Source organism: Polaribacter sp. IC066 (assembly GCF_007997085.1).
Taxonomy (GTDB): Bacteria; Bacteroidota; Bacteroidia; order Flavobacteriales; family Flavobacteriaceae; genus Polaribacter.
Genome location: NZ_VORR01000014.1, coordinates 1 through 57,671, shown reverse-complemented (window position 1 = coordinate 57,671; position 57,671 = coordinate 1). Strand labels below are relative to the sequence as shown.

61 protein-coding genes and 1 other RNA gene (1 of these 62 running past the window's edge) are annotated in these 57,671 nt (G+C 31.3%); 32 read left to right on the top strand and 30 right to left on the bottom strand.

Annotation, left to right across the window (positions count from 1 at the left end; all coding sequences use genetic code 11):
- Nucleotides 1-391: the 5' portion of a peptide chain release factor 2 gene (gene prfB, locus ES044_RS06710; protein WP_147118562.1), read on the bottom strand. Its footprint begins 707 nt before the window's first position; 391 of the gene's 1,098 nt are visible here — the first part of the coding sequence; it begins with the start codon at nt 389-391; the stop codon falls past the left edge of the window.
- Nucleotides 392-893: 502 nt separating this feature from the next.
- Here prfB and ES044_RS18845 point away from each other — a divergent pair.
- From ES044_RS18845 to ES044_RS06695, 5 genes are all read left to right on the top strand, one after another.
- Complete coding sequence (locus ES044_RS18845; RefSeq protein ID WP_317131216.1) at nt 894-1,313, top strand: DUF1016 N-terminal domain-containing protein; 420 nt, start codon at nt 894-896, stop codon at nt 1,311-1,313.
- Between the two features lie 84 nt (nt 1,314-1,397).
- Nucleotides 1,398-1,643 carry a DUF1016 domain-containing protein gene (locus ES044_RS18840; RefSeq protein ID WP_262712427.1) on the top strand — a complete coding sequence of 82 codons (246 nt, stop codon included), beginning with the start codon at nt 1,398-1,400 and terminating at the stop codon, nt 1,641-1,643.
- A gap of 85 nt (nt 1,644-1,728) precedes the next feature.
- The gene (locus tag ES044_RS19205; protein ID WP_262712426.1) at nt 1,729-1,860 is read left to right on the top strand and encodes a hypothetical protein; all 132 of its coding nucleotides are present in this window, start codon (nt 1,729-1,731) and stop codon (nt 1,858-1,860) included.
- 36 nt (nt 1,861-1,896) lie between these two features.
- Nucleotides 1,897-4,317, top strand: coding sequence for a zinc-dependent metalloprotease (locus tag ES044_RS06700; protein ID WP_147118561.1), 2,421 nt, complete (start codon nt 1,897-1,899; stop codon nt 4,315-4,317).
- 169 nt (nt 4,318-4,486) lie between these two features.
- The gene (locus tag ES044_RS06695; protein ID WP_147118560.1) at nt 4,487-5,506 is read left to right on the top strand and encodes a threonine aldolase family protein; all 1,020 of its coding nucleotides are present in this window, start codon (nt 4,487-4,489) and stop codon (nt 5,504-5,506) included.
- Here the strand turns inward: ES044_RS06695 and ES044_RS06690 are convergent.
- Genes ES044_RS06690 through ES044_RS06680 form a run of 3 tightly spaced genes read right to left on the bottom strand, consistent with a single transcriptional unit; the run spans nt 5,503 to nt 7,137 of the window.
- A complete protein-coding gene (locus ES044_RS06690; protein ID WP_147118559.1) occupies nt 5,503-5,985 on the bottom strand; it encodes a hypothetical protein in 483 nt (160 codons plus the stop codon). The two genes, ES044_RS06695 and ES044_RS06690, sit on opposite strands and share 4 nt — an antisense overlap.
- A gap of 10 nt (nt 5,986-5,995) precedes the next feature.
- The gene (locus ES044_RS06685) at nt 5,996-6,640 is read right to left on the bottom strand and encodes a hypothetical protein (protein WP_147118558.1); all 645 of its coding nucleotides are present in this window, start codon (nt 6,638-6,640) and stop codon (nt 5,996-5,998) included.
- A 2-nt stretch (nt 6,641-6,642) separates the two neighbouring features.
- The gene (locus tag ES044_RS06680) at nt 6,643-7,137 is read right to left on the bottom strand and encodes an RNA polymerase sigma factor (RefSeq protein WP_147118557.1); all 495 of its coding nucleotides are present in this window, start codon (nt 7,135-7,137) and stop codon (nt 6,643-6,645) included.
- 118 nt (nt 7,138-7,255) lie between these two features.
- Here ES044_RS06680 and ES044_RS06675 point away from each other — a divergent pair, with 118 nt between their 5' ends.
- The 5 genes from ES044_RS06675 (at nt 7,256) to ES044_RS06655 (ending at nt 12,249) form a co-directional block, all read left to right on the top strand.
- Nucleotides 7,256-8,149, top strand: coding sequence for a MerR family transcriptional regulator (locus ES044_RS06675; protein ID WP_223269139.1), 894 nt, complete (start codon nt 7,256-7,258; stop codon nt 8,147-8,149).
- 62 nt (nt 8,150-8,211) lie between these two features.
- Nucleotides 8,212-9,675 (top strand): phytoene desaturase family protein, encoded by a 1,464-nt coding sequence (locus ES044_RS06670; RefSeq protein WP_147118555.1) that lies wholly within the window; start codon nt 8,212-8,214, stop codon nt 9,673-9,675.
- A 4-nt stretch (nt 9,676-9,679) separates the two neighbouring features.
- On the top strand, nt 9,680-10,522 hold the full coding sequence (locus tag ES044_RS06665) for a phytoene/squalene synthase family protein (protein WP_147118554.1): 843 nt from the start codon (nt 9,680-9,682) through the stop codon (nt 10,520-10,522).
- Between the two features lie 2 nt (nt 10,523-10,524).
- Nucleotides 10,525-10,968, top strand: coding sequence for a sterol desaturase family protein (locus ES044_RS06660; RefSeq protein ID WP_147118553.1), 444 nt, complete (start codon nt 10,525-10,527; stop codon nt 10,966-10,968).
- Between the two features lie 141 nt (nt 10,969-11,109).
- Nucleotides 11,110-12,249: a lycopene cyclase family protein gene (locus ES044_RS06655; RefSeq protein WP_147118552.1), complete on the top strand. Its 1,140-nt coding sequence runs from the start codon at nt 11,110-11,112 to the stop codon at nt 12,247-12,249.
- A 107-nt stretch (nt 12,250-12,356) separates the two neighbouring features.
- On the opposite strand, the gene argH is transcribed toward ES044_RS06655, so the two are convergent.
- From argH to ES044_RS06605, 10 genes are all read right to left on the bottom strand, one after another.
- Nucleotides 12,357-13,631, bottom strand: coding sequence for an argininosuccinate lyase (argH, locus tag ES044_RS06650; RefSeq protein ID WP_147118551.1), 1,275 nt, complete (start codon nt 13,629-13,631; stop codon nt 12,357-12,359).
- Nucleotides 13,632-13,715: 84 nt separating this feature from the next.
- A complete protein-coding gene (locus ES044_RS06645) occupies nt 13,716-14,780 on the bottom strand; it encodes a M20 family metallo-hydrolase (RefSeq protein ID WP_147118550.1) in 1,065 nt (354 codons plus the stop codon).
- A 2-nt stretch (nt 14,781-14,782) separates the two neighbouring features.
- Nucleotides 14,783-15,559 carry an acetylglutamate kinase gene (gene argB, locus ES044_RS06640; RefSeq protein WP_147118549.1) on the bottom strand — a complete coding sequence of 259 codons (777 nt, stop codon included), beginning with the start codon at nt 15,557-15,559 and terminating at the stop codon, nt 14,783-14,785.
- Nucleotides 15,560-15,591: 32 nt separating this feature from the next.
- Nucleotides 15,592-16,530, bottom strand: a complete 939-nt coding sequence (locus tag ES044_RS06635; protein WP_147118548.1) for an acetylornithine carbamoyltransferase — start codon at nt 16,528-16,530, stop codon at nt 15,592-15,594.
- A 43-nt stretch (nt 16,531-16,573) separates the two neighbouring features.
- Complete coding sequence (proB, locus tag ES044_RS06630) at nt 16,574-17,338, bottom strand: glutamate 5-kinase (RefSeq protein ID WP_147118547.1); 765 nt, start codon at nt 17,336-17,338, stop codon at nt 16,574-16,576.
- Nucleotides 17,339-17,351: 13 nt separating this feature from the next.
- On the bottom strand, nt 17,352-18,482 hold the full coding sequence (locus ES044_RS06625; RefSeq protein ID WP_147118546.1) for an aspartate aminotransferase family protein: 1,131 nt from the start codon (nt 18,480-18,482) through the stop codon (nt 17,352-17,354).
- Nucleotides 18,483-18,486: 4 nt separating this feature from the next.
- Nucleotides 18,487-19,278 (bottom strand): pyrroline-5-carboxylate reductase, encoded by a 792-nt coding sequence (proC, locus tag ES044_RS06620; RefSeq protein WP_147118545.1) that lies wholly within the window; start codon nt 19,276-19,278, stop codon nt 18,487-18,489.
- 115 nt (nt 19,279-19,393) lie between these two features.
- Nucleotides 19,394-20,377, bottom strand: a complete 984-nt coding sequence (argC, locus tag ES044_RS06615) for an N-acetyl-gamma-glutamyl-phosphate reductase (protein WP_147118544.1) — start codon at nt 20,375-20,377, stop codon at nt 19,394-19,396.
- A gap of 71 nt (nt 20,378-20,448) precedes the next feature.
- Nucleotides 20,449-21,630: an argininosuccinate synthase gene (locus ES044_RS06610; protein ID WP_147118543.1), complete on the bottom strand. Its 1,182-nt coding sequence runs from the start codon at nt 21,628-21,630 to the stop codon at nt 20,449-20,451.
- Entirely contained in the window at nt 21,627-22,244 is a 618-nt protein-coding gene (locus ES044_RS06605) for a GNAT family N-acetyltransferase (protein ID WP_147118542.1), read from the bottom strand. The genes ES044_RS06610 and ES044_RS06605 overlap by 4 nt, the downstream gene beginning before the upstream one ends.
- 626 nt (nt 22,245-22,870) lie before the next feature.
- On the opposite strand from ES044_RS06605, the gene ES044_RS06600 reads away from it, so the two are divergent.
- The 11 genes from ES044_RS06600 (at nt 22,871) to ES044_RS06550 (ending at nt 31,337) form a co-directional block, all read left to right on the top strand.
- Nucleotides 22,871-23,287 (top strand): DUF2141 domain-containing protein, encoded by a 417-nt coding sequence (locus ES044_RS06600; RefSeq protein ID WP_223269138.1) that lies wholly within the window; start codon nt 22,871-22,873, stop codon nt 23,285-23,287.
- A 19-nt stretch (nt 23,288-23,306) separates the two neighbouring features.
- Nucleotides 23,307-24,665, top strand: coding sequence for a 2TM domain-containing protein (locus ES044_RS06595; RefSeq protein ID WP_147186973.1), 1,359 nt, complete (start codon nt 23,307-23,309; stop codon nt 24,663-24,665).
- Nucleotides 24,665-24,988, top strand: coding sequence for a 2TM domain-containing protein (locus ES044_RS06590; protein WP_147118540.1), 324 nt, complete (start codon nt 24,665-24,667; stop codon nt 24,986-24,988). The genes ES044_RS06595 and ES044_RS06590 overlap by 1 nt, the downstream gene beginning before the upstream one ends.
- A gap of 2 nt (nt 24,989-24,990) precedes the next feature.
- On the top strand, nt 24,991-25,281 hold the full coding sequence (locus ES044_RS06585; RefSeq protein WP_147186970.1) for a 2TM domain-containing protein: 291 nt from the start codon (nt 24,991-24,993) through the stop codon (nt 25,279-25,281).
- Between the two features lie 9 nt (nt 25,282-25,290).
- Nucleotides 25,291-25,626: a 2TM domain-containing protein gene (locus tag ES044_RS06580; protein ID WP_147186967.1), complete on the top strand. Its 336-nt coding sequence runs from the start codon at nt 25,291-25,293 to the stop codon at nt 25,624-25,626.
- A 4-nt stretch (nt 25,627-25,630) separates the two neighbouring features.
- Nucleotides 25,631-25,942 carry a 2TM domain-containing protein gene (locus tag ES044_RS06575; protein WP_147186965.1) on the top strand — a complete coding sequence of 104 codons (312 nt, stop codon included), beginning with the start codon at nt 25,631-25,633 and terminating at the stop codon, nt 25,940-25,942.
- Nucleotides 25,943-26,070: 128 nt separating this feature from the next.
- Nucleotides 26,071-26,826 carry a LytR/AlgR family response regulator transcription factor gene (locus tag ES044_RS06570; RefSeq protein ID WP_147186963.1) on the top strand — a complete coding sequence of 252 codons (756 nt, stop codon included), beginning with the start codon at nt 26,071-26,073 and terminating at the stop codon, nt 26,824-26,826.
- A gap of 660 nt (nt 26,827-27,486) precedes the next feature.
- Nucleotides 27,487-28,482 carry a DHH family phosphoesterase gene (locus ES044_RS06565; RefSeq protein WP_147186961.1) on the top strand — a complete coding sequence of 332 codons (996 nt, stop codon included), beginning with the start codon at nt 27,487-27,489 and terminating at the stop codon, nt 28,480-28,482.
- Between the two features lie 588 nt (nt 28,483-29,070).
- Nucleotides 29,071-29,628 carry a hypothetical protein gene (locus ES044_RS06560; protein WP_189663210.1) on the top strand — a complete coding sequence of 186 codons (558 nt, stop codon included), beginning with the start codon at nt 29,071-29,073 and terminating at the stop codon, nt 29,626-29,628.
- A 184-nt stretch (nt 29,629-29,812) separates the two neighbouring features.
- On the top strand, nt 29,813-30,181 hold the full coding sequence (locus tag ES044_RS06555) for a cupin domain-containing protein (RefSeq protein ID WP_147118533.1): 369 nt from the start codon (nt 29,813-29,815) through the stop codon (nt 30,179-30,181).
- Nucleotides 30,182-30,305: 124 nt separating this feature from the next.
- A complete protein-coding gene (locus ES044_RS06550; RefSeq protein WP_147118532.1) occupies nt 30,306-31,337 on the top strand; it encodes an AI-2E family transporter in 1,032 nt (343 codons plus the stop codon).
- A gap of 466 nt (nt 31,338-31,803) precedes the next feature.
- Here the strand turns inward: ES044_RS06550 and ES044_RS06545 are convergent, their stop codons facing one another.
- Nucleotides 31,804-34,251, bottom strand: a complete 2,448-nt coding sequence (locus ES044_RS06545; RefSeq protein ID WP_147118531.1) for a TonB-dependent receptor — start codon at nt 34,249-34,251, stop codon at nt 31,804-31,806.
- 5 nt (nt 34,252-34,256) lie between these two features.
- Nucleotides 34,257-35,960 (bottom strand): M23 family metallopeptidase, encoded by a 1,704-nt coding sequence (locus ES044_RS06540; protein ID WP_147118530.1) that lies wholly within the window; start codon nt 35,958-35,960, stop codon nt 34,257-34,259.
- Between the two features lie 145 nt (nt 35,961-36,105).
- On the opposite strand from ES044_RS06540, the gene ES044_RS06535 reads away from it, so the two are divergent.
- The 4 genes from ES044_RS06535 to rny all read left to right on the top strand — a co-directional run bounded on the left by ES044_RS06535 (nt 36,106) and on the right by rny (nt 38,524).
- Complete coding sequence (locus ES044_RS06535) at nt 36,106-36,396, top strand: hypothetical protein (RefSeq protein ID WP_147118529.1); 291 nt, start codon at nt 36,106-36,108, stop codon at nt 36,394-36,396.
- 13 nt (nt 36,397-36,409) lie between these two features.
- Nucleotides 36,410-36,703, top strand: coding sequence for a cell division protein ZapA (locus ES044_RS06530; RefSeq protein ID WP_147118528.1), 294 nt, complete (start codon nt 36,410-36,412; stop codon nt 36,701-36,703).
- Nucleotides 36,704-36,756: 53 nt separating this feature from the next.
- Nucleotides 36,757-36,910, top strand: a non-coding RNA gene (gene ssrS / locus ES044_RS06525) — 6S RNA.
- A gap of 45 nt (nt 36,911-36,955) precedes the next feature.
- The gene (gene rny / locus ES044_RS06520; RefSeq protein ID WP_147118527.1) at nt 36,956-38,524 is read left to right on the top strand and encodes a ribonuclease Y; all 1,569 of its coding nucleotides are present in this window, start codon (nt 36,956-36,958) and stop codon (nt 38,522-38,524) included.
- A gap of 218 nt (nt 38,525-38,742) precedes the next feature.
- Here rny and xerD read toward each other — a convergent pair whose 3' ends face one another.
- Both xerD and ES044_RS06510 read right to left on the bottom strand, forming a co-directional pair.
- A complete protein-coding gene (gene xerD, locus ES044_RS06515) occupies nt 38,743-39,645 on the bottom strand; it encodes a site-specific tyrosine recombinase XerD (protein WP_147118526.1) in 903 nt (300 codons plus the stop codon).
- Between the two features lie 195 nt (nt 39,646-39,840).
- On the bottom strand, nt 39,841-40,185 hold the full coding sequence (locus ES044_RS06510; protein ID WP_147118525.1) for a DUF3575 domain-containing protein: 345 nt from the start codon (nt 40,183-40,185) through the stop codon (nt 39,841-39,843).
- Between the two features lie 74 nt (nt 40,186-40,259).
- Here ES044_RS06510 and aroQ (ES044_RS06505) point away from each other — a divergent pair, with 74 nt between their 5' ends.
- Complete coding sequence (gene aroQ / locus ES044_RS06505) at nt 40,260-40,673, top strand: type II 3-dehydroquinate dehydratase (protein ID WP_147118524.1); 414 nt, start codon at nt 40,260-40,262, stop codon at nt 40,671-40,673.
- Here the strand turns inward: aroQ (ES044_RS06505) and ES044_RS18835 are convergent.
- Entirely contained in the window at nt 40,635-40,931 is a 297-nt protein-coding gene (locus tag ES044_RS18835) for a site-specific integrase (protein WP_262712430.1), read from the bottom strand. The genes aroQ (ES044_RS06505) and ES044_RS18835 overlap by 39 nt on opposite strands.
- Before the next feature lie 185 nt (nt 40,932-41,116).
- On the opposite strand from ES044_RS18835, the gene ES044_RS06495 reads away from it, so the two are divergent.
- A complete protein-coding gene (locus tag ES044_RS06495) occupies nt 41,117-41,734 on the top strand; it encodes a porin family protein (RefSeq protein WP_147118523.1) in 618 nt (205 codons plus the stop codon).
- Between the two features lie 82 nt (nt 41,735-41,816).
- Nucleotides 41,817-42,230, top strand: a complete 414-nt coding sequence (gene aroQ / locus ES044_RS06490; protein WP_147118522.1) for a type II 3-dehydroquinate dehydratase — start codon at nt 41,817-41,819, stop codon at nt 42,228-42,230.
- A gap of 184 nt (nt 42,231-42,414) precedes the next feature.
- Here aroQ (ES044_RS06490) and ES044_RS06485 read toward each other — a convergent pair whose 3' ends face one another.
- The 5 genes from ES044_RS06485 to ES044_RS06465 form a co-directional block, all read right to left on the bottom strand.
- Nucleotides 42,415-42,882: a GNAT family N-acetyltransferase gene (locus ES044_RS06485; protein WP_147118521.1), complete on the bottom strand. Its 468-nt coding sequence runs from the start codon at nt 42,880-42,882 to the stop codon at nt 42,415-42,417.
- Between the two features lie 112 nt (nt 42,883-42,994).
- Nucleotides 42,995-44,677: a glutamate formimidoyltransferase gene (ftcD, locus tag ES044_RS06480; protein ID WP_147118520.1), complete on the bottom strand. Its 1,683-nt coding sequence runs from the start codon at nt 44,675-44,677 to the stop codon at nt 42,995-42,997.
- Nucleotides 44,678-45,088: 411 nt separating this feature from the next.
- Complete coding sequence (locus tag ES044_RS06475) at nt 45,089-46,261, bottom strand: DUF4105 domain-containing protein (protein ID WP_147118519.1); 1,173 nt, start codon at nt 46,259-46,261, stop codon at nt 45,089-45,091.
- Nucleotides 46,262-46,266: 5 nt separating this feature from the next.
- Entirely contained in the window at nt 46,267-47,337 is a 1,071-nt protein-coding gene (locus tag ES044_RS06470) for a PorV/PorQ family protein (RefSeq protein ID WP_189663209.1), read from the bottom strand.
- A gap of 72 nt (nt 47,338-47,409) precedes the next feature.
- The gene (locus ES044_RS06465) at nt 47,410-48,393 is read right to left on the bottom strand and encodes a YheT family hydrolase (protein ID WP_147118517.1); all 984 of its coding nucleotides are present in this window, start codon (nt 48,391-48,393) and stop codon (nt 47,410-47,412) included.
- Nucleotides 48,394-48,483: 90 nt separating this feature from the next.
- Between ES044_RS06465 and ES044_RS06460 the strand changes: the two genes are divergently transcribed.
- The 3 genes from ES044_RS06460 to ES044_RS18480 all read left to right on the top strand — a co-directional run bounded on the left by ES044_RS06460 (nt 48,484) and on the right by ES044_RS18480 (nt 50,845).
- Nucleotides 48,484-49,209, top strand: coding sequence for a CDP-alcohol phosphatidyltransferase family protein (locus tag ES044_RS06460; protein ID WP_147118516.1), 726 nt, complete (start codon nt 48,484-48,486; stop codon nt 49,207-49,209).
- 5 nt (nt 49,210-49,214) lie between these two features.
- Complete coding sequence (locus ES044_RS06455) at nt 49,215-50,417, top strand: GAF domain-containing sensor histidine kinase (RefSeq protein ID WP_147186959.1); 1,203 nt, start codon at nt 49,215-49,217, stop codon at nt 50,415-50,417.
- 281 nt (nt 50,418-50,698) lie between these two features.
- Nucleotides 50,699-50,845 (top strand): hypothetical protein, encoded by a 147-nt coding sequence (locus ES044_RS18480; RefSeq protein ID WP_189663208.1) that lies wholly within the window; start codon nt 50,699-50,701, stop codon nt 50,843-50,845.
- 149 nt (nt 50,846-50,994) lie between these two features.
- On the opposite strand, the gene lptB is transcribed toward ES044_RS18480, so the two are convergent.
- The 4 genes from lptB to ES044_RS06435 all read right to left on the bottom strand — a co-directional run bounded on the left by lptB (nt 50,995) and on the right by ES044_RS06435 (nt 53,997).
- Nucleotides 50,995-51,735: an LPS export ABC transporter ATP-binding protein gene (gene lptB, locus ES044_RS06450; RefSeq protein ID WP_147118514.1), complete on the bottom strand. Its 741-nt coding sequence runs from the start codon at nt 51,733-51,735 to the stop codon at nt 50,995-50,997.
- 141 nt (nt 51,736-51,876) lie between these two features.
- On the bottom strand, nt 51,877-52,224 hold the full coding sequence (locus tag ES044_RS06445; RefSeq protein ID WP_147118513.1) for a carboxymuconolactone decarboxylase family protein: 348 nt from the start codon (nt 52,222-52,224) through the stop codon (nt 51,877-51,879).
- Nucleotides 52,208-53,029 carry a twin-arginine translocase subunit TatC gene (gene tatC / locus ES044_RS06440; protein WP_147118512.1) on the bottom strand — a complete coding sequence of 274 codons (822 nt, stop codon included), beginning with the start codon at nt 53,027-53,029 and terminating at the stop codon, nt 52,208-52,210. Before tatC ends, ES044_RS06445 begins: the two co-directional genes overlap by 17 nt.
- Nucleotides 53,029-53,997 carry an SIS domain-containing protein gene (locus ES044_RS06435; protein WP_147118511.1) on the bottom strand — a complete coding sequence of 323 codons (969 nt, stop codon included), beginning with the start codon at nt 53,995-53,997 and terminating at the stop codon, nt 53,029-53,031. Before ES044_RS06435 ends, tatC begins: the two co-directional genes overlap by 1 nt.
- A 136-nt stretch (nt 53,998-54,133) precedes the next feature.
- Between ES044_RS06435 and ES044_RS06430 the strand changes: the two genes are divergently transcribed.
- Nucleotides 54,134-56,317: a RecQ family ATP-dependent DNA helicase gene (locus ES044_RS06430; protein WP_147186958.1), complete on the top strand. Its 2,184-nt coding sequence runs from the start codon at nt 54,134-54,136 to the stop codon at nt 56,315-56,317.
- Between the two features lie 112 nt (nt 56,318-56,429).
- On the opposite strand, the gene ES044_RS06425 is transcribed toward ES044_RS06430, so the two are convergent.
- Both ES044_RS06425 and tnpC read right to left on the bottom strand, forming a co-directional pair.
- Complete coding sequence (locus ES044_RS06425; protein ID WP_147118509.1) at nt 56,430-56,810, bottom strand: hypothetical protein; 381 nt, start codon at nt 56,808-56,810, stop codon at nt 56,430-56,432.
- 229 nt (nt 56,811-57,039) lie between these two features.
- Nucleotides 57,040-57,671, bottom strand: a 632-nt coding sequence (gene tnpC / locus ES044_RS06420; RefSeq protein WP_147186956.1) for an IS66 family transposase, incomplete at its 5' end; no start/stop codon positions are given.

Genomic DNA, 57,671 nt, shown 5'->3' with positions numbered 1-57,671 from the left:
CAGCGCCAGCATTAATTTGAATGGTTGCAGACATTGCATCGCCTTCTTCAGAAAGCATGTTTTTAAATTCAATATCTTCTAAAAATGTACTCACTTTTTCAAATTCTTCTTCTATTTCAGATTCTTCAACTTCGCCTTCTTTATAAAAATCATATAAAATGAGGAGGTCTTCGTTTAAGGTAATTGATTTTCTGTAATCTTCTACCCATTTCTTTTTAAAACGGAGTTCTTTCATCACAAGTTCCGCTTTTTTAGGGTTGTTCCAAAAATCAGGATCAACCGTTTGTTCTTCTTCATTCGCAATTTCAATGAGTTTTTTATCAATCTCTAAATAAGATTTTAGTTTCTCAATTCTTTCAGCAATATCTTTAAGTTGGTCTTGTGTGATCATAAGTAGTACAAAAATAATTGAATTTTTAGGAATACTTGTTTTTAAAGTAAATACTTATTTAAAAAGAATTGGATGGAAATTTGGAGATAAAATATAAGTTTTGTGCAAACCCCTGAAAAAAAAAGTTGCGAGGAGATTCGCAAAGTAAACGCAGAGATTCACAGTGTATTTAAAAAAATGATGTAGCGCTGTTTAGCAACGAAAAAGTATTACACAAACATTTGTAGCGTTGTAATATTTTATTTGCTAGACTTTCTTAAATAGAAAAATAAATTTTTAAAAAGAGTAACTTTGATAGAGAGAATTTTAGAGGAAAATAATGGCAGCTTATTAAATTAGAATTTAGATTTATCACTATAATTTTTAATGGATTTAGAATGAACTTATGTATAATTTTATTTAACTTAGAAAATTCTATATTAGCTGTATAAATTGAAAATGAAAGATTATTAAAAAGATGGGCAAAGAGTTAAACGGTAGTTTATTCGATGAGCTTTCTTAAATTATAGAATACGGGAAACAACAAGTAGTATCTAGAGTAAATAGCATTCTTACAATCACGTATTGGCAAATTGGTAAAAAAATAAACGATTATATTTTAAAAAATGAACGTGCTGAATATGGAGGGAAAGTCGTAATAAATTTAGCAAAAGATTTAGAAAAGCAATTTGGAAGAAGTTATACCTTGCGAAACGTTAGAAGAATGATCCAATTTGCAGAACAATTTGATGATTTACAAATAGTGACATCACTGATGACACAATTGAGTTGGACTCATTTTTTGGAATTATTTCCTTTAAAAACAAAGGAGTCTAAACTATTTTATGCTAACAAGATTATAAACGAAAAATGGTCTGTTAGACAAACAAAGTTTCAAATTAAAAGAAAAGCTTTTGAAAGAAAAGAAATAGCAAGTTTATAAACCATTACTGAATTAAAAGATTCACAAAATCCGTTTAAAGATCCTTACTTTCTAGGATTTAAGAATGGCTATTTAGAAAATGATTTGGAAGCCGCTATTTTAAAGGAGATAGAAAATTTTATTTTAGAACTAGGTATAGGTTTTTCTTTTATCGAAAGACAAAAACGAATCATTTTAGATGGCAAAGATTTTTATTTAGATTTACTATTTTTTCATCGAAAATTAAAAAGATTAGTGGTGATTGAGTTGAAAATAGGAGATTTTAAACCCAGTTATAAAGGCCAAATGGAACTTTATTTAAATTGGTTAAAATTTAAATTGGTTAAATAAATATGAAAAGCAAGAAGGTGAAAACCATCCTATCGGATTATTTCTTTGCGCCGGTAAAAGTAACGAACAGATAGAGCTTTTAGAAATGCATAAAGATGGAATTATGGTTGCCGAATATTGGACAGAATTACCACCTAAAAAACAACTAGAACAAAAATTACATAGCTTGTTAATAGAGGCTAAAGCTAAAATAGAGCAAAATAAAACTCTAAAATAATCCAGAAAAAATAACGTTTTATATAAAAATCATATTATGAATAAATCAATACTCATTTTTTTATTACTTTTTCTTTCTCTTAATAGTTTTTCTCAATTTTTTATTGATAAAAGCGAAAAAAACCTTCAAGAAGGAATTACGAAATACGAAGGATATTTTACATTCTATTATGATGTAAAAACAGATAAAGTATTTCTACAAATTGAAAATTTGGCAGACGAATTTCTTTATATACGTTCGCTTTCTCAAGGAATTGGTTCAAATGATATAGGTTTAGATAGAGGGCAATTGGGTGATGGAGTAGTTGTTCTTTTTAAGCGAGCGGGTAATAAGTTATTACTGATTCAGCCAAATCAAGATTTTAGAGCAATTACAGATAATGAAGAAGAAAAAAACTCGGTAAAAGAAGCCTTTGCAAAATCTGTTTTGCATGGATTTATCATCAAAGAAGAGAAAAAAGGAATGTATTTAGTTGATGCAACTGATTTTTTCATGAGAGATGCGCACGGAGTAGCTTCAACTTTAGCAAGAAATGACCAAGGAAGCTATAGTTTGGACAAAAGTAAATCTGCTTTTTATTTAGAGAGAACCAAGGCTTTTCCGAAAAATGTTGAGTTTGATTTGATGTTGACGTTCAAAGGAACTCCAAAAGGATATAATATAAGAAGTGTAACTCCAGATGCAAGTTTGGTTACTGTGCATCAACATCATTCTTTTGTGGCATTGCCAGATAATAAATACGAACCAAGAAAATTTGATCCAAGATCGGGTTCAAATCAAATGAGTTATATGGATTATTCCACGCCTGTAAATGAATCGATCACAAAACGATTTATCCAAAGACATCGGTTAGAGAAGAAAAATCCGAATGCAGCAATTTCACAAGCTATAGAACCTATAATTTACTATTTAGACAGCGGAACTCCAGAACCTGTGCGCTCTGCATTATTAGATGGCGGACGATGGTGGAATCAAGCTTTTGAGGCCGCAGGGTATAAAGATGCTTTTCAGTTTAAAATGTTGCCCGAAGATGCAGATATGTTAGATGTTCGTTATAATGTTGTGCAATGGGTGCATCGATCTACTAGAGGTTGGAGTTATGGTGCAAGTATTGCTGACCCAAGAACTGGCGAAATTATAAAAGGACATGTAAGTTTAGGAAGTTTGCGAATTCGTCAAGATTTTTTAATTGCACAAGCCTTGCAAGCACCCTATAAAAATAATACAGTTGATGATGATTTTGCGTTGCAAATGGCTTTGGCAAGAATTAGACAATTAGCTGCGCATGAAATCGGGCATACGTTAGGGTTTGCGCATAATTTTGCAGCAAGTACCAACGGAAGAGCTTCTGTGATGGATTATCCGCATCCGAAATTTACAATAAAAGATGATAAAATTGATTTTTCTGATGCCTATGATACAAAAATAGGCGCTTGGGATAAAGTGATTGTTGCCTATTCTTATCAAGATTTTACAGAAGATAAAAATGAATTAGAAGCATTAAATTCCATTTTAGAAAATGCGTTTGCGAGCGGATTAAAATATTTATCAGATTCAGATGCAAGGCCGTCAGGAAGTGCAAGTGCAAGCGCTCATTTATGGGATAATGGTGGTAATATTCATGATGAATTGTACAACCTTTTAAAAGTAAGAAAAATGGCGATTGCAAATTTTTCTGTGGATAATATGAAGACAAATCAACCGTATTCTGTGCTAGAAGATGTCTTTGTACCACTTTATTTTTTACATCGTTTTCAAACAGAAGCAACTGCAAAGTTAATTGGTGGTTTAAACTATAGTTATGCTGTAAAAGGCGGAACTCAAAAAGTAGTAGAAAGAGTTTCTGGAACAACAGAAAGAATTGCATTACAAGCAGTTTTAAAAACGATTGCTGTTGAAGAAATAGCAATTCCGAGAGAAAAGTTAGCGCTTTTTCCGCCAAGAGCTATTGGCTATGGTAGAACTCGTGAATCTTTTAAAAGTAAGTTAGGGGTTTCTTTTGATGCTTTTTCTGCGGTAGAAACTGCTGCTGAAATGACCTTGAGTTTTTTACTGCATCCGCAAAGATTGTCGAGATTGATAGCACACAAAAGTTTAGATGAAAAACAGTTAGGTTTAGTAGAGTTACTAGATGAATTAATTGCTAAAACGATCAAAAAGAATCACAAAGACAATTATTATCAAGAGTTACAAAATGTGATTAATATGGAAGTTTTAGAGCAGTTATTTTATGCATCCACTTTAAAAAATCAATACAAACAAGTACATGCCATTGTGAGTTTTAAGCTAGATGAAATTGCATCCATCTTAAAAAATAAAAAAGCTACTGGAACGCAAAAAATATATGATCAGGCGATGGTAAAAATGATTGAAGGTTTTATGAAAAATCCGACGTCATTTCAAAAAACAGATGCTCCTCAAATTCCGGATGGTTCGCCAATTGGGAGTGCTTATTAAATAGAAATAATAAATAACAGTTTGTCAGTAGGAGTGAATTTGTAAAGAATGAACAAATTTGTATCGAGAACAATTTTAATGTCGAATTAAAAAAAAGTTCTCGATACAATTTTTATTTTCCACTTTGTTTCAACTAAAATCACTCGAACTGATAGTATAGATAAAAATTATGATTATAGACTTAATATCAGATACAGTAACCAAACCAACGCCACAAATGTTGGAAGTAATGATGCATGCAAAAGTTGGCGATGACGTTTTTAAAAGTGATCCGACGGTTAATGAATTGCAAGAGAAAGCGGCAAAATTATTCGGCATGGAAGATGCACTTTTTTTTCCATCAGGAACCATGGCAAATCAAACAGCTATAAAGTTACATACACAACCTGGCGATAAATTAATTTGTGATAAATATGCGCATGTTTACAATTACGAAGGTGGCGGAGCCGCCTTTAACTCTGGAGTAACCTGCAAACTAATTGATGGAGATAGAGGGATGTTTACTGCTGCGCAATTGCAAGAAGCTGTTGCTGGTAGATCGGATATTCACGTTCCGTATTCAAGATTGGTTTGTGTTGAAAATACCACAAATAAAGGAGGAGGTGCTTGTTGGGATTTTACGGAACTAGAGAAGGTTCAGAAGGTTGCCAAAGAAAATAATTTAGCGTTCCATTTAGACGGCGCGCGTTTGTTTAATGCATTTGTGGCAAAAAATGAGTCGGCAAAACAATATGGGCAATTATTTGATACCATTTCTATCTGTTTGTCCAAAGGTTTAGGGGCGCCAATTGGCTCTGTTTTATTAGGTTCTAAAGAACATATTGCAAAAGCATTAAGAATTAGAAAGTTGTTTGGTGGCGCTATGAGACAAGCTGGTTTTTTAGCGGCAGCAGGTATTTATGCGCTCGATTATCATGTAGACCGATTAGCAGAAGATCATCAAAAAGCAAAAGAAATAGGTGTTCTTTTAAACACACTTTCTTACGTTACCAAAGTAGCACCTATTGAAACGAATATTATCATTTTTTATGTGGATGAAAAAATAGGTGCAGACAATTTTATCAAAAAAATGAAAGAAAAAAATATTCTTTTAACACCGATGGGCGAGGGGAGAATTAGAATTGTTACGCATTTAGATTATACAAATGAAATGCATGAAATTCTCTTAAAAGAACTTAAAAATTTTTAGAAGTAAAAACGGATAACAGGTGAAAAAGGTGAAGCAAAAATACTTTTATTTTCATCATATAAAACATCGTAACGAATACCTACTGCAAATCTACCTTGGTTATACGCGATCCCTAGATGGAGTGCAGGGAAATTTGTGTTTATAGAACCAAATGGGTCTTGTTGTTTTGCAAAATTATAATCAAATTCGCCTGAAAACTGAATTCCGAAATTCGTTTGATATAAAGAGATTAAACTGGTACCATATACCTGTGTTGTAAAGTCGTTAATTTCTGAATATAAATAATTGACACCTGCACCCAAAGCAAAACCATTATCAAAATTATAAATGGCACTTGGTGATATTCCGATAGTGGTTTGGTTTCCGAAACCAACTGAAAATCCACCACCAAATTGCACGTTTTCCCAAAAGTTGTTTCGTTGTTGAGAAAAAGAAATAAGTGAGAAACTTAAAAATAAAAAGAGTATTGTTTTTTTCATAACGTTTACTTTAGGTAGCGCTTTCTAATTTGGACAATTCTTTATAATTTCTATTTAATTTTTTTAGTAAAATACCGTAAATTAATTTGTAAAAAAACCAAAGTAGCACCATAAAAATTATGATTGCAATTATTTGACTTATAATGGTAATTGTTATTAATTGATTAATGTCTATCGATAAGTTTTCTGGATTCATCACCTTCATCAGTTTATCAGAATCACTCATTAAAACAATATTAAGCGCCAAACTAGAGAGAAATACAATGGCAAGATTGTAATACACATAAAATTTTACAGTATTTCTAATATTTAAAATTCGTTGTATTAAGCTTTTCGTATTCTCAATAATTGATATTTTTTTAAAGCTAGCATAAAAGAAATACAAAAAAACAATAATGATTATATAGTGCAAAATCATAAAAAAGCTCACCTGCTTTTCTAAATTTAAATCGCTGTATATTTTATAAAAACTATCTGGTACTAATAGATTTATGCTTAACCAAAAAGCAAGTTCTAAAACACCAACAATAAAAATCCATTTTACAATAGATGACGATTTAGAATGCGCCATTTTGTATATATCAACAGCAGAAAGTTTATGAGTTTCTTCGGGCTGATTGTCCCAAACTTTTTTATAATTTTCTAATAAATCCATAGTTATGGGTTTAAAATATTTTTTAATTTTTCTTTTGCTCTGTTCATTTTTACTCTTGCATTTACAGAAGAGATACCCAATGTTTCTGATATTTCTTTATAGGGTTTGTCTTCTAAATACAAAAAAATTAAGGCCTTTTCAATATCATTTAATTGGTGTATTGCATTGTACAAAGCACTCAACTGTTTTTCTTCGGTATCATCATAATCAGATGCTTTTATTTTAAAAGCAACATCACTAATATCTTGCGTTTTAACAGCTCTTGTAGATTTTCTATATAAAGATATTGCCGTATTTAGAGCAACTCTGTACATCCAGGTACTAAATTTCGAATCTCCTCTAAACTTTGAATAATTTTTCCAAAGTTGAATAGTGATTTCTTGAAACAAATCTTTGTGCGCATCTTGATTTGTAGTGTATATTCTACAAATTTTGTGCGCTATATTTTGATTTTGTTCAAAGTCTGATAAAAATTTAGTCTCTAAATCTCGTTGCACCTTTAATTGATTCTTTTAGTTTATTAGTAGTTAAAAAGTTAAAAATGTTACATTTTTCTATAATTAATTTTTTATTTAAATAATATTACTAGCTTTGTTGAATATAAAACGAATTGCATTGAACAATATTAAGCAAGATTTTACTATTAAAGACCTTGAGAATATATCTGGAATAAAGGCACATACCATTAGAATTTGGGAAAAGCGGTATAATCTATTAGAGCCAAAAAGGACAGAAACAAATATTCGATACTACACGCCAGAGAATTTAACAAAACTATTAAATATTGTTTTGTTAAACAAAAACGGATTTAAAATATCTAAAATTGCCGCAATGTCAGATGATGATATTACGCTGAAATCAAGAGAGCTAGCCTTTAATATTGGGGTAAATGACGAAGCAATAAATTCGTTTAAAGTAGCAATGTTTCAGTTTGATAAAATCATCTTTAACAACACGTATAACACTTTATTACAGAAAAAAACTTTTAGAGAAATTTTTAAGGATGTTTTTTTACCATTTTTAGAGCAAATTGGTTTGCTGTGGCAAACAGAAACTTTGCTGCCAGCGCACGAGCATTTTATATCAAATTTAATTGCACAGAAAATTCAAACAAACACAGAAAAATTACAATACGGTATTACAGATAACAATAAAACGTATGTATTATTTTTGCCAGAAAACGAGATTCATGAATTAGGATTGTTGTATTTAAATTACGAATTGGTTTTAAGAGGATTTCATACTATATATTTAGGGCAAAGTTTACCGCTTAATAATTTGAATTACTTTTTAGACAGCGAACGACAAATTTGTTTTATATCGTCTTTTACAATTCAGCCTTATGATGAAAAAATAGAAGACTATTTTCGTGAAGTAAATGAGGTAATGGAGGGTACAAAAAATAAATTTATTGCCGTTGGTAGAAAGGTGGAAAAAGTAAAGCACCTTCAATTAAATGAAAATATTTCATTATTTGATTCCATGGCAGATTTGTTAAAAGACTTATAAAAATCAAATCACTTCATCATCTTGTTTAATAAAATTATATCTTTGTTCAACAAATTTTTTCAATGAATAAAAACGCATACATAATCGGTTCGGGCTTTTCATCATTATCTGCATCTTGCTATTTAGCAAAAGCAGGTTATAATGTAACAGTTTTAGAGAAAAATGATACTTTAGGAGGCAGAGCAAGACAATATAGTAAAGATGGTTTTACATTCGATTTAGGACCATCTTGGTATTGGATGCCAGATGTCTTTGAACGTTTTTTTGGTGATTTTGGTAAAAAACCATCAGACTATTACACTTTAGATAAATTAAGTCCTGGTTACGAAGTTTATTTTGGAAACAACGATTCTGTAAAAATTTCTGATAGGCTAGAAGAGATTTATCAACTTTTTGAAGAAGAAGAAAAAGGGAGTAGTGCACATTTAAAAAGTTTTTTAGATTCTGCGAAAGCTAATTACGATACAGCGATAAAAGATTTGGTATACAAACCAGGTATTTCGCCGTTAGAATTAGTCAATTCTACAACAATAGCAAGAGTTACACAGTTTTTTTCTACCATTAGAACGCAAGTTCGAAAAAATATAAAGAGTCCTAAATTAATTAAAATTTTAGAGTTTCCTGTATTGTTTTTAGGTGCAAAACCTAGTAATACACCTGCTTTTTATAATTTTATGAACTACGCAGATTTTGGTTTGGGTACTTGGCACCCAAGAGGTGGTATGTATAAAGTAGTTGAAGGGATGGTTACTTTAGCAGAAAGTTTAGGTGTTCAGTTTAGAACAAATGCCAACGTTACAGAAATCTTAACAGATGCAAATAAAAATGTAACAGGGTTGATGCTTGATCATGAAAAAATTGATGCGGAATTAGTTTTGAGTGGCGCCGATTATCATCATACAGAAACCTTGATAGATCAAAGTTTAAGACAATATTCAGAAAAGTACTGGGATAAGAAAACTTTTGCACCTTCATCGCTGTTATTTTATGTTGGGTTTGATAAAAAAATAAAAAACGCAAGTCATCATACGTTATTTTTTGATACAGATTTTGATGCACATGCAGAAGAAATATACGATCATCCGCAGTGGCCAACAGATCCTTTGTTTTATGCTAATTTTACTTCTATGACAGATGCAACTTCGGCACCAGAAGGCAAAGAAGCAGGTTTTTTCTTGATACCATTATCACCCGGATTGAATGATACAGAAGAATTAAGAGAAACTTATTTTCATAAAATTATTGATAGGTTTGAGAAATTAACAAACCAAGAAATTAAATCAAGTGTGTTATTTAAGCGATCTTTTTGTGTACAAGATTTTAAAGACGAGTATAATTCTTACAAGGGTAATGCATATGGTATGGCAAATACTCTTTTACAAACTGCTTTTTTAAGACCAAATATTAAAAGTAGTTTGGTAAATAATTTGTATTTTACGGGTCAATTAACAGTACCCGGTCCAGGAGTTCCTCCAGCATTAATATCTGGTAAAATAGCATCAGAGTTAATTATTAAAAATCAGTAAGAGTATGAAAGAATTATTCGATAGCGTTTGTAATAGTTGCAGTGAATTGGTTACTAAAAGATATAGTACCTCTTTTTCTATGGCTGTGAATACTTTATCGCCAAAAATAAGGACTGATATTTATAATATTTACGGTTTTGTGCGTTTTGCAGATGAAATTGTAGATACTTTTCATGAGTATGATAAAGAAGAATTAATGACGCACTTTGAGCGGGATTATTATTTTGCAACGAAACATGGAATTAGCTTAAACCCTATTTTAAATTCTTTTCAACAGACAGTTAAAAGGTATAAAATTCCAGACCACATGGTGCAAGCTTTCTTAAAAAGTATGAAAGCAGATTTGCACAAAACGGAATATTCTACGAAAGAAGAATATGATGAATACATTTATGGTTCTGCAGATGTTGTAGGGTTAATGTGCTTAAAAGTGTTTGTAAACGGAGATGATGCAATGTTCGACGAGTTAAAAGATGCAGCAATGCGTTTGGGATCTGCTTTTCAAAAAGTTAATTTTTTAAGAGATTTAAAAGACGATTATGAAGTGTTAAATCGTTCTTATTTTCCGAATATCGATTTGGGCAAATTAACGCAAGAATCGAAACAAATAATTATAGATGAAATAGAAGCCGATTTTGATTATGCTTACAAAAATGGGATTTTAAAATTACCTGTTGAAGCAAAATTTGGTGTTTATATGGCCTATAGATATTATAGAAGGCTGCTTAAAAAGTTGAGTAATGTGCCATCGGAAAGAATTATGGATACAAGAATTAGAATTTCCGATCCAATGAAAATTAATTTGTTGGCAAGAAGTTATGTGAAATATAAATTGAATATTATATAAGTATGTTTTTTCTAACAACTTTAGGTGTTTTTTTAACAATGGAAGGTGTTTCGTGGTGTACTCATAAATATGTGATGCATGGTTTTGGTTGGTTCTTGCATGAAGATCATCATCAACCTAAATACGACGGTTTTGAAAAAAATGATGCTTTTTTTGTCATTTTTGCTTTACCAAGCATGCTACTTTTATATTTTGGAGGAGGTGCAGGGAACACTTATTTAGTGGCTATAGGTCTAGGTATTTTATTTTATGGTATCGCCTATTTTTTAATTCATGATGTTTTAATTCATCAACGATTTAAATGGTTTAAACATACAAATAATAGGTATTTAAAGGGGTTGAGAAAAGCGCATAAAATTCATCATAAAAATATGGGCAAAGAAGAAAGCCAGTGTTTCGGAATGTTATTTGTGCCGCTAAAATATTTTCAAAAACCAAAAATTTAAGCTTCTAAAGGTTTTATGTTCTATTTTAATATAATACTTGTCTTCAATTGAACTTTAATCTAACACCTGTTAATCAAAGTTAATGATACTTAACTGCCATGTTTTCTCATTTATGACTAAATTTACCTCAATAAAACTTGTATGAATTATTACGACTACATAATTGTTGGCGGAGGTGCATCTGGGTTAATGATGGCTTATAGAATGTCTAAAGATACTTTTTTTGATGATAAAACCATTTTAATTTTAGAGAAAGAAAAGAAAGATACCAATGATAGAACTTGGTGTTATTGGGAGAAAGAAAATGGTGAATGGGACACTATTTTAAGTGCTTCATGGGACAAAATTATCTTTAAAAGCGATTCTTATAAAGCGAAAGAAAATATTGTACCCTATAAATATAAAATGATTCGAAGTAAAGATTTTTACTTGAAAATCTGGAATCAATTAAAGCGTAAACAAAATATTAGTTTTCAGAAAGATACAGTTATTAGTATTCATCAGCTGGATAATGAGGCAGAAGTAATAGCAGAAAATCAAGTTTTTAAAACGAAAACGCTCATCAATAGTATTCTTTTTACGGATGCCTATAAAAAGCAAATTGAATTCCCTGTTCTACAGCAACATTTTGTTGGTTTTTTTATAAAAACGAAAGAAGATTCTTTTGATAATACCGCAGCTACTTTTATGGATTTTACAGTTGAGCAGCGAGGAAATACTCGTTTTATGTATATTTTGCCAACTAGTAAAAATGAGGCTTTGTTTGAATATACCTTGTTTTCACAAGATGTTTTAGCGTATGATATCTATAAAACAGAAATCGAAAAATATTTAGAAAATAAAAACATTACCGAGTACGAAATTTTAGAAAAAGAACAAGGTTCCATACCGATGACTTGCTATAAGTTTTGGGAACAAAATTCAGAAAATATTATTCATATTGGTACGGCGGGCGGTTGGTCTAAAGCAAGTACGGGGTTTACTTTTAACAACACCACAAAGAAAACCACCAAACTTGTGAACTTCCTAAAACAAAATCTACCTTTAGTCGAATTTCATAAAGTCAGTAAATTTTGGTATTATGATTTATTATTATTAGATATTTTACATGAAAAAAATCATTTAGGTTCTTCTATTTTTTCCCAGTTATTTAAGCGTACTCCCGTGCAAAAGATATTTAAATTTTTAGATGAGGAGACACTCTTTTATGAGGATTTGCAAGTCATGCTAAAAATGCCACCCAAAAATTTTATTAGAGCTGTATTCAAAAGAATTTTCTAATAGCTATTTTAGATGGTTTTCTTTTTTTTATCAAAAGTAAAACGTAAAATTTCGTTTATAAATCTGAACTAATTCTATTATTCTCTATGTAAGTTTTTCGAATACTATTATTTGGGATATTTCTCACGAATCTTATCCAAACTTAAATTATGAATACTACCCACATGAGAGTGTTGTTTTCCTAAATCTGGTTTGTAAGATCCATCCTGAACTTGTCCGCCAATTTTTTGATAGGCTTCTCTAAAAGACATCCCTTCTACCACTAAATTATTGATGCTATCTACTGTAAATAAGTATTGATATTTCTCATCATTCAAATCAATATCTTTTACAATTACCTGTTGGATGGAGTAATTGAAAATGTCTAAAATATCTTTTACATCTTCAAAAGCATTGATAATATTTTCCTTTAATAGTTGATAATCTCTGTGATAACCCGTTGGTAAATTGTTGGTAATCATGACCATTTCTGTGTGTAAAGCCTGAATTTTATTGCATTTTCCACGGATCAATTCAAAAACATCAGGATTTTTCTTGTGTGGCATAATGCTACTTCCGGTTGTTAATTCATCAGGAAAAGAAATAAAATTAAAATTCTGACTCATATACAAACAAACATCCATGGCAAAACGAGACATGGTATTGCACAATCCGCCTAAAGCAGAGGCAATAGAGCGCTCACTTTTTCCTCTACTTAATTGTGCCGCAACTACATTGTATTTTAAAGTAGCAAAATTTAATTCTTTAGTCGTTAATTCTCTATCAATAGGAAAAGAACTACCATAACCTGCAGCTGAACCCAAAGGATTTTGGTCTACCACTTTAGAAACCGCATTGAGCATATATACATCGTCAATTAGTAATTCTGCATACGCCGAAAACCATAAGCCAAATGAGGATGGCATTGCAACTTGCAAATGCGTATAACCAGGTAATAAACTTGTTTTGTGTGTTTCGGCTAATCCTAAAAGCGTATCAAAAAGTGTTTTCGTTTTATCGTTAATAATTGCTAAATTCTCTTTATAATATAATTGCAAAGCCACTAAAACTTGATCATTTCTAGAGCGAGCCGTATGAATTTTCTTACCAACTTCTCCTAATTTATCGGTCAATTCCCATTCAATTTTAGAATGGACATCTTCAAAAGAGGCTTCAATAATAAACGTACCCTTTTCGATATCAGTGGCTAATTCTTTCAAACCTCTTTTTAAGTCTTTCAATTCATCAGCAGTAATAATACCAATAGACTCTAACATTATTGCGTGCGCCAAAGATGCTTGTACATCATATTTTGCAATATGCATATCAATTTCTCTGTCGTTACCAACGGTGAATTTTTCTATCTGTTTGTCTATTGAAAATCCTTTATCCCAAAGTTTCATATATGTTTAGTTTGTGGTTTTTAGTTGATGGTTTTTAGGTTTCAGTATGCACCAAAAACCATCAACCAAAAACTAACAACCAATTTATAGTACTCGATTCAATAATTCTACATAAATTTCAATTCCCTCTTCAATTTCAGCTAAATAAATAAACTCATCAGCCGAGTGAGAACGGGTGCTATCTCCAGGTCCCAATTTTAAAGATTGGCAAGTTAAGCAAGCTTGATCTGATAGGGTAGGAGAACCATAGGTTTCTCTTCCCATTGCAATTCCTGCCTTTATTAAATCGTGTTCTTTAGAAATAGCAGAGGAATTTAAACGTAAACTTCTTGGAGTAATTTTTGTGCAAGGTGATTTTTCCTGTAAAATATCTGAAATTTCTTGATTAGAATAGGCATCGTTTACACGAACATCAACTACTAAATCTACATGGGCAGGAACCACATTATGCTGTGAACCAGCATTTATTTGAGTAATAGTCATTTTTACATCTCCTAGAGCTTCAGAAGTTTTTTCAAAGGTAAAATCTTTAAACCATTGCAACACTTCGATGGTATTGTAAATTGAATTGTTGTCATTTGGATGTGCGGCATGACTTGGAGTTCCGGCGACAACGGCATCAAAAACAACCAAACCTTTTTCTGCAATCGCTAAATTCATTAAAGTTGGTTCGCCAACAATTGCCACATCAATAAACGGAATTATTGGCAACATACTGTTCAATCCGTTTTTACCACTATTTTCTTCTTCTGCAGAAGCAACAATCACCAAATTATACTTTAAATTTTCTTGCGCGTAAAAATTAGTGAAAGTTGCTATTAAGGAAACCAAACAACCACCAGCATCATTAGATCCTAAACCGTATAATTTTCCGTCTTCAACAATCGCTTTAAAAGGATCTTTTGTGTAGGCCGAATTTGGTTTTACCGTATCATGATGAGAGTTTAATAATAAGGTTGGTTTGCTTTCATCAAAATATTTGTTGGTTGCCCAAATATTATTTTTTGTTCTTTTAAACGGAATTTCATTTTCCAAAAACCAGCCTTCAATCAATTTTGCTGTGTTTTCTTCTTCGGTTGAAAATGATTGAGTTTCAATCAAGTTTTTTAAAAGGGAAATTGCGTTTGCTGTTAATTTTTTTATATTCATTGTCATAAGGTAATCGTGGTGAAAAACTTGTTTTCTTTTGTGAACATGGATAAATTTCCAATATGTACTTTAGACACACCGTTATGTAAAGCATCAAAACAATTCTCTAGTTTAGGAATCATTCCGTCGGTAATAGTTTTATTCGCTAATAATTCTTGATAGGTTTTAGAATTGATATTTTTGATTACAGATTTTTTATCCGTAAAATCTTTTAAAACCCCATTTAATTCAAAACAATAATAAATTGATGTTTTATAAATTCCACTCATTCCAACGGCAAGTGTACTTGCAATTGTATCTGCGTTTGTGTTTAATAATTGTCCGTTTCCATCGTGTGTAATTGCACAAAAAACAGGCGTAAACTCAGCTTGAATTAATTTATCAATAGAATTCGACGCCACTTCTTTTACATCACCCACAAAACCAAAATCGATCTCTTTTACAGGTCTTTTATCAGATTTTATACTGTTGATGTCTGCACCTGTTAAACCAATCGCATCAATCTGTAAAGCTTGTAATTTTGCCACAATATTTTTGTTAACTAAACCTCCATAAACCATGGTAATTACCTCTAATGTTTCGGCATCCGTAATGCGCCTACCGTTAATCATTTTAGAGTTAATGCCTAATTTAGAGGCAATATGGGTTGCTCGTTTACCGCCTCCATGCACTAAAATTTTTTTTCCTGCTAGTTTAGAAAACAATTTTAGAAATGCATGTAAAGAAGTTTCATCTTCAATAATATTTCCTCCAATTTTTATGATTGATAGTTTTTCCATTTTATTTTATTGCAATGGGTTTAAAACCATTGTTATTCATTTTCTAATATCTTTTTTAAAACCAATTGTGCCGCAAAAGTTCTATTATTTGCTTGTTCAATAACTAAAGAAGAATCGCTATCTAAAACAGCATCCTCAACTACCATATTTCTTCTTACAGGCAAACAATGCATGAATTTCGCAGCGCCTATTTTTTCTTTGGTAATCATCCAATCAGCATCTGTGTTTAGAATTTTTCCATAATCATCATAAGAACTCCAATTTTTTGTGTACACAAAATCGGCATCTCTAAAAGCTTCTTTTTGATTATGATAAATCGGTGTGTCTTTTGTAATTTCTGGATTTAAATTATATCCTTCAGGATTTGCAATAACAAATTCTACATCCATTTTTTGCATCGCTTGTGTAAAACTATTTGCAACAGCATGTGGTAATGCTTTTACGTGTGGCGCCCAACTTAATACCACTTTAGGTCTCTTTTTTGTTGAGTTTTCAGAGATGGTAATTGCATCTGTTAAACCTTGTAAAGGATGACCTGTAGCACTCTCCATACTTACAATTGGTACAGAAGCAAATTTTACAAACGATTTTAAAACCTGTTCAGATTCGTCTTTTTCTTTGTCTGTTAAACTAGGAAAAGCTCTTACTGCAATGACATCGCAATATTGCGAAACTACCGCAGCAGCTTCTTTAATATGCTCTGCTGTGTTGCCATTCATAATTGTTCCGTCGCCAAATTCAATGCCCCAAGCATCACCAGAAACATTCATCACAATCGGATTCATTCCTAAATTTAAAGCTGCTTTTTGGGTGCTTAAGCGGGTGCGTAAACTCGAATTAAAAAACAACAAGCCCAAGGTTTTGTTTTTTCCTAGTTCGATGTTTTTTAAAGGATTTGCTTTTAATTCTTGGGCTTCTTCAATCCAAGAATTGATGTTGTCGATGTCGTTTATAGATGTGTAATTTTTCATTCTTATTATTTTGGCAAGGGGTTGAAACCCCTTGCTATTGACCTCATTTTATTCGTGTAAACGGCACTTTATTGTCAAAAGCATTTGTTATAAAATGATCTTCTAAACCGTTTACAATCCATGTTTCTATATTTGCATTTTTCGTTAAGGAAGCAGCTTCAATTTTAGACTGCATTCCTCCACTTCCATGTGTAGATTTCGAATTGACAACTTCTTTTAATAAGTCTTCAAAATTGTCAACTTCTTCAATTGTTTTTGGAGCCTTATTTTTGATGGATTCTTTTGTGTAAATTCCGAATGTATTTGTGGCAATGATCAACAAATCAACCTCTAATAAAACTGCTGTTAAAGCTGCTAATTTATCATTGTCGCCAAACTGAATTTCATCTGTAGCCACCGTATCATTTTCGTTGATAATCGGAATGTAATTATTCTGTACCAAAATATTAATGGTATTCACGATATTGGTTTTACTTTGTTTTCTCTCAAAATCTGAATAGGAGAGTAAACATTGTGAAGTTAACAAACCATATTCTCTAAAAATTTCTTGATAAATTCTGATTAAATGTGGCTGACCGATGGACGCCAAAGCTTGTTTTACAAAAATTGCCGATTGTTTACTTTCTAACTTTACAAATTGTTTTGCAACGGCAATTGCACCAGAGCTTACAATAATAAATTCGCAACTATCTTTGAGTTTTGCAATTTGATTTGCAATATCTTCAATTTTGCCTCTAGAAATATTATTAGTTTCTTTGGTAAGGGTATTAGAACCTACTTTTAGTAAAATGCGTTTCTTTTTTTGCATGTTAATTTCTTCTCTAATTCTTTAAAGCAGCAATCAAGCCCTCAAAAAATTGATCAATATGTTTTTTCTCTACATTTAATGGAGGTAATATTCGCAATAATTTTTTGTTTGCAGCGCCTCCAGTAAAAATATGATAGTCGTAAATTAATTTCTTTCGCAATTCGCTTACTTCAAAATTAAACTCTAAACCCAACATTAATCCTCTTCCTTTGATATTTTTTATCTGCGGAATCGTTTTTGCAATTTTGATAAAATAGTCAGCAATGATGTTTACATTATCCATCAAATTATCTTCTTCAATTACATTTAAGACCGATAAACCTGCAACGCAAGCCAAATGATTGCCCCCAAAAGTGGTGCCTAACATTCCGAATTTTGCTTTGATATGTGGGTGAATTAAAATACCACCAATAGGAAATCCATTGCCCATTCCTTTGGCAATCGAAATAATATCTGGCGTTACTTTATAATGTTGAAAGGCAAAAAACTTTCCCGAACGGCCATAACCAGATTGTACTTCATCAGCAATAAACATTGTATTGTTGGCTTTACAAAGTAAATCTAGTTGTTCAAAAAAATCAGCCGTTGCCTGATCTAATCCACCAACACCTTGAATAAATTCAACAATTATAGCACAAACATCTCCTTTTTCAAGTTCGGTCTTAACAGTCTCAAGATTATTTAAATCTAAAATAGTAACTTTTTGTTGTGCGTTTATCGGTGCAATAATAGTTGCATTATCGGTTGCGGCAACTGCAGCGGAAGTACGACCATGAAAACCATTTTTAAAAGCGATAACCCTTGATTTTTCAGTTTTAAAGGAAGCTAATTTTAAAGCATTCTCATTGGCTTCTGCACCTGAATTACACAAAAATAATTCGTAATCTTTACAACCAGAAAGTGATTCTATTTTATCTGCTAATTGCTGTTGTAACGGATTCTGAATGGCATTTGAATAAAAACCTAATTTAGCAACTTGACTTGTAATCGCCTCCACATATTTTGGATGCGCGTGCCCAATAGAAATCACAGCATGACCGCCATATAAATCTAAATATTCAGTATTATTTTCGTCATATACATAGACTCCCTTTGCGGAAACAGGAGTAACATTATATAAAGGATACACATTAAATAGTGGCATAGTGTTAGTTTTTTATTTGATTTATTTTATTAAAAGAAGCATTGATGCCTTTTATCAAAGAAGAGCTTAATCCTTGATGTTCCATTTCGTTTAAACCTTCAATGGTGCAGCCTCCGGGAGTTGTAACTCTGTCTATTTCGGCTTCAGGATGGTTACCAGATTCTTTTAATAAACTAGCAGCGCCAAAGCAAGTTTGCATAGCTAATTCGTGCGCTTTATGCGCTTCAAATCCTAATTGAATAGCACCTTGCGTTGTTGCACGAATCATACGCATCCAAAAAGCAATTCCGCTTGCACAGATAACTGTTGCAGCTTGTAGTTGCTCTTCTGGAATCTCCATAGAAAGACCTAAACTATTAAAAATAGTTTTTGCTATTGTTGCCTTTTCTTTGCCTTTTTCATTGGTAGCAATACAGGTCATAGATTGCCCAACTGCGGCGGCTGTATTGGGCATGGCACGGATGATAAAATGTTTAGCGCCAATGATATTTTCTATTTTACCAATCGAAAAACCAGTGATTACAGAAATTAGTACTTGTTCTTTAGAAAGTTTATATTTTAAGTTATCTAAAATACCTTTTAGGTGTCTTGGTTGCACTGCAAAGATTATAATTTCAGAATTTTTAACAGCTTCTTCATTATCAGTAGTTAAGGTTACTGCTTTGTAACGATTAAATTCTTCTATAGAATCTAAATTTCGTTTTGCAAGATATAATGAGCTTACCACGTTGTTTTTCAGTAATCCTTTTGCTATGGATTGACCTAAACTTCCTGCGCCTATAATTGCTACTTTCATATTTGTTAGTTTTATCCTGCAAGGACTTTTTTTGACCTTGAAGGTTTCAAATTCTTAACTTATAATTTAATTTTTACTTACAAGTTTTTGAAACCTTGCAAGAAAACACAATGGATTAAAAATAATTCGCTTTTAAATTCAATCCTAAAGTTTCTTCAAACCCGTACATTAAATTCATATTCTGAATTGCCTGACCAGAAGCTCCTTTTAAAAGGTTGTCTATGACGCTTGTTATTAATAATTTATTGTTGTGTTTTACCAAATGGATAAAACATTTATTTGTGTTAACTACTTGCTTTAAATGAACATCAATATCAGCAACAAATGTAAAAGCTGCATTTTTGTAATAGTTTTTATACATTTTTTTAGCTTCTTCAATACTACCCTCAAATTTTGTGTAGGTAGTTGCGAAAATTCCTCTTGAGAAGTTTCCTCTGTTTGGAACAAAATTAATTTCTGAATTAAAATTAGACTGTAACTGATGCACTGTTTGATTTATTTCTCCTAAATGTTGATGAGAAAAAGCCTTATAATGAGAAAAATTATTATCCCTATGCGTAAAATGTGTGGTTGCAGACAATGAAGTTCCTGCGCCAGTTGCCCCGGTAACTGCATTGATGTGAACATCATTTTGCAATATATTATTTGCAGCCAAAGGTAAAATGGCCAATTGTAAAGCTGTTGCAAAACAACCCGGATTTGCAATGTGCTTTGCAGATTTTATAGCCTCTTTCTGTAATTCAGGCAATCCATAAATAAACTCTTTACCTTCAAAAGTTTTATCAGCAATCAATCTAAAATCATTACTTAAATCGATAATTTTTGTGTTTTCAGAAAAGGTGTTTTTTTGCAAAAAAGCAGTCGAATTTCCGTGCCCTAAACATAAGAATAAGACATCAATTTTTGGATTAATTTTATGTGTAAAACTGATTTCTGTAGCACCTAGTAAATCTTGATGTACTTGATAGATTTTGTTGCCAGCATTAGAGGTGCTATACACAAAATTGATGTTCGTTTCAGGGTGATTTAATAACAATCGTATTAATTCTCCTGCCGTATACCCTGCGCCACCAATAATTCCAATTTCTAATTCTCTCATGATAAGAATGATTTTAATATCTAAAAGTCTAATTCTGAAACCAAGTTTATGAAAAGACTTTGCAGAAAATATTATTCTTTGTTATGTACCTGTTGATAAATTTTATTCTGATTTCCTAGAATTTTGATAAAGCCTTTTGCTTCTTCGGCTGTCCATCCTTTATTTTCTTCGCCATAATTTCCAAATTTAGCGTTCATCAAATCGTTTTGAGAAGAAACACCATCTAAAGCAAAGGTATAAGGTCTTAAAGTTACAAAAACACTTCCTGTAACTTTTTGTTGACTGCTTTCTAAAAAGGCTTCCATATCTCTCATTACCGGATCTAAATATTGGCCTTCATGTAAATGCATTCCGTAAAAACTAGACAAATAATCTTTGTGTTGCATTTGCCATTTTGTAAGCGTGTGCTTCTCTAATAAATGATGTGCTTTAATGGTAATTAATGCAGCAGCAGCCTCAAAACCGACTCTTCCTTTAATTCCTATAATCGTATCGCCAACATGAATGTCTCTACCAATTCCGTATTTAGAGGCAATACTATTTAAAAGTTCAATACAATTTACAGGCGAATCTATTTTACCATTTACAGCAGCCAATTCTCCTTTATTAAAAGTCAAAATTAGTTTTTGAATTCCTTCTTTTTCTATTTGGGAAGGATAGGCACTTTCTGGCAAAGGCATTGTAGAAGTTAAGGTTTCAGAACCACCAACACTTGTGCCCCATAAACCTTTATTAACAGAATATTGCGCTTTTTCCCAAGGCACATTAATGCCTTCAGATTTTAAATAATCGATTTCTTCTTGTCGTGTTAATTTTTGATCTCTTATAGGCGTTACAATTTTAATATTTGGCGCTAATGTTTGAAAAATCATATCAAAACGAACCTGATCGTTTCCTGCACCAGTGCTGCCGTGTGCAATATATTCTGCACCAATACTTTTAGCATATTCTACAATTTCTATGGCCTGAATAATTCTTTCTGCACTCACAGAAAGAGGGTAGGTATTATTTTTTAGAACATTACCAAAGACTAAATACTTTACAACTTTGCTGTAAAAAGTAGTAACGGCATCGATGTTTTTATAAGCAGAGACCCCCATTTTGTAGGCGTTTTTTTCGATGTTTTTAACTTCTTCTTCAGTAAATCCGCCTGTGTTTACGCTCACTGCATGAACTTCGTATTTTTTAGACAAACTAACGGCACAGTAAGAAGTATCTAAACCACCACTATACGCAATTACTAATTTTTTCATTTTTTATCTTTTTTTAAAAACAGGTGTTGTTTTATATTTTTTAATCTTTTAAAAACACTTTCTTTAACTTCTACAGGGGCTGTTTTATTTTGATTTTTAGGATCGAATAACATGCCGGTACACATGCACATTTTACGCTCTGTTCTTGTTAAAATGTCGTAATTTCTGCAGGTTTTACAGCCGTCCCAAAAGGTAGCATCATCAGTTAATTCAGAAAAAGTAACAGGTTTGTAGCCTAAATCGCTATTTAATTTCATGACTGCTAAACCGGTAGTAATACTAAAAACTTTTGCATCCGGAAACTTTGTTCTAGAATGCTTAAAGACAACTGCTTTAATTTGTTTTGCAAGTCCGAGGTTTCTAAAATCTGGATGTACAATCAATCCAGAATTAGCAACAAATTTTCCGTGTCCCCATTGTTCTATATAACAGAACCCTGCAAATTTATCGTTCTCTAAAGCAATTACAGCGTTGCCGTTTTCCATTTTAGTAGCAATATATTCAGGTTGCCTTTTGGCAATTCCAGTTCCTCTAACTTGTGCAGCATCAGAAATAGTCTCACAGATAATTGCTGCGTATTTGAGATGCGATTTATTGGCGATTACAATTTCCATTAAATTGTATTTTTTAGTTATAAAATTTTTATTTGGTTTTGATTGATTGTAGAATTGGACTCACCTAAATTCCCTAATTTTCTATACACCCAGGGGGCGAATTGAAAAGAAACGGCGTGAATTTTTAGTTATCAAAATAACGAAAGACAGAAAGTAAGTTTGGCTAGAAGTATTCAAAATAAAAAAAATAATGGTTTATAACTATAATAGATATCAATGTTGCTAATAAAAAGTTTTAGCGACGGCGACTGCGCAAGCGCAAACTGGGATCTATTGTAATACATATTTTATTTATAATTGTAGTAATCATCGGGGTAAATGTAGCTGTTTTTTGTTTTTCACTGATAAAAGAAGAACACTTTTTAATAATTTTTATTAAAAATGAACTTATTTGTCGTTTTCGTTCATAATTCAATAGTAAATAGCTTTTAATTTCTTGATATGAGAATTGGTAGCATTCTAAAATCTGGTTTACGTACTATTTTTCTTGATTTTAAAACGGATGTTACTTAAAAAAACAATTCATCCTATAAAAAACACAGTTCGGTATTCTTTAATTTCTAAAACTGTACTTCGATCGCATATTTGTACCACAATTAAATACTAATCATTAAAAATTTAAAATTATGAAACTTATCGTATCTCTTTTAGCAGCAACCATGTTATTTATTTCAAACTCAATAATGGCGCAAGAAAATGTAACCATTACCGCAACAGTTGTAAATGTAACTTCTAATGTTGGCAAAGTTGGTTTTGCATTATACAATAAAGAAAATTTTATGAAAACACCTGTTTTAGGTGCTAAAGTAGAAGTTATAGACGGTAAAAGTGTAGTCACTTTTAAGAATGTTAAACCTGGCGTATATGCCATCACTTGTTATCATGATAAAAATAGCAATGACAAAATGGATTTTGCTGAAAATGGTATGCCTTTAGAAGATTATGGGGCGTCTAATAACAATATGTCTTTTGGACCTCCAGATTTTGATAATGCAAAGTTTACAGTTTCTGATAAAGATGTATCTTTAGACATCAAATTTTAGTAAAAAAATAAGCGTACACATGAAAACAAGCATTATGCCCAAAAGAAGTTTTAAAGATGCATTCATCGTTAGTATTAAAATTACACTAATTTTTGCAGTCTTATTTACGCTTTTAAATCAAGATTTTTCTTTAAAATCTATTGGGTATACACTTTTAATATCTGCCATGTATTCTTTTGGATTGGGTTTTGCGCAAGGAATGATTAACGATTATTTAAGTGAAAAATGGGATTGGATAGCCCATACAAACTCAAGAATTTGGGTCGGTATTATTAGCACTGTACTTTATACGGTTCCTGCAGTCTTATTCATTAACTATATAAATTTTATTGTTATTTCAGGTAATAATCCTGATCGGTTTTTTCAAGGAGATTTTATTTGGAGTCATTTTTTTTACGTAATTCTTTCTTTCGGGGTATCTGCCTTTTTGCACGCTAGAGGGTTTATGATTCAATGGAAAAATTCTGTAAAGCAAGAAAGTACAAAACAAGAAATTGTAGCCAAAACAGAGACCGCAAAATTTGAATCTTTAAAAAATCAATTAGATCCACATTTTTTATTCAATAGTTTAAATGTGTTAACGAGTTTAATTAGCGAAAATCCTACGCAAGCAGAAAAATTTACCACAAAACTATCTAAAGTTTACAGATACGTTTTAGAACAAAGAAATAAAGATTTAGTGCCTGTTTCTGAAGAGTTAAAATTTGCAAAAACCTATATGCAATTATTAGAAATGCGTTTTGAAGATGCCGTAAAGTTTAATATTCCAGATGAAATAAGTGATGCTGAATTAAAGATTGTGCCACTTTCTTTGCAGCTTTTATTAGAAAACGCAGTAAAACACAATGTTGTTTCGCCTTCTAAACCGCTAACGATTAGTATTTACCAAGAAGAAAGGTATTTAATTATCGAAAATAACATCAACCCTAAAGAAGCAATAGGAAAAAGCACCAAAGTAGGCTTGCAAAACATTGCTGATCGATATGGCTTAATCACTCAAAAAGGGGTGAAAGTAGAAAATAATAACAAAACTTTTAAGGTGAGTTTACCGCTTTTATATAAAATGAATGACATTATGAATACAGATAATTTAGAAAATAGCAACTATGTAAAAGCAGTCGAAAAAGTAGAAAAATTGAAAGAGTTTTATCAAAATTTAGCTTCGTATTGCCTAGTAATTCCTTTTTTAATATTCATAAATTTAAAAGTTTCACCAGGATTTCAATGGTTTTGGTTTCCTATGTTTGGATGGGGAATAGGGGTAACTTTTCATTTTTTAGAAGTAAATAATTATAATGTTTTTTTTGGTAAAAATTGGGAAGACAGAAAGATTAGAGAAATGATGGACGAAGAAAATAAACAAAAAAGACCTCAATAATGGACCGTAAATTTACACAAGATCAAAAATATGTTTTAGTTCGAAAAAGAGTTGAAAAAATTAGTAAATTTTACAAACATTTAGCAAGCTATGTAATTGTAAATATTTTTCTAACAGCTATTTTTATTGCTGGAGATGTTAACGATGGTGATACTTTTAGTGAAGCTTTATTTGATTATCATAACTATAAAATTTGGATGTATTGGGGAATTGGAATCGCTTTTCAAGCATTAAACACTTTTGGTTTCAACTTGTTTTTTAACAAAAGCTGGGAAGAGAGAAAGATTAAAAGATACATGGAAGAACAAAATAACAGAAGATAAAAATGAAGCCAGAAAACACACAAGAACAACGTTACAAGAAAGCTCTAAAAAGAGTGAAGGACATCAAAGGATTTTATACGCATTTAACGATTTACTGTTTGGTAATTTCTACGCTAATTTTTATCAACCTAAAATTTGAACCTCATTTTCATTGGTTTTGGTTTTCTGCTTTAGGCTGGGGAATAGGACTTTTTTCTCACTGGTTTAGAATTTTTGGATTTAATTTATTCGGATTTGGGCAAAACTGGGAGGAGAAAAAAATTAAACAAATAATGGAAAAACAACATAAATAAGAGAACATCATGGATCAAAATTTTAAAGAGGAGCACAGTTATTTAAGGGCAAAAAAAAGAGTAAAAGCAATTAAAGGCTTCTATATTCATTTATCCGTTTATATTATTGTAAATATTTTACTTAGTGGTGTAATTGTATTCGGTTTAATGAGCAGTGGAGATACTTTTTCAGAGACATTTTCTAATTTCGGAGTTTATTCTACCTGGGTATTTTGGGGAATTGGATTGTTTTTTAATTGGTTAGGCGTTTTCGGATTTAGATCTTTAGGTTTCGGAAGTGATTGGGAGGAGAGAAAAATAAAGGAGTTGCTTGAAGAGGAAGAAAATCGTACTAGAAAATTTTAAAATCATGGATACTTTAAAGAACAAACAATTAATAAGAGCAAAACAAAGAATAGATGAAATTAAAAAATTCTACAAGCATGCTGTTGCTTATGTTTTGATAAATTTATTTCTAGCATTTGTTTGGAATTTTACCTTTAAAATTTTTGGTGACTTTGTGATTAGCAATCAATTTGATGGCGATAATTTTACATCTCTACCTATTTGGCTTATTTGGGGAATCTTTTTAGCAGCACATGCAATTAAAACTTTCGGTTTTCCGAATGCATTTGGTAAAGATTGGGAAGAGAGAAAAATCAAGGAATTTATGAAGGAGTAAGGGCTTTACGGAGATGTATTGAGAAAAGAGAGTTTTAAAGAGCAAGGAGCCATTGGCTGTTAGCCGCTAGCCAAGAGCTAAAAGCCAAAAGCCAAAAGCTAAAAACCAACAACTAACAACCAGCAACAATGAACGTATTAATAATTGAAGATGAAAAGCCAGCAGCAAGAAGATTAAACAGAATGTTGGCAGCGTTAGGCATAGAAGTGCAGCAAATGTTGCACTCGGTGGAAGAGTCTTTAAATTGGTTGCAAAATAACGAACATCCCGATTTAATCTTTTTAGACATCCAGCTTTCTGATGGGCTATCTTTTGAGATTTTTGAGGAAATTGAAGTGAAATCTGCTATTATTTTTACAACTGCCTATGATGAATATGCTTTAAAAGCCTTCAAATTAAATAGTATTGATTATTTGTTAAAACCATTAGATGATGAAGAGCTAGAAGTTGCTGTAAATCAGTTTAAAAAGCAACAACCAAAACAATCTAATGTTCAGGTGAATATTGATGATATCCGAAAATTATTGATAAACCCGGTAGATAGAAAGTTTAAAAAACGTTTGACGATTAAAGTTGGACAACATATAAAAATTATTCATATTGATGAAGTAGAATGTTTTTTTAGTGAAAGTAAATCAACCTACATACATACCAAAGAAAATAGAAATTTCTTGTTAGACAATTCTTTAGAATATTGGCAAGAACAATTAGATCCAGAACATTTTTTTAGAGTAAATAGAACTTTTATCGTGCACATAAATGCGATAAAAGATATTATTGCCTATTCTAATTCTCGGTTAAAATTAATCTTACATTCTTACAACGAAACAGAAATTATTGTGAGTAGAGAAAGGGTGAAGGATTTTAAGAGTTGGATTGATTGATGAAATCAATTTTTATATTCATTATTTTATTGATATTATATTTAGTGTTTTATGCTTAATTTAATCGATAGAATTCTCCGACGCTCCGCGTCGGAGGTCAAGAGGAAAGTTTGAAAACCTAGGTTTTCATCAAACTTAAAATAAAGTTTTTTCCGCTTGATACCTCGTCGAGGTTGTTCATTTATGTAAGTCAATTTGCTATCTATTATTTTTAATGAGTGCTGTTATTGGCAACATATCTAATTCGGTACTCGTTAAAAACGAGTACTAGCCATAGTTATACGATATGACATTTTGGTGGTTTTTATGAATTTTGGAAGTAACAGTACTGAAAATTTTACAGAGATTCTGTAAAATAAAAATTGCCATTTTAATTCCCCAAGGCGAAAACTATGCCGCAAAACTTTTCTTGAAACGCTCTGTGAAACTCCGGGTTTTTTTCTCTGTGAATCTCTGTGTAATAATATTATCATAAAATCAAAAAATTCTGTAAACTTTAGGTCAAAAAGTTGTGCTATATTTTTGGAAAAGAATAAATAATTTTCGAATAATTAAACTTTGATTAGTTCCTTTTGCTAACTCAATAATAAAATTAACTTTGCATCCTCTTTAAAAAAGAGACAAGTACAAGTTTATTCGCAATCGCCAAAAATATAATCCATGAATATTTACAAACAAATTGAAGCAGAAATTCAAGCTGCGTCACATATCGTTATTACTGCGCATAGATCGGCAGACGGAGATTCTATTGGTTCTTCTTTAGGTTTATTGCATTTTATAGAAAAATTAGGCAAGAAGGCTGTGGTTTGTCACCCCGATAAAGCACCCGATTTTTTACATTGGTTAGATACTTCGGCGATTATTTTAATGGATGAAAATCCTGAACAAGTAACTGCCGAAATGAAAAAAGCAGATTTAATATTCTGTTTAGATTTTAATGCGACCAATCGCGTAGGGCCAGATATGCAAATTTTGTTAGAAGAAGCTGCTGGCAAGAAAATTATGATAGATCATCATTTGCATCCAGAAGATTTTACTACAATAACGGTTTCTGAGACCACGGTTTGTTCTACTTCTCAATTAATTGTAGAGTTAATAGAGCAATCAGGACATTTAGATTTGTTAGATGAACAAATAGGAACACCGCTTTATTTAGGTATTTTGACAGATACAGGTAGTTTTAGATTTAATTCTGTGCAACCGAGAACACATGAAATTTTAGGGAAGATTTTAGCTTCAGGGGTACAACATCATTTAATTCATGAAAAATTAAGTGATAACAATACAGAAAGTCGTTTGCGTTTGCAAGGGTATGCAATGAGCGAAAAATTAGAGATATTGTACGATTATAATGTCGCAATTATTTCTTTATCTAAAGAAGAATTGGCAAAATATAACTATAAGAAAGGCGATACAGATAGCTTGGCCAATGCGGTTCTATCTATAAAAGGAATGAAAGCTGCGATTGTGTTTACGGAACGTGACGGAATTATGAAAATTTCTTTTCGATCTAAAGGTGCAGAGAATCCCGTAAATGTTTTAGCAAAAGAACATTTTAATGGCGGAGGTCATGCAAACGCCTCTGGCGGTATGAGCGATTTAACGGTAACAGAAACATTAGACAAGTTAAGAGGATTGATTCCGCAGTATTTTTAGAAATAATAGCTTCATTTTTTTAAAAGAAGAAAAAAATATCAATAAGTTTAAAGCTTAACGAACTAAAGTAAGGATCTCTAGCTAGAGAATCAAAAAGGTTTTTATTGCTGATATTTAAAACTATTTTTAATAAAATCTTCAAATCATTCTCGTTCCAGTAAACTTTGATTATTTTTATCGAAATTTAATTTATTTAATTGTGCCAGTCAAAAGGAAGAGTTTTTTGAATACACCAAATGTGAGTTAAAAAATCAAAGGCGATTGTATTGAGTTAGGTGAAAAAACGATCACAAATGCAATCGTAAATTCTTTTAAACAGTGTACAATCGACATGGTTTAATTGCGGGCACGGATAAAAAAAAAATATGACAAGTATTCGCTGAAAAAAAAGAATAAGAAAAATTATAAAGAGAAAAAGCCAAAAGTTTTACTAGAAGAACTCTTTCTAGAACAAGCACTAGAATGAATATTTTGGTAAAAGTTTTAACAAGAGCCACCTTTATTAGAGGCTTTTTCGGAATTTTAAAAAAGGTAATTAAATAACAAAATTAAAAAATTAACGTTTTATATTTTATGAAATCAAAAAGAATGATCAAAAGAAGTTTTCTGTCGCTAATAGTAGCCACACTTTTAATAACAAGTTGTACAAATAGTAACAAGTTTAAGATTGAAAAAGGTAGAGTTGGTTTAATTACATCTGCTACTACGATAAAAGAAATAGATAAATTGTTTGAAAACGATTCTATCGTTAAAAATTTAAGTGAGGGTGCTTTAGGCGATAACTACTTTCAAGATGATGACAAGTTTTTAATTTTTGAAAAAGGAGGAAAGCTTTTATTAACGATTGTGCCAAAAGAGCAATTAGATTCTACATCAACTATTAAGAGTATAGAAATTCATGATGCACGTTTTAAAACAGAAGCAGGCACGAATTTAAATTCTCGATTTTCTGAAATAAACGCTAATAATAGTTTAAGACCAGAATCTACCTTGCAATCTGTAATTTTGTTTTTAGATGAATTAAATGCAACTATTGCGATCGATAAGGAAGAATTGGGTTTAAGAGATTTTAGAACACAAAAAGTATCTTTAGAACAAATTCCTGATTTAGCAAAAATAAAATCTTTTGTAATTTGGTTTCATTAGGATAAATCACTTAAAAAACTTAACGACGCTTGGAACTTATTTTGAGCGCAAATCGAAAGCCAGAATTTTTGATGATTTACTCCGGTATATTTTAGATTAATAGGTTTTTTTAGTATCAAAAAAGTTAATAACGAACTATTATAAAAAGGATGCCGATTCAATCGCTTGTTCAAAATCAATTAATATGAAAAAAAAATATACCATTCAAAAAAGTCCGTTTGTAGTTCCAACTACAGATGGTAAATTAATAGAAGAGCATTTTGGCAATGCAACCGATAAAAACTCGCAAATAAGTATTGCACATATGGTTGCGCCAGCTGGTTGGCAAGAACCTTATCAAACGCCACAGTTTGATGAATATACCTATATTGTAAAAGGTAAAAAGCAATTTATTATTGATGACGAAATACTTATTCTAAAAGCAGGTGAATCTATCAAAATTGAAAAAAATACAAGGGTACAGTATTCTAACCCTTTTGAAGAAGCTTGCGATTATATAGCTATTTGTATGCCTGCTTTTTCAATGGATTTAGTAAATAGAGAAGAACTTTAGAGTTGATAAACTTTACTGAAAAATCTTTTTAAAGAAACGCTAAAAAATAAACATATTTTAATAATTACATTATAGTTGTTAATTTTAGATAAGATATTATCTAAATTGCAACAAAGTTTTACTGATGAAGAATGTTATTCCACCAAAAATAATTCGGCAGGTTTTCGTTTTATTATTAATTATTTTATTTGCTACTTTAATTTTTAAAGAAATAATTCCTTATTTATCGGGCGTTTTAGGAGCAATTACTATTTATGTATTGTTAAGAAAATGGATGGTATTTCTTGTTAAAAAGAATTGGAATCCAGATTTAGCAGCCGCCTTTTTAATGATTTTGTCTTTTGTGTGCATTTTATTACCAGTATCGGGTATTGTTTTAATGTTGGGCAATAAAATTGGTGAAGCTGTAGAGAATTCAGAAGAAGTAGCGAAAGCAGTTAAAAGTCAAATGCGCGACTTCGAAACTAAATTTGGTTACGATTTAGCATCGCAAATTAATGTTTCAGAAATTTCATCTTGGATTGCAGGAAATCTTGAAACTTTTGCAGGAAGTACTTTTAATATATTTATAGGTATTGGTTTGATGTATTTTATGCTGTATTATATGTTAACAAACCGTTCTGAACTTCGAACTTCTTTATATGAATACATTCCTATTAGCGAAACGAATTTAAAAATTATTGGCTCTGAATCTCAATCTATGGTTCGTTCTAATGCAATAGGTATTCCTTTAGTAGCAATATCACAGGGAATAATTGCGTTGATAGGTTTTTTGATTTTTGGCATTCAAGATCCATTTTTCTGGTTTATTATTGTTACGGTAGGATCTATGATTCCTTTTATAGGAACTTTTATAGGTATTTTACCTGTCTTTATTTTAACAATATCTACGGGAAATGAATTTGCAGCTTGGGGTATTTTAATTTATGGTATTGTGGTGGTCGGTTTTACAGATAATGTAATAAGGCTTTTTATTTTAAGGAAATTAGACGATTTACATCCTTTAATTACTCTAATTGGTGTTATCGTTGGTGTGCCTTTATTTGGTTTTATAGGTTTAATTTTCGGACCACTTTTAATCAGTTTATTTTTAATCGTGGTGCGTATCTATAAAAAAGAATTTGGTGTACAACTAGAAGATCATAATGTTTTGTAATTGAATTGGTAAAAAAGAGCATAGATTTTTTTTTAAAATATTTTTTTAAGAACTTAAAAGCAAGTTGATTTCTAACAGCTTATTTTTTATGCCTAAATTTTAGGATTCAATTAAAAAATAAGACTTGTTGCTTTTAAAAGCTAGTTGCAGAAGCAATTATTTTTATAAAGTAGTGATAAAAAACTCAAAAATATTTTTTTGAATGTATGGGAAATATACTTGTATACGATTCAAAAATATTCGTTAGTTTTAAATTGTCATCCGTTAGGAGAATGATCTTTAGAAAAAAAAATATTGGAATCAAAAATGATACGTATCAATAACATTTAAAAGTTAACTCGTTTTTTTTTTTAAACAAGACTAGTCTTGTGGTGTACCATTTGAATCAAAAAGCATTGCTTCTAATTTAAATCACAAAACTTTTATTTTCAGGTCTTTTCAATCAAAAAAACCTGATTCTTTGAGCCTAAAACTTCATCGCAACTTTAAAGTTCAAAACACGTCCGGTCATAAAATTAGGAATTCCGAATTGCGTTTTAGAATACACATCTCTTACCCAAGTATTGGTAATTGCATTCTGAATATCAAACATATTAAACAATTCTAAACCTGCGGATAATTCTTTAAATTTAGAAAGCCAACCCGCGGAAAACTGTTTGTTAGCATCTGCAAAAACATAAGAAACACCTAAATCTGCACGTCTATAATCCCGCAATCGTTGTTGAAAATTATAAGGATCTGAATACGATGGTGCCCCACCAGGAACGCCCGAATTATAGACTAAATTTAAATAGGCTTTTAGATCTGGTAAATTAGGAACGTAATCTTGAAATAGAATTCCGAATTTTATTCTTTGATCAGACGGCCTTGCAATAAAACCCCTGTTATTAATGTTTTCTTCTGTTTTTAAATATCCAAAACTTACCCAACTTTCACTTCCAGGAACAAACTCGCCATTTAAACGCACATCAAGCCCAGTAGAATATGCTACAGCGGCATTGTCTGCTCGATACCGAATTCTAACATTATCAACTGTATATGCATTCACATCCGATAAATCTTTGTAATACACCTCTGTTGTTAACTTAAAAGGACGCTCCCACATGATAAAACTATAATCCATTCCTGCTACAAAATGAATCGATTTTTGCGCTTTTACATCCACATTAACATTTCCGTCAAAATCTCTTAACTCTCTGTAAGAAGGAGGTTGTGAATACCAGCCGCCAGAAACTCGAAACAACATATCTCTTTTCCAATCTGGTTTGATGGCAAACTGACCTCTTGGACTAAATATAAGTTTATTTTTAGAGGCAACTCCATTTCCTGTAACAGACCAACTATGGGCTCTAACGCCTAAATTATACCAAACTTCGTGATCGTTCCAGAAAGAACGTTGATTAAATTGAACAAAACCAGAAAGTCTATTTATGGCAACATTATTATCTTTTCTAATATTTTGATATGCAGTAATGTCACCTTCAAAAGGCTCGTAAGGTTGATTATTTGACGAATGAAAAGGAGGCCTTATTGCAAAACCAAGAGAGTCTATCATTTCCCATTCTCTAATTCTATCAATAATATCTTCTTTTTGATATTTTACACCAAAATTCCATTGTATATTTTCTTTTTTTAGAGTTCCTCTCACTTGAACATTAGAAATTAAGGCATCTAAATCATTACGTGCATGATTTAATTGAGCGCCAATTCCTTGCGAAAACTCAACATCACCAAAATTTTCTGAACCAATATTGGCATCAACTTCGCCTAAATTATATTGTGCAGAAATATCAAAATATTCTTCCTCTTGTGTGTTGTATCGAGATGCGGTTGTGGTAATTTTAAAATCTTCATTCACTTTATAATCACCAGATAAGGCACCAAATAGTGTTAAGTAATTATTTTGTTCTTGGCCATCATAAAAAACAATTAACTCTAAAGGATTGGCAACGGTGCCAAAACGAGTTCTTCTAGATATAGGTTGATAATTATAATTATTTAAGGAAAAATTCCCTAAAAAACTCAATTCAAATTTTTCCGAAAATTGATATGATAAATAGGTTTGAATATCTGTAAACCTTGGTCTAAAATTAATGTCTATTTGTTTACTATTCACAAATAAACTATTGTCTCTATACCGAACGCCTGTAATTGCACTTAATTTGTTGTTTAAAAAAAGGCCTTCAAAAGTAGCACTAGCGCCCAATAAACTAGCATCAACGGTTACCGCAGTTTCCGTTGGTTTTCTATAGGTAATGTCTAACACAGACGATAATTTATCGCCATATTTTGCTTGAAATCCGCCAGCAGAAAAATCAATATTTTGTACCATATTGGTGTTGATAAAACTTAAACCTTCTTGCTGACCAGACCTTACTAAAAAAGGTCTGTAAACTTCAATGCCATTTACATACACAAGGTTTTCATCAAAATTACCACCTCTTACATTGTACTGTGTACTTAACTCGTTGTTATTGTTTACACCTGGTAGCGTCATTAAAACGTTTTCTACACCCGCATTCGGACCAATAATGTTTTTAACTTTCTGAACATCGATATTTGTAATTCCTGAAGCTTGTTTTCTTTGATCTTGTACAACAACTTCTTTAAGCTTCTCTGTTTTTAAAATTAGAACAGGAGAGAAGCGAAGTACATTTCTACTTTTTACTGTGATTTTTTTGATAAATGGTTGATAAGAAACATGGCGAAAAATAATAGTGATTTCTTCGTCTAGCGGAATTCTTAATTGGTAATTACCGTCAGCATCGGTTACGGTTCCTGTTTTACCATATTTAATAGAAACCTTTTCGATGCCTTCTTTTAGGTTGTTTTTTATGGTGCCTTTTATAATTGTTGTTTTTTGAGCAATCAAAAAACTAGGAATCAATAGTAGAAAGAAAAATATGTTTTTCACAAAAATTAGTTTATTTGTTTCTTAAAGAACGTTGCAGAAAGTGTATTCGTATTCCCAACATTGTCTGAAACTACAAGATTAAAGATATGTTTGCTACCTACCAATTTTTTATCGCTAAAATTGTAGGTTAAAATGTTTTTTTTATGATTGTACTCCATTAAAACCCATTCACCGTCTATGGTAGCGTTGTAATCTTTAATACCAGATTGTGTATCACTAATTTTTACTTTTATGGTTTCAGAATTGGTAATCCATTGTTGGTCTTTAAAATACAATAAATTTATTTTAGGTTTTTGATTGTCGGCTAGTAAAGTGTAGTTTCCTAGCGTTTTTGTCGTGGTATAAAAAGTGCTATCTCTTTTTCTAGTATATTGATATCTTGGGTATTTAGGGTACTCTAAATTGGCAATATAGAGTTGTTCTCTTTCAGGTTCTGAATATTTAGAAACATTAAAAGTAAGTGTAAAACTTTTATGTAAAGGGATTGTTGGGGTGTGTATTTTTGCTATTTCTTTATCTATGGTAAAATCTAAAAATACATCTTCATAAAATGTGTTTTTAGGAAATGCAATCGTAACATTCTCTTTCGTAAACTTATTAAATTTTTTAGCCTTTACTTTGTAGTTTGTAGTGTCTGCCAATTCTGTGAAAATAGCATTACTTTCTTTACCAGCAACAGGTATTTTTATAGAACTTATATTTCCTTTAAAATCCTTAGCAATAATTTGCACGGAATAATTCATCGCCTTTTTAATGTCTATTTTACCATTGTTAAGTAAGGATTCATAAATAGACAGTTTATTTGCAGCAACTTTATGCGTTTTTTGATAGCGTCTTTTGTATTTTTTATAATGCTCGTAATCGATATGTAAATTGAGGTATTTACTTTCAGAAAAAGAAAAAGTTTCTACATCATGGTAATAGAAACGTTCTCCGTTTACTAGCATTTCTAAACTATAAATTCCGTTTTTGTTGGGCGCACCATTTAATCGATCAAAAACGCTCACTCCAAATCCAATTTCGCCACTTGCTGTAATTCTATCTGCCGTATAGATACCGTTACCAATATTTTTTATAGAGATTTGAAAACTCTTTTTTTGTTGATTAACTCTTGCATCATCACTTAAAGAATACACTTTTAATGACCTAAAAGTAGGTGATTTTGTGTCTTTAACTTTTAAACCAAATAATAAAGGATTGATAATGTTTTCTGATGCTGTATTGCGTATCTCATAATGTAAGTGAGGCGCTCCAGAACCTCCTGTATCACCAGAAAAAGCAATAATTTCTCCTTTTTTTACAGGAAATGTGTTCTTTTTAAAATATAAATTGCCCGTGGCATAGCTTTCTTTTTTGTACTGTATCGATTTTACATATTTTTCAATAGTATCGTTAAATTTACTTAAATGCCCATAAACCGATGTGTACCCATTAGGGTGTGCAATATAGATAGCTTTTCCGTAGCCAAATTGCTGCACTTTAATTCGAGAAACATAGCCATCTGCAGTTGCAAGAACATGCAAGCCTTCTCTTCCTTGTGTTTTAATATCTACACCTGCATGAAAATGATTGCTGCGCAGTTCGCCAAAAGAACCTGATAGTACAATAGGAATCTCTAAAGGAGTTCTAAAATAGTTTTGAGGATATTTTTCTTGAGAAAAGGTTGTAATTTGTAAGAGTAAAAATGAAATAAGAATAAGGTGTTTCAAATGTTCAATATTTTAGGTAAAAATACTAAAAAACAATTTGTCTGCAATTAGTTCAATATCAATTATTTAGTAATAAAGCAAGAAAATGTTGTAAAGTTTCAAACAGAATGTTAACTTTGTACGGATAGATTATTCTAAAAGTAAGATGAGTAATACACTAGAAGCAATTCATTTATTAGAGAAAACGTTGCAAAACCTTCTTTCTAATTATGAATTTTTAAAGACAGAAAATCATATATTGCTTCAAAGTAACACAAAATTACAACATGAACTTTTAGAAACAACGCAAAATCTAGCGAATCAAAAAAAACAATTCGATGCGCTTAAAATTGCGAAAACTATTGAAGGCAGTAGTTCAAATACAAAAGATACAAAACTGAAAATAAATTCATTAATTAGAGAAATCGATAAATGTATTGTACAGTTACAAGAATAAAGTTCTTTAAATTGTGAGTAATAAACTAAAGATAAATATTGTAATTGCAGGGAGAAGCTACCCTTTAAGTGTAAATAACACGAAAGAAGAAGAAGGGATGCGCAAAGCAGCCATTGCAATTAACAAGTTAATTTCTATGTATGAGCAAAATTATGCAGTGAGTGATAAACAAGATGTTTTAGCCATGTCTGCATTGCAATTTGCTTCTAAATTAGAAATATTATCTTTGGATAAGACAGATACAAAAAAAGAAGAAATAGAAAAATTAAAGGAGCTTACTAAATTAGTAAGTGATCATTTAGAATAAGTTCATTAAAATACATTAACAACACACTGCCTACGTTAGTAATTGTTTATTAAACTCAACACTATTCTATTATGAAGGATGAGTCTTAACTACTAAAGCATGCCGTTAGTGCTGAATTTTTATGCTGGATTTACTTCAGTATCATGTCAGTATCTCAAACGGATTCTTGAACAGTTAGTTAATCCTATAAATGTCATTTTGGAGTTTAAAAACCTATCTAACGTAGGCTTTTTTTATATTTAAATTTAAATTATGGATGGAATGATACTTCCCATTATACTGGGAGTCATAGCAGGGATTGCAATAGGTTTTGTAATCTTTAAATCGATGGAAAAATCGAAGGGTAAGAAAATACTTAACGGCGTAAGAAAAGAAGCCGCTACTATTTTAAAAGAGGCTAAAATTGATGCAGAATCAGTTAAAAAAGATAAAATTTTACAAGCTAAAGAGAAGTTTATAGAATTAAAATCAGAACATGAGAAGGTAATCTTATCTAGAGAGAAAAAGATTTCTGATGTAGAGAAGAGAATTAGAGATAGAGAATCTAAAGTGGCTTCAGAATTTGACAAAAACAAACGCTTAAATCAATCGATAGAACAAAAAGAAAAGGATTATAATTTTAAGCTAGACTTTTTAGAAAAAAAAGAAGGCGATTTAGATAAAATGCACAAGCGTCATGTAGATATGCTAGAGCAAATTTCTGGTTTGTCTGTTGAGGATGCTAAAAAAGAGTTGGTGGCATCTTTAAAAGAAGAAGCTAAAGCAGAAGCCATGGCTTTTGTACAAACTTCTATTGAAGAATCTAAATTAACAGCTGAACAAGAAGCAAGAAAAATTGTTTTAGGAACCATACAAAGAGTTGGTGTAGAGCAAGCCGTAGAAAATTGTGTATCTGTTTTTAATTTGGAGTCGGATGATGTGAAAGGACGAATTATAGGTAGAGAAGGACGTAATATTAGAGCGCTAGAAGCAGCAACAGGTGTAGAGATTATTGTAGATGATACCCCTGAAGCAATTATACTTTCTTGTTTTGATCCTGTGCGTAGAGAAATTGCACGTTTGGCAATGCATAAATTGGTTACTGATGGTAGAATTCACCCAGCAAGAATTGAAGAGGTTGTTAAAAAAACAGAAAAACAAATTAGCCAAGAAATTATAGAAGTTGGTAAAAGAACTGTTATAGATTTAGGGATTCACGGATTGCACCCAGAGTTAATTAAAACTGTTGGAAGAATGAAATATCGTTCTTCTTATGGTCAAAATTTATTACAACACTCGCGAGAAGTTGCAAACCTATGTGGTATTATGGCTTCAGAAATGGGCTTAAATGCAAAATTAGCAAAAAGAGCAGGCTTGTTGCATGATATAGGGAAAGTACCTGATGCAGAAAGCGAATTACCGCATGCACTTTTAGGAATGCAATGGGCTGAAAAATACGGTGAAAAAGAAGAAGTTTGTAATGCTATTGGAGCGCACCACGATGAAATTGAAATGAAGAGTTTATTATCACCAATCGTTCAGGTTTGTGATGCTATTTCAGGAGCAAGACCAGGTGCAAGACGCCAAGTGTTAGATTCTTATATTCAGCGTTTAAAAGATTTAGAAGAAATTGCTTTTGGGTTTACAGGCGTTCAGAAAGCGTATGCTATTCAAGCCGGTCGTGAATTGCGCGTTATGGTAGAAAGTGGTAAAGTTAATGATACCAAAGCAGCGGAATTATCTTTTAGTATTTCTCAAAAAATACAAAATGATATGACCTATCCCGGTCAGGTAAAAGTGACGGTTATTAGAGAAACAAGAGCAGTAAATGTGGCGAAGTAAAAGTTTATCTTAAGCTTTCTATTTCAGTGAGCTCAATAAAAACTCTCGGAGAAACTTATGGAGATTTACTTTTGTGTTTATTTCACCATTTTCAAAATATATTTAAAAAATCTTGCTTTATAAAAGCAAGATTTTTTGTTTTGTATTGCACGGGTTTTTGCCCCTTATTACTAGTTTTATGATATTGGCAAGAGTAAGAGTTCTCCCCTTTTAGGGAATTAGACAGGGCTTCTTGGATGATACGTTTCGACAACCTCCTTTAAATAACTTGTATCTAAATGCACATATATTTCTGTAGTTGTAATGCTTTCATGCCCTAACATTTGCTGTATTGCTCTTAAATCGGCACCATTTTTTAATAAATGAGTGGCAAATGAATGTCTTAATGTATGCGGACTTATTTTTTTCTTTAAATTGATTTTAACGGACACATCTTTTAAAATTGTAAAAATCATCTGTCTTGTTAAACCTTTTCCGCGTCTATTTAAAAACAACGTATCTTCAAAGCCTTTAATAGGTTTTAAATGACTTCTAATGTCATTTATATAGATAGAAATATATTTCTGGGCACTATAATGAATAGGAACAAAGCGCTCTTTATTTCCTTTACCAGTAACTTTTATAAAACCTTCGTCAAAAAATAAATCGGATATTTTTAGGGTAATGAGTTCACTAACTCTTAAACCACAACTATACATGGTTTCTAAAATAGTTCTGTTTCTTTCTCCTTGCGGATGACTTAAATCTATTGCGGCAATCAGTTCATTTATTTCATCTTCGGATAAAGTATCTGGTAATTTTCTTCCGATTTTTGGTGCTTCAATTAAATCTGTAGGATTTGTTTCTCTATAATTTTCAAATACCAAATAATCAAAAAAACTGCGCAATCCCGAAATAATTCTTGCTTGGCTTCTTGGGTTTACTTTTTTTGCAACATCATAAATAAATTGTTGCACTATAATTTTGTCAACACTAATAGGAGAGGAGTCTATTTCGTGTTCTTCTAAAAAAAGCAAGAGTTTCTCTAAATCTCTAGAATAACTATCTATCGTGTTTTGAGACAAACCTCTCTCAATTTTTAAATATAATTGATAATCTTTTAGTGCGTTTAGCCATTTCATTAAGACAAATTTACACAAATAAAATCCACCTCAACTAGGTGGTTTTATAAAATATTTAGAGCGTTTAGATTACCAAGCATACCCCAAAGAAACACCAAGACTTAAAGAAGTATCATTAAGACCATCTAAAGTGTTGTCGCCAGCAATGAAGCCATATACTGCAAAAATATTTAAAGCAAAGTACTTCCCAGAAATCTATTGATGACCAGTTTCAACGGCAATACTAAAAACAGTCGCAGAATTATTTGAATCATCTTTTAACGAAAAAAAACCGATACTAGGGCCAGCATGCCATCCTTTTAAATCTTCTTCTGCAAGGTAAAAACGGTATTCGGCGCCAGCCCCAGCACCATTTATTTCTGAAATATTATAAGAGATTCCAGAAACCGTAAGAGATTGATTTTCGGCAGTTTTAAATTCAAAGCCAGCATTGGCGATTCCAAAAGCCAAGCCTAACGGGTTGGCTTTAATAATTTTTGATTGTCCTAGCGCAAAGCCAAAAGAAAATAAGAGAATTGTAAAGACTAAAATTTTTTTCATAATTTTTGGCTGATTGTATCGACAAATATAAAAAAAAGAATAATATTTACTTTTTAAATCTTAAAAATAAAGTGATGAAACTAATGATCATAAACGGCCCAAACCTTAATCTTCTCGGAAAAAGAGAACCAGAAATCTATGGTTCAAAAACATTTGAAGATTTTTTTAGAGATTTACAATTGCAATTTAAAAATATAGAATTGTCTTGCTTTCAATCGAATAGTGAAGGGGATATTATCGATAAATTACACGAAGTTGGTTTTGATTATGACGGTATTATTTTAAATGCTGCGGCGTATACGCATACTTCTGTGGGTATTGGTGATGCGGTAAAAGGAATCAATACGCCCGTTGTAGAGGTACATATCTCTAACATTCATGCACGTGAAGAATTTAGAAAGCATAGTTATATTGCTCCCAATGCAAAAGGTGTTTTATTTGGATTTGGATTAAAAGGATACGAATTGGCTATTCAGAGTTTTCTCTAGTTCTGAACTTGTTTCAGAATCTTTTATTTTTTTACTGCGAAGGTTTATTACTGCACAATCGTAAGTATTAGCATAACTTTGACGGTATTTGAAATGAATTAAGAAATACCCTATAATTTTGTCAACACTAATAGGAGAGGAGTCTATTTCGTGTTCTTCTAAAAAAAGCAAGAGTTTCTCTAAATCTCTATAATAACTATCGATTGTGTTTTGAGATAAACCTCTTTCTATTTTTAAATACAATTGATAATCTCTAATTGCGTTTTACCATTTCATATAAAAAAAAAACATTATTATTTTGTAAAAATAACTTATGTTTGCCTTGAAATTTAAAATTGCTATTTATTCCACTTTACATTTTAGTAATAATAAATATTGTTAAGGATGTGTTATGTCAAATAGTGATTTTAATAAACTAATTATTATAAATTAAATTAAAAATTATGAAAAAAGTATTGTTAATTGCTGTAATTGCATTGTTAAGTTTAAGTAATGTAAATGCACAAGATGTAAAATTTGGAGCAAAAACGGGTTTGAATTTTTCTAACTTTACAGGAGATGTAGAAGATGCAAAAACTAAAATAGGTTTTAACATTGGCGCATTTGTAGAAATTGGTTTATCGGATAAATTTACTTTTCAACCAGAATTATTATTTTCTACTCAAGGTGCTAAAAGTGAAGATTCCGAGGGTTCTGATAGTTTTGAACAAACAATTAAAGCTAATTATTTAAATGTGCCTTTAATGTTAAAGTATGCAGTTTCTGATAAGTTTGCATTAGAGTTCGGACCTCAAATTGGTTTTTTACTTTCTGCTGATGCTGAAACAACGGGTAATATTGAAGGTGAATCAATTTCTGTAGAGGTTGACGTTAAAGATTCTTTTAAATCTATCGATTTTGGTTTAAACTTTGGAGCTTCTTTTGATATAGTTGAAAATGTATTTATAGGAGCAAGATACAACCTTGGTTTGTCAAATATTATTGATTCAGAAGATATGGATTCTGATGATGAGAAAGCGCAAAACTCTGTGTTTTCAGTATCTGTAGGCTATAGATTTTAAAGATTGTTAATACCATTTAAAATAGTATAAGGAAGCATTTTTGCTTCCTTATTTTTTGCTCAATTTTTAACATCTTTACACCATGAAAATCATTATCATCAACGACCCAAACCTTAATCTTCTCGGAAAAAGAGAACCAGAAATCTATGGTTCAAAAACATTTGAAGATTTTTTTAGAGATTTACAATTGCAATTTAAAAATATAGAATTGTCTTGCTTTCAATCGAATAGTGAAGGGGATATTATCGATAAATTACACGAAGTTGGTTTTGATTATGACGGAATAGTTTTAAACGCAGCAGCATATACACATACTTCTGTGGGTATTGCCGATGCGGTAAAAGGAATCAATACACCCGTTGTAGAGGTACATATCTCTAACATTCATGCACGTGAAGAATTTAGAAAGCATAGTTATATTGCTCCTAATGCAAAAGGTGTTTTATTTGGATTTGGATTAAAAGGATACGAATTGGCTATTCAGAGTTTTCTCTAGTTCTGAACTTGTTTCAGAATCTTTTATTTTTTTACTGCGAAGGTTTATTGCTGCACAATCTTAAGTATTAGCATAACTTTGACGGTATTTGAAATGAATTAAGAAATACCCTGCAAGGTCAAAAAAAGACCTTGCAGGATACTTGCGGGATGCTTTCAGGATACTAATAGGATGTTATAAATAGCTATAACTCTAAAAGCATCTTAATATTTGCCCTTTCATAATGAACGTCTTTTTCTAGTTCAACTTCTTTAAACCCCATTTTTTTATACAAATTAATGGCAGGCACTAATGACCTGTGAGAGTATAAAGTAATGCTTTTCCACTCTTTCTCTTTAGCAAATTTAATACAGAAATTGACTAATTGTTGTCCGATTTTTAGTCCTTGGTATTTTGGTAAAACGGCCATTTTACTCAATTCAAAAAATGTTTTTTGGTTGATGAGCGCTATAACTCCGACGATTTCACTATTATATTTTGCTAGAAATATAAAACCACCAACATCTAGAACATATGCTTTAGGATTGCTTAAAACTTTTTCGTCATAAGGTTCTACATAAAAATATTTTTGTAGCCAAGCTACATTTAAATCGTAAAAATCTTTCGCATAAGCTGGTTGATATGCTATAATTTCTAGTTTTGTATTATCCATAATAAATAAGCTGCGTTAAGGATTGAAATGGCATCCTTTTGCTTTTTTGAGCAAAAGATATAATGTAAAGCCTGACCACACATTTTTTTTGTGTGGTAACGCCCTACATAAATTAAATATTTTCATTAATAATTTGCATCATTTCATTTTCTAAAACAATCGTTTTTTGATAAATAGCCTCGGCTTTCGCGACTATCTCTTCAGCAAAAGCGCTGTCTTTAATGTCTTTTGCATTGATTCTTACATTAAAATACGCGCCAGTAACAGCGGTTTTTGCACATAAAACACCAACACCACCGTCAGAAAGCGAATTTTGCAATCCGTTTTTCATCATCTCTATCATTACTTCGATAGAATTATGTGCTGTTTCCATGATTTTAAAAGGAATTTCTGTTGCGTATTTTGTGGCATTTTCAATAGCCTGCTTTCTAATTTCTATTTCTTCTGGGTTGGTTTTTGGTAATCTAAAACCATCAATAATTTTATTAAAAGCATTGGTGTCTTCATCCACTAAAAACAATAAATCATTTTTATACTGTTGGCCTTTTATTGCCCAATCAGAAAAATAGTTCCATTTAGCATCCCAACCGGGTTTGTGTGCAGAAAGATTGGCCACCATAGTTCCTAAAGAAACACCCAAAGCGCCCACATAAGCAGCAATACTCCCACCTCCTGGAGCCATCGATTCTGATGCTGTTTCGTCGGCGAAATCTTTAACTGTAAAGTCGATTAATTTTTTATTCGTATCAGAATTCATAACATATTCTATGATTCTTTCTTGTGGATTAAAAGGTTTTAAATCATCTAAACCCAAAGATTTTATTGCAATTTTTATTTTTTCGCTTTCACTGATTCCTAAAGAACGTTCTTGTTTTTTTAGATAAAAATCTGCGGCATCTAACATGGCTTTTAGAGGAACTAAACCAACTAATTCAGAGCCTGTTACTCGCAATCCGCGTTTTGTGGCAGCTAAAGCTGTTTCGTAAAAAGCTTCGTGCATAGAAGTGATGCTGATGTTGGTTAAATTATAAGAAATTTGGGCAATGCCATACTCTTCGATAAACCAACCAATTCCTTTTACGGCTTTTAATTTACCTGGAATTCTTTCTGGATCGCCGTTTTTATCTACTATTTGTCTTCCATTAACTAATTTTGTTCTTCCGTTTTCACGGATGTCAAAAGCGATTGCATTTGCTCTTCGGGTAGATGTCGAGTTTAAATTTACGTTATAAGCAATTAAAAAATCACGTGCAGAAATTGCGGTTACTCCAGAATTTTTTATTCGTTCATTAAATTCTGTGGGTCCAAAATCGGGTTTCCAATTTGAGTTAGATAACTTTTCTTTTAAGCCTTCATATTCCCCTGAACGAACCGTAGCCAAATTTTTACGATTATCAGAGGTTGCTGCATTTTCATAGAAATAACCAGAAATACCTAATTCATCGCCAACTCTTTTACCTAGTTGATGTGCGTATTTTGTTGTTTCTTCCATAGTAATATTAGCAATGGGTACTAACGGACAAACATCTGTTGCCCCGAAACGAGGATGCTCGCCAGTTTGCTTGCTCATATCGATGAGTTCTGACGCTTTTTTTATCAGTCTAAAAGCTGCCTCAATCACATTTTTTGGTTCACCAACAAAGGTAATTACGGTTCTGTTTGTTGCTTTTCCCGGATCTACATCTAGTAATTTTACTCCTTCAACCGTTTTTACAATATTTGCAATTGTATTTATTTTGTTGAGATCTCTACCTTCACTAATATTAGGAACGCATTCTATAAGTTGTTTGTTCATGGTTGATGAGTTTTTAGATTAAAAAAAAATAGAATTTATACAATTTTAGGTTTGATGAGCATGCGCTTTAAAGTACAGACTACTCTTATTAAATAGCACTAGTATCCATTAAAAAGACTTAAAACCGCCGCGCTAAAAGACACAGCCTGCCTGCCGTATGCAGTGAAACAAGACTTTCTCAACGAACTGTATTTGAGTAACGTGTAAATTACAAAAAGAACAGTTTATAGTACAATTCTATTCATAATTAAAATGTCTAACTCAAATCTACACTCAACAATTTATGTGTAATATTTTGTTTTTCGTGAAGTTACTTGGAACTAAAATATTTTTAGTGGACACTTGTAATCAAATATATAAATTTCATTAAATATAAGCTGTAAAAATTATCATAAACTAAAAGATAATTAGCTAATTAAGTTTTTTTGATAAAAATAAATATCGAGTACCCAGCAAAATTAATACAGGAATTACTGAAATTGGAAAGGATTGAACTTTCAAAAGCCAAAAAAATGGAATGAATAGTATGAAAAGTAAGAGAAGCCTAGTGTAATTTATCACCCATTTTTGTGGTTGCTTTTTTACGATTAAAAATGCAATGATAAGGTTAGGTGCAAATGCCCATAAAATATTAAAGTTGTTTGGTGCGGTAGAGTGGGTAGAGAAAAACCAAAGAAATAGTAATAACACTCCTATTAAGCCCGTAATAAAAAGTAGCGTAAAATCTAAATAGCGACTTCTTCTATTATTTTTGAAATCTTTGTACGTTGTATACAGCGTTAAAAGGCAAAGTATGCTAAAAATTAAAAGCGGATTTAAGAAAGAAATCTGTTGCTCTATCTCATTAAAGTCTAATAAAACATCTTCTCTTTTTACTAAAGTTTTAAAGGTGTCTTCTGTATTTATATGGCTATCTTTAAATATTGCATAGACATAATCAGGTAAATACATATACTGTTCTGTCGTAGCTTTTTTATCTAATTTTGTGCCAGCAATTAAATTTAATCCAAAACTACCCCATGTATTCCAATGGATTTCTTTGTTTGTTAAATCTCTTAAGGTTAATTCTTTGCTAATGTTTTTATCATTAAAAATTATAGTATCTTCTGCTAAAATGAACCTTGTAATATCTCTTAATTTGGTTGCGCAATTATCGAAATAAGGATCATATTGATAATTTCTGTTTTCTGGCAATGCATTGTTTTCTAAAAATATAAAATAATTTTGTTTTTGCTGTTTATTTAAGTTTAAAACTTGCTGTTTAACCCATCGTTTGTCTCTTTTATAACTTGCTAAAAAGTACTTAAAATCATATCTAGCAAGGCTGTAAATCATATTTCCTTTTGCGAAATTTGTATAAAAATTAGGTTGGTTAAAATCGAACATCCCATAATTATAAATCAAATCTAACTTTAAAACAGGATCTTTAACCCGAATAGCGGCGTGCCCAAAAGCCTCATATAATTCCGTTCCTGGGCCTACAGTTACAATGCTAATTTCTGAATATACAGAAAGTTGCATTTGTGCTTGTATGGGTTTTATCAACAATAAAAAAAAGAGGAGAAATACGTATTTTTTGTGCATAAAAATTAAGGTCTAAAGAAACTATAATCGAAAGTTATCGAAAAAATATTAGAAAATAAAGCATTACCAACACTACCAATATTGGTTAAGGCATAATCTATACGGATGCCTTTGTAGTTAAAACCAAGTCCAAAATTTGGCTGTGTAGAGAGCGATTGAGAATCATCAAACTCGGTGATGTATTGAAAATTACCAACGCCTAATCGCAAATAAACCAACTGATCATAATCTAATTGAAAACCAATTGCCGGATCTATACTACCCAATTCTGACGAAAAAACATCATTGCTTTGCTCAAAACGAATGTTTAAATCTACTTCTGTCTGTAAGTTAAAAAAACGCCCAATTCTAAAATCTCTTGCAACACCTACCTGTATTTTTGGTTTGGTAAGTTCTGTGGTTTCTGGTAATTCTTGATTTTGACCAGGAATGGCGTCTCTAATTTTGTTGAATTCTTCTTCGTTAATTGCCCAACTATTAAAGGTTGTGGTAATATCTCTGGCCATCAATCCAAATTTCCAGTTATTTCTTTCAAACTGAATGCCTGCGTCAAAACCAAATCCCCAGGAGGAGGCAAACTGACCAATAATTCTTCTTACAATTTTAGCATTTACACCAAACTTAAGATCTTTAAAAATTAAATTTCTTGCATAAGCCACATTAAAGGCATAATCTGCAGCAGAAAAAAGGCTAATTCTATTAAAATCGATGTTTCCGTCGTTGTCGATAAGTTCTGTGGTATTTAGAATATCATCGACCCCAAAACGAATTATAGAAATACCAAGAGCACTCTGATCATCAATGGGCATGGCAAATGCAGCATGGTTATAATTGGCAATGCCTGCAAAATAAGATGCATGCATTAAAGATCCTTGATAATCTTTGATGCCGACTAAACCCGCAGGATTCCAGTAAATTGCATTTACATTATTGGTGGTTGCTACAACGGCTTTACTCATTCCTAAAGCGGCGGCATCTACCCCAATATTTAAAAATTCATTCGAGTAATTTCTAAACGCTTGCGCAGTTAAAAACAATGGGAAAATGAATAAGAGAAGTAAAATTCTATATTTCAATAGTTGCAAAATTTATGAATAACAAATATCTAAAAACCTACTAAAATAACTCTTGTTTTTTATAGATATTGTTTAGGCAATATCAATTGCTATGTTTTCTTTTATAAAACGGGTAATTCTATGTTCTAACCATTTGTTTTCATGTGGTTTAAAAGAGGTCATAAAGCCAACATGACCCCCGAATTTTGTTTCTTCAAAAAAGAAAAATTCAGAATTTTCAGCTTCTTCATACGGAAAGCATTTGTGAGACAAAAAAGTATCGTCTTTAGCATTAATGAGTAAAGTAGGACGCATAATTTTTGACAAATAGGGTTTAGAACTCGCTTTTTCCCAGTAATCTTCTGGGCTATCAAAACCAAAAACAGGAACATTATATAAGTGTTCTAAATGTTTAAATTTAGTAGCTTTAAATAACTTGTCTTTATTTAATTGATATTCAGGAAACTTATGTGCTTTTTCTAAAATTTTGTTTTTCATGGTTTTAAAAAATATTTCCATATACAATTTGTTTTTTAGTTTATCCATTTCAAATTCTGCACTCGCAATATCTATGGGTACAGAAGTGGCAATGCCGCCTTTAATGATTGGAGATAATTGAGAACCTTGTTCACCTAAATATTTTAATGTTAAATTTCCGCCCAAACTAAAACCAACAAGCACAATATTATTGTATGAATAATTTTTTAAAAGATGTTTTACAACAAAATCTACATCTTCTGTTTTACCCGTATGATAGGTTGCCAGCAACAAATTATCCTCGCCACTGCAACCTCTTAAATTAAAACAAACTGTATCGATTCCTTTATGATTTAAATGATTTGTTGCCGCTGCCATATATTTAGATTCAGAACTACCCTCTAAACCATGAATCAATAATACGAGGGTTTCTGAACCTTTAAAAGAAAAATCTAAATCGATAAAATCGTGATCCCAGGTTGTAATTCTTTCTCTTATATAGGTAGCTTTGTCTTTCATAAAAAGCGGTCTATACATGGTATTAAAATGACCATTTTTAAAAGGTATCGTCGGTAAGAAATTAGATTTAAATATGGGCATAGCTTTATTTTTTTTACAAATATGATAAATATTTATTCATTTAGAAAATTAAGAAATTTCATTTTGCTATTTTAGCTAAAAATCAGTTTTATGAATATTAAAAAGCACATTCCTAATTTATTAACCTTGGGTAATCTTTTTTGCGGAACAGTGGCAACTGTTTATGCCGTTGAAGGCGATTTTAAAACCGCAGGATTGTTTGTAGTTGTTGGCATTTTATTTGATTTTTTAGATGGCTTTGTAGCACGTTTGTTAAAAGTTTCTGGAGAGCTTGGTACACAATTAGATTCTTTGGCAGATATGGTTACAAGTGGTGTTGTACCTGGAGTTATTATGGCTAAAATGATTCAAAATAATTTGTTTGATGAGCTGAATCCTTTTGACGATTCTTTTTTAGGCATTTCATTAGTTGGTCTTTTACTAACTTTAGGTGCTTGTTATCGATTGGCTAAATTTAATTTAGATACAAGACAATCTGATTCCTTTATTGGTTTGCCAACGCCTGCCATGAGTTTATTTGTAATTTCTTTGCCCTTAATACAAGAATATTCTGATATAGAATTTGTGCAATATTTAATTAGCAATAATTATTTTTTAATAATCATCACACTACTTTTAACGTATATCATGAATGCGGAAATTCCGCTTTTTTCTATGAAGTTTAAAGACTATTCTATTCAAAAAAATTGGATTATTTATATGTTCTTGATCGCTTCTCTACTATTAATTTTTATATTTAATTATTTATCCGTTCCTATAATTATAATATTATATGTAGTTTTGTCCGTCTTAAAAAATTTAACCCCCAAGATTTAGAATTTATGATTACAGCAAACATTCCAGAGAATGAAGAAGAAAGGTTACGAGTTTTAAGTACTTATAATATTTTAGACTCACTACCTGAAGAAGATTATGACGCTATTGCTAAAATAGCTTCTAGTATTTGTAATTCTCCCATTGCACTGGTTTCTTTAATTGATAAAGACAGACAATGGTTTAAAGCTAAACACGGATTAGATGCCAAAGAAACATCAAGAGATTTTGCTTTTTGTGCCCATAGCATTTTAAACCCAGAGGAGTTATTTATTGTTAATGATGCTACAAAAGACGAACGTTTTTTTGATAATCCTTTAACTACAGGCAGCCCTAACGTCGTTTTTTATGCAGGAGCTCCCTTAAATACCTCCGAGGGGTTTCCTTTAGGGACTTTGTGTGTTATCGATAATAAGCCAAGAGAATTGAATCAAAGTCAGAAAGATTCTTTAAAACTATTAGCAAAACAAGTAGTCACTTTATTAGAGTTAAGAAAAAAGAATTACGAACTACTTGAATCTAATAAAAAGGCAACAAAGTTAAACGAACAATTAAATAATTTTGCATATCGGTTAACACATGATTTAAAATCGCCTATTAGCGGTGTTAATTTTTTGGTTGATGTTTTAAAAGAAGATCACATAAAATTATTTAAAGATACCGAGGCAGAAGAGTACGTGAATTTAATTTCTAATCGAATGATTTATATGAGTCGTTTGGTTGATGATATTTTAGAATATACTCGTGTAAATGCAGAACATATCGTTTTTGAGGAGTTCAATGTAAAAGCAATTTTAGAGAGTATTTTAAGTAATATAGATTTTGAGAATAAAATAGTATTGATTTCTAATGATTTAGATATCAATATTAAGAGTTCTAAAATAGGGATGGTTCAAGTTTTTCAGAATTTAATTTCTAATTCTAGAAAGTTTTCTAATGAAGATAAAGTAAATATTCAAGTAGATTTTAAAAAGGATAAAACACATTTTCATTTCATTTACAAAGATAACGGTCCTGGTATTGAAGAAAAATATTGGAAAAGAATTTTCTTAATGTTCGAGACTCTAGAAAATAGTAATAACGAGAATACAGGTATAGGTTTAGCCACGGTAGAGTCAATTATTAAAAGATTAGGAGGCACAATTTATGTAAAAGATAGAGAAGACCGTAAAAAAGGTGTTTCTTTTCATTTTTCTATAAAACATACGTAAAGTAGTACAAAATATTATTTCTCATACGGTTGCTTGCAAACTAGAAATTGAACTTATGAAAAAAATTGTAATTGCAATAATACTGTTGGTTTCATTAAACATAATTGGACAAAAGCTCGCTAAATGTGGAATTGACACGAACCCGAAACTTATGCAAGCGGAATCTAAATTTCTGAATGTTTCTATGAATGACGCGCAGCAGAAAAGTTTTGACTTATTTATAAGAAAGCGATTTTTGTTACTGGAACAGTGCTCATCAATTCGGAACGAAATCGGAATCTTTGGATCAAATAAAAGAATGGAATGAAAACGGAAATAAAATTGCAACTTGGCTTGTAGAACTAAATGAAGATGAAAGAGCTATATCTGGCGGGTATGATGTTATTATTACCTATTGGGTGAAGGCTTTGACTAAAAAAAGAAAATAAAAACGAAAGAATATAAGCCAACAGGTAATACAGTTTATAATTAGCTGCTTTAATAAGTATTCTCTCAAAAATTTCTGCAGAATTTTCTCTAGATCGTATTTGATTATTAATTTAGTTACATGCACACGCAACGAACGATACGCAACAGGCTATTGAAAAGTTTTCTTCTTTTTTAGTTCAAAATCCTTGCCTAAATATACTTTGCGCACCATTTCATCCGCAGCTAATTCTTCTGGTGTACCTTCTTTTAAAATACTACCATTATACATTAAATACGTTTTATCTGTAATCGCTAAAGTTGCCTGTACATCATGATCGGTAATTAAGATACCAATATTTTTGTTTTTTAATTGGGCAACAATACCTTGAATATCTTCTACAGCAATAGGATCTACACCTGCAAAAGGCTCATCTAATAAAATAAAACTGGGATCAGAAGCTAAACAACGAGCAATTTCTGTTCTTCGCCTTTCGCCTCCAGAAAGTAAATCGCCTCTATTTTTACGCACGTGCCCAATATTAAACTCTTCAATTAAAGACTCTAACTTAATTTTTTGTGCTTTTTTTGATAAATCTGTGAATTGTAAAACAGACAGAATGTTGTCTTCTACAGATAATTTTCTAAAAACAGAAGCTTCTTGTGCTAAATAGCCAATTCCTTTTTGAGCACGTTTGTACATAGGGTCTTTGGTTATTTCTTTCTCATTTAAATAAATATGACCATTGTTTGGTTTTACCATACCTACAATCATATAAAAAGAGGTGGTTTTTCCGGCGCCATTCGGACCTAAAAGACCGATGATTTCACCCTGTTTTACCTCTAAAGAAATGCCTTTTACAACTTTTCTAGAACCATAAATTTTTTGAATATTTTCTGCTCTTAAAACCATATTTTATATCTGTGTAAATATTGAATTGTTTAAATGTGTACCTGTAAAACGCAAAATTATTTTAGTGTGTAAAAGTATTTAATCTAGTTTTACAATATTCTTAAAACCTTCACAAACAAGTACACGTTAACAAATAAACAATTAAACCTCGCTTTCAAGAGCTTCCCAAAATTCAAGAGCTCTTCTTAAATGAGGAATTACAATAGTGCCACCAACCAAAGTTGCAATAGACATGGTTTCCATCATTTCTTCTTTAGTAACTCCTATTTTATATGCCGTTTCTAAATGATAGGCAATACAATCATCACACCTTAAAACAGCAGATGCAACCAAACCAAGCAATTCTTTTGTTTTTACAGGAAGATGATCTTCTTTAAAAGTATTTGTATCTAAATTAAAAATACGTTTGATAACTTTGTTATCAGCAGCTAAAATTTTATCGTTCATTTTCTGACGATACGCATTAAATTCTTTAACCTTTTTTGGCATTTTTTTCTTGATTTTTAATAACTCTTCGTGAAACTATAATCCCTATTTCATATAAAAATAAGATAGGAATTGCAACAATAACTTGACTAGCAACATCGGGAGGTGTAATAATTGCCGCAACAATTAGCACAACAACCAAAGCATGTTTTCTGTATTTCTTTAAAAACTCTGGTGTAATCAGTCCGATTTTTGTTAAGAAATAAATTAATACGGGTAATTCAAATAAAATAGAAACACCTAATAACATATTGGTAACTAAACCTATATGAGATTCTAGCGTAAAACTATTTTCAATAGAATCTGTAATTTGATAATTATATAAAAAGTTAATAGATATGGGTGCAATTACATAAAAACTAAATAAAACACCAAGAAAAAAGAGAAAGGAAGCAATAAATATAAACCCTCTAGATCTTTTTATTTCATTTTTGGTTAAACCTGGTGAAACAAAACGCCAAACTTCCCAAAGTAGGTAAGGAAAAGAAACGATCACACCCAAAATAAATGAAGACCATATGGAGTTCATTAATTGCGAGGTAACTTTAATACTCTGTAACTTTTTTTCGGCAAAATTAACACTGCAAAAATCACTCTCCACTCCGAATAAACTGAAGAAATCACAAAATAACCTGTAGGTAAAAAAATCTGGTTTTAAATGCGCTAGTAGAAAGTGGTCATACACTTGCTCTGCAAAAATAAAAAAGATAATAGCAAAAATAAAAATTGCTGAAGCGCTTCTTACTAAATGCCATCTTAATTCTTCTAAATGCCCTAAAAAAGACATTTCTTTCTGTTGTTCTGCCATTAAAAAATACCTTCTTTAATTAAATCATGTAAATGTACAACTCCTGCATAATTATCGTCATCATCTACAGCTATAATTTGAGTAATACTATTATTTTCTAAAGTTTCTAAAGCTTCAATTGCCATTGCGTCTTTATGAATTGTTTTTGGGTTTTTACCCATGATATCTTTGGCAACAAAATCATCTATTTTTGTAGATTTACTCAACATCCTTCTAATATCACCATCGGTAATGATGCCAATAACTTTATGGTCTTTTATAACAGCTGTAACCCCTAAACGTTTTTCTGAAATCTCTATAATTACTTTTGCAATAGAGTCATTATCATTAACTTGAGGCAATTCATTTTGCTCTATTAGATCAGAAACCCGCAAATACAAGCGTTTCCCTAGAGCACCACCTGGGTGGTATTTTGCAAAATCTTTGCTCGTAAAACCCTTTAATTCTAATAAGCAAACTGCCAAAGCATCACCCATTACCAATTGTGCGGTGGTGCTTGTTGTTGGTGCTAAATTATTAGGACAAGCTTCTTTTTCTACAAAAGTATTTAAGGTAAAATCGGCATTTTTACCTAAAAAAGAATCTACATTACCCGTAATAGCGATTATTTTATTTCCGTAGTTTTTAATTAGAGGCACCAGCACTTTTATTTCTGGTGTATTCCCACTTTTAGAAATACAAATAACAACATCGTCTTCTAAAACATTGCCTAAGTCTCCATGAATAGCATCTGCTGCATGCATAAAAACAGCAGGCGAGCCTGTAGAGTTAAAAGTGGCTACAATTTTTGTAGCTATATTGGCACTTTTACCAATACCTGTAACAATTATTCTGCCTTTAAAATTATATATATATTTAATGGCATTTTCAAAATCTACATTAATTAAATTTGCTAAATTAGCGATAGCTTTACTTTCTGCTAAAATAGTTTTTTTTGCATTTGCAATAATTGAAGATTGATTTTTCAAGTCTTTTGTATTTTATCAGAATAAAAAAAAGTTATATCTTTAGATATGTTTACAAGACAAAGTTACTACAAAAATAAGTTTGCACAAATAATATAATTAAAGGTTTGTCTTTTAATTTCAACAAAACTAATATTGAATGGATTTACATAGTCCCCTTAAGAAATTTTTTGGGTTTAATAAGTTTAAAGGATTACAGGAAGAAGTTATAACAAGCATTGTAAATAATCATAATACTTTTGTGATTATGCCTACAGGTGGTGGTAAATCTTTGTGTTATCAGCTGCCAGCTTTAATGGCAGAAGGAACTGCAATTGTGGTTTCGCCCTTAATTGCCTTGATGAAAAATCAAGTCGATGCCATAAGAGGTATTTCTGAACAACATGGCGTTGCACATGTTTTAAATTCGTCTTTAAATAAAACGGACGTAGCGCAGGTAAAAGCAGATATTGCAAGTGGTATTACAAAGCTGTTATATGTTGCGCCAGAATCATTAATCAAAGAAGAATATGTTACATTTTTAAGAACACAAAAAATATCTTTTGTGGCGATTGATGAAGCGCATTGTATTTCTGAATGGGGACACGATTTTAGACCAGAATATAGGAATCTAAAACACATTATTAGCGCTATAGACAGCGTGCCTGTAATTTGTTTAACAGCTACAGCCACAGAAAAGGTGCAAGAAGACATTTTAAAAACTTTAGGAATTACCGATGCAAATAGGTTTAAAGCCTCTTTTAATAGAGCTAACTTATTTTATGAGGTAAGACCTAAAACCAAAGAGGTAGATAAAGATATTATCCGTTTTGTTAAGCAAAGAGAAGGTAAATCTGGTATTATTTATTGTTTAAGTCGTAAAAAGGTAGAAGAAGTTGCACAAATTTTGCAGGTAAATGGCATAAAAGCAGTTCCTTATCATGCCGGTTTAGATGCCAAAACAAGAGTAAGACATCAAGATATGTTTTTGATGGAAGATTGTGATGTTGTTGTGGCAACGATTGCTTTTGGAATGGGAATTGACAAGCCCGATGTGCGTTTTGTAATTCATCATGATATTCCTAAAAGTTTAGAGAGCTATTACCAAGAAACGGGTAGAGCGGGCCGAGATGATGGTGAAGGTTATTGTTTGGCTTTTTATGCGTACAAAGACATCGAAAAGTTAGAAAAATTTATGGCAAGTAAGCCCGTTGCAGAGCAAGAAATTGGGCATGCTTTGTTGCAAGAAGTTGTTGGTTATGCAGAAACTTCTATGAACAGGCGTAAATATTTGTTGCATTATTTTGGTGAGGACTTTGACGCAATCAATGGTGATGGTGCAGATATGGATGACAACTCTAGAAATCCGAAGAAAAAACACGAAGCAAAAGATAATGTTGTGAAACTTTTAAAAGTTGTAAAAGAAACATTACAAAAATATAAATCTAAAGATGTTGTAAACACAATAATAGGGAAAGAAAATGCTTTATTAACATCACATAAAACACATTTACAACCGTATTTTGGTATTGGTAAAGATAGATTTGCACCGTATTGGATGGCGTTAATTCGTCAGGTTTTAGTGGTACATTTTATCAAAAAGGAAATAGAACAATATGGTGTTGTGAAACTGACGAAAGAAGGAGAAAATTATATTCAAAATCCTACTTCTTTTATGATGACAGAAGATCATTCTTACAATGCAGAGAATGACAATGCAATTATTACAAATGCGAAAACTTCAGCAGGAGTAGCGGATGAAAGGTTAGTTAAAATCTTAAAAAGTTTGCGTAAAAAAGTAGCCATCAAACAGGGGATTCCTCCATTTGCTATTTTTCAAGATCCATCTTTAGAGGATATGGCTTTAAAATATCCCATCACATTGGCTGAACTTGCAACCGTACATGGAGTTGGAGAGGGGAAAGCAAGAAAATTTGGAAAAGATTTTGTAAAATTAATTTCAGAGTATGTAGATGAAAACGACGTTTTAAGACCCGATGATTTAATTGTAAAAAGTACTGGTGTCAATTCTGGTTTAAAACTATTTGTTATTCAGAATACTGATAAAAAATTACCTTTAGAAGATATTTCTAAATCGAAAGGATTAGAAATGAAAGAGTTGATAAAGGAAATGGAGGTGATTATTTTTTCTGGAACAAAGCTAAATATTGATTATGCAATAGATGATTTGTTAGATGAAGAACAGCAAGAAGAAATTTATGAGTATTTTATGGAAGCTGAAACAGACGATATAGAGGAGGCTTTAAACGAATTTGATGGTGATTATGACGAAGATGAATTGCGTTTAATGCGTATTAAGTTTTTTAATGAAGTAGGAAATTAAAAAAAGATGACTATTGATAATGTATAGTCATCTTTCAAATAAAAAACGAAACTGAACTAAAAATGAATACTTTATTTGTTATTTTTAATGTAATAATTCATCAGAAATAAAATTACCTGATAATATGAATATTAGTGTCGGGTTGGTTTTTATAGTACGCAAGTGTAATATCTTTTATATTTTTTAATCTAGCTTTTTTTATAGCAACCTGATCGCTGTATATTTTTTTAGTGATTTCTAATAATTGCTTATCTGCTTTTTCTATTTTTTCTTCAATTTTTTTCATCAAACTTAAGGAAGCACTTTTACATTTAGATTCGGGATTAACGGTTCTTAAAATTTCTAAAGATTTAGCATATTCTTTTTCACTGAAATATCCATTAGCCGTTATTATTTTTTGATCACAAATACTGTTAGAATAGTTGGTGTAATATTGTACGATTCTTGCATTTATTTGCGTATTACAGCTTGTGACCCCAGCAGGAATAGCCATTAACTTTAAAAGTGCTTGTTCATATTGTTTACTTGAATTTAATTTATCTGCTTCCGTAAGATATAAATTACAGTTGTTTTGATAATAGGTAGTTACTTTGCTTTTTACATTATTTAAAAATTGTTGAAACTTTTTATCATTCGTTTTAATATTAGAAACACCATTTCTTACGGCTTTTGTTTTATTGTCTCCAGAGCCTTTAAAAGGGTAAGCGTTCTGTAATGTACAACTATCTTTTACTCCAATTTTGAGGTAACAATTCAGCTAGTTTATTTGCTTTATATTCCGGGATTCGATCAATGACATCAGTTAACCAATGATATGGATTTATGTTTAAGGTTTTACAAGTTGCAAAAAAGGAGTAAAACATTGCAATGTTTTGTGCAGATTCATGACTTCCAGCAAAGAGGTAGTTTTTTCTACCTATCGCTAAAGGTCTAATCGCATTTTCAATGTTATTGTTGTCAATTTCATACCTCCCGTCATTTATATAGTATTTTAGATTCTGGTAAATATTTAAGGTATATCTTATGGCGATCCCTATTGAACTTTTTGGCAATACATTCTCTTTTTGAGCAATCAAATACAGTTCTAATTCATTTAAAATTGGCAATGCATAGCGCATTCTAAATCTCTTGATTACAGCAACAGACGCTTCTCTTTCTTTTAAGACTCTTTCTATTCTATATAATTTTTGAATGAGCAGCAGTATGTGATCTGCTCTTCTAGGGTCATTATCTAATGCCTTCTCAAAATATCGCCTAGCATGCGCCATGCAACCTAAAAGAGAAATAGTTCCTTTAGTTGTTAAATTGTGATAGGCTTTATAGCCATCAGACTGTAATGTTCCGGTAAAGTTTT

Coding starts and splice junctions, on each gene's coding strand:
- ES044_RS06575 (WP_147186965.1), top strand. CDS start 25,631: ATGGATACTTTAAAGAACAAACAATTAATAAGAGCAAAACAAAGAATA.
- ES044_RS06700 (WP_147118561.1), top strand. CDS start 1,897: ATGAATAAATCAATACTCATTTTTTTATTACTTTTTCTTTCTCTTAAT.
- ES044_RS06585 (WP_147186970.1), top strand. CDS start 24,991: ATGAAGCCAGAAAACACACAAGAACAACGTTACAAGAAAGCTCTAAAA.
- proC (WP_147118545.1), bottom strand. CDS start 19,278: ATGAAAGTAGCAATTATAGGCGCAGGAAGTTTAGGTCAATCCATAGCA.
- lptB (WP_147118514.1), bottom strand. CDS start 51,735: ATGGTTTTAAGAGCAGAAAATATTCAAAAAATTTATGGTTCTAGAAAA.
- xerD (WP_147118526.1), bottom strand. CDS start 39,645: ATGAAATGGCTAAACGCACTAAAAGATTATCAATTATATTTAAAAATT.
- ES044_RS06560 (WP_189663210.1), top strand. CDS start 29,071: ATGATCAAAAGAAGTTTTCTGTCGCTAATAGTAGCCACACTTTTAATA.
- ES044_RS06510 (WP_147118525.1), bottom strand. CDS start 40,185: ATGAAAAAAATTTTAGTCTTTACAATTCTCTTATTTTCTTTTGGCTTT.
- ES044_RS06455 (WP_147186959.1), top strand. CDS start 49,215: ATGATTACAGCAAACATTCCAGAGAATGAAGAAGAAAGGTTACGAGTT.
- ES044_RS06690 (WP_147118559.1), bottom strand. CDS start 5,985: ATGAAAAAAACAATACTCTTTTTATTTTTAAGTTTCTCACTTATTTCT.
- rny (WP_147118527.1), top strand. CDS start 36,956: ATGGATGGAATGATACTTCCCATTATACTGGGAGTCATAGCAGGGATT.
- ES044_RS06670 (WP_147118555.1), top strand. CDS start 8,212: ATGAATAAAAACGCATACATAATCGGTTCGGGCTTTTCATCATTATCT.
- ES044_RS06685 (WP_147118558.1), bottom strand. CDS start 6,640: ATGGATTTATTAGAAAATTATAAAAAAGTTTGGGACAATCAGCCCGAA.
- ES044_RS06645 (WP_147118550.1), bottom strand. CDS start 14,780: ATGAATATAAAAAAATTAACAGCAAACGCAATTTCCCTTTTAAAAAAC.
- aroQ (WP_147118524.1), top strand. CDS start 40,260: ATGAAACTAATGATCATAAACGGCCCAAACCTTAATCTTCTCGGAAAA.
- ES044_RS06570 (WP_147186963.1), top strand. CDS start 26,071: ATGAACGTATTAATAATTGAAGATGAAAAGCCAGCAGCAAGAAGATTA.
- aroQ (WP_147118522.1), top strand. CDS start 41,817: ATGAAAATCATTATCATCAACGACCCAAACCTTAATCTTCTCGGAAAA.
- ES044_RS19205 (WP_262712426.1), top strand. CDS start 1,729: ATGCATAAAGATGGAATTATGGTTGCCGAATATTGGACAGAATTACCA.
- argB (WP_147118549.1), bottom strand. CDS start 15,559: ATGGAAAAACTATCAATCATAAAAATTGGAGGAAATATTATTGAAGAT.
- ES044_RS06550 (WP_147118532.1), top strand. CDS start 30,306: ATGAAGAATGTTATTCCACCAAAAATAATTCGGCAGGTTTTCGTTTTA.
- ES044_RS06665 (WP_147118554.1), top strand. CDS start 9,680: ATGAAAGAATTATTCGATAGCGTTTGTAATAGTTGCAGTGAATTGGTT.
- ES044_RS06565 (WP_147186961.1), top strand. CDS start 27,487: ATGAATATTTACAAACAAATTGAAGCAGAAATTCAAGCTGCGTCACAT.
- ES044_RS06475 (WP_147118519.1), bottom strand. CDS start 46,261: ATGCACAAAAAATACGTATTTCTCCTCTTTTTTTTATTGTTGATAAAA.
- ES044_RS06445 (WP_147118513.1), bottom strand. CDS start 52,224: ATGCCAAAAAAGGTTAAAGAATTTAATGCGTATCGTCAGAAAATGAAC.
- ES044_RS06635 (WP_147118548.1), bottom strand. CDS start 16,530: ATGAAAAATTACACATCTATAAACGACATCGACAACATCAATTCTTGG.
- ftcD (WP_147118520.1), bottom strand. CDS start 44,677: ATGAACAAACAACTTATAGAATGCGTTCCTAATATTAGTGAAGGTAGA.
- ES044_RS06610 (WP_147118543.1), bottom strand. CDS start 21,630: ATGAAAAAATTAGTAATTGCGTATAGTGGTGGTTTAGATACTTCTTAC.
- ES044_RS06605 (WP_147118542.1), bottom strand. CDS start 22,244: ATGGAAATTGTAATCGCCAATAAATCGCATCTCAAATACGCAGCAATT.
- ES044_RS06535 (WP_147118529.1), top strand. CDS start 36,106: ATGAGTAATACACTAGAAGCAATTCATTTATTAGAGAAAACGTTGCAA.
- ES044_RS06430 (WP_147186958.1), top strand. CDS start 54,134: ATGGATTTACATAGTCCCCTTAAGAAATTTTTTGGGTTTAATAAGTTT.
- tatC (WP_147118512.1), bottom strand. CDS start 53,029: ATGGCAGAACAACAGAAAGAAATGTCTTTTTTAGGGCATTTAGAAGAA.
- proB (WP_147118547.1), bottom strand. CDS start 17,338: ATGCAAAAAAAGAAACGCATTTTACTAAAAGTAGGTTCTAATACCCTT.
- ES044_RS06655 (WP_147118552.1), top strand. CDS start 11,110: ATGAATTATTACGACTACATAATTGTTGGCGGAGGTGCATCTGGGTTA.
- argC (WP_147118544.1), bottom strand. CDS start 20,377: ATGAGAGAATTAGAAATTGGAATTATTGGTGGCGCAGGGTATACGGCA.
- ES044_RS06660 (WP_147118553.1), top strand. CDS start 10,525: ATGTTTTTTCTAACAACTTTAGGTGTTTTTTTAACAATGGAAGGTGTT.
- ES044_RS06495 (WP_147118523.1), top strand. CDS start 41,117: ATGAAAAAAGTATTGTTAATTGCTGTAATTGCATTGTTAAGTTTAAGT.
- ES044_RS06465 (WP_147118517.1), bottom strand. CDS start 48,393: ATGCCCATATTTAAATCTAATTTCTTACCGACGATACCTTTTAAAAAT.
- ES044_RS06590 (WP_147118540.1), top strand. CDS start 24,665: ATGGACCGTAAATTTACACAAGATCAAAAATATGTTTTAGTTCGAAAA.
- argH (WP_147118551.1), bottom strand. CDS start 13,631: ATGAAACTTTGGGATAAAGGATTTTCAATAGACAAACAGATAGAAAAA.
- ES044_RS06600 (WP_223269138.1), top strand. CDS start 22,871: ATGAAACTTATCGTATCTCTTTTAGCAGCAACCATGTTATTTATTTCA.
- ES044_RS06425 (WP_147118509.1), bottom strand. CDS start 56,810: ATGGCTATTCCTGCTGGGGTCACAAGCTGTAATACGCAAATAAATGCA.
- ES044_RS06485 (WP_147118521.1), bottom strand. CDS start 42,882: ATGGATAATACAAAACTAGAAATTATAGCATATCAACCAGCTTATGCG.
- ES044_RS06580 (WP_147186967.1), top strand. CDS start 25,291: ATGGATCAAAATTTTAAAGAGGAGCACAGTTATTTAAGGGCAAAAAAA.
- ES044_RS06460 (WP_147118516.1), top strand. CDS start 48,484: ATGAATATTAAAAAGCACATTCCTAATTTATTAACCTTGGGTAATCTT.
- ES044_RS06695 (WP_147118560.1), top strand. CDS start 4,487: ATGATTATAGACTTAATATCAGATACAGTAACCAAACCAACGCCACAA.
- ES044_RS06625 (WP_147118546.1), bottom strand. CDS start 18,482: ATGCCACTATTTAATGTGTATCCTTTATATAATGTTACTCCTGTTTCC.
- ES044_RS06595 (WP_147186973.1), top strand. CDS start 23,307: ATGAAAACAAGCATTATGCCCAAAAGAAGTTTTAAAGATGCATTCATC.
- ES044_RS06555 (WP_147118533.1), top strand. CDS start 29,813: ATGAAAAAAAAATATACCATTCAAAAAAGTCCGTTTGTAGTTCCAACT.